The following is a 57217-nucleotide window of genomic DNA, read 5'->3' as shown; positions in this document are numbered from 1 at the left end:
CAACCCAATTGAGGGATCGAATAGAAAAAGCCACAACACTCCCGCCACCGCCGGTGCCACTGCATAAGGCCAGATCAGAAACGTCTTGTAGGTACTCGCACCCTTGATAACGCGATCGGCAAGCACCGCCAAAAAAAGCGCAATGCTCATAGCGCCTAGCGCCACCGACAACGAGAACACTACCGTGGTCCATATGACGCTGTAGTAATCCGGATTACTGAGCACAGCAATAAAGTTGGTCAGGCCAGCAAATTGCTGCGACAGACCGAAAGCATCCTCGATATAGAACGCCTGCTGTACCGCCTGCCATGCCGGCCAGAAAAAAAACACACTCACGATGATCAGCTGTGGTGCCAACAGCAACCAGGGCGTGAGATGAGAGCGCTGAAAGTAGGCCATGCGACATCTCCACGACACCCGTCCGTCACCGGCGCTACCGGTGACGGACGGGAATGACCAGCGAATCAGCTATTGGCGTTCTGGAATTGATCCAGTAGAGCATTACCCTGTTCGACTGCTCGGTCGAGACCTGACTGCACACCGACCTCGCCAGCGAAGATCTTTTCCAATGCACCATTAATGACGTCCCGGATCTGCACCATGTTGCCCAATCGCAGTCCCTTGGAATTTTCGGTAGGTGTGGAGCCGGTCATCTGCTTGATCGCCACCTCAGTACCTGGATTCTTGGCATAGAAGCCTTGCTCGCGGGTCAGTTCGGCAGCCGCCTCGGTGATCGGCAGATAACCGGTGAACTGGTGCCAGTCAGCCTGCACTTCGGGCGAAGAAAGGTATTCGAAGAACTGCGCACTGCCCTTTTCCTGAGCCTCGCTAGCGCCGTCGAGCACCCACAATGAGGCCCCGCCAATGATGGTGTTGTTAGGGGTATCAATCACATCGGCGTCATAAGGCAGTGGTGCGACACCGAAATCAAAGCTGGCATTCTCCCTGACCCCGGCGTAGGAGGCGGAGGAAGCCATCATCATGGCGCACTCGCCAGAATAAAACTTGGGAGCGGCTTCGTCCTTGCGGCCACCGAACGCGAAGCGCCCGTCTTGCTGCCATTCCTCGAGACGCTGAATATGATCGACCACAGCGGTTTGGTTGAATTTCAGCCGCGCATCCAGCCCTTCAAAACCGTTCGCTTGGCTAGCGAAGGGAATATCGTTGCGTGCCGAGTAATTCTCGAGCATCACCCAGGACGGCCAAGTGGTGGTCAGGCCGCATTCTGCAGCACCGGAATCGACCACCTTTTCGAGCACGTTGCCTAGCCCCTGCCACGTATCGGGCAACTCATCGATCCCAGCCTTTTCCAGAATATCTCGATTGACATAAGTAACCGGCGTGGAGGAATTGAAAGGCATGGACAGCATGCGTCCTTCGGGATCGGTATAGTATCCCGCCACTGCTGGTAAATAGGCGCTCGGGTCGAAATCGACATTGGCATTCGCCATCAACTGATAAACCGGCACGATGGCGCCTTTAGCACTCATCATGGTCGCAGTACCCACCTCGTAGATCTGCACGATCTGGGGCGCCTTGCCCGCTCGGAAGGCGGCGATCGCCGATGTCATGGTTTCGGTATAGTTACCCTTGAAGACTGGATTGACGACATATTCATCCTGGCTAGCATTGAAGTCGGCCGCAATCTGGTCGACCTTATCGCCCAGCGCACCGCCCATGGCATGCCACCAAGTAATCTCGGTATTGGCCTGAGCGCTACTCGCGCAGGCTCCCAGGGCGAGCGTGATGCCAAGAGAAGAAAGCAGGAAAGTACGTTGCATGAAAGTCTCCTTGTCCAGTACGAGGGCTCGATGCCACTTGCGCCAGACTAGGCAAGGAATCTTTCAATTAGATGACGGCAGACCATCTACGCCATCCTGACAACATGCGATGAATCAAAAAAAGACCCGCCAAACGGCGGGTCGGAAGAACAGCATCAGCTGTCGAGAGAGAAGCGGTTGCCTGCTGAATAGCAAGTCGTCCTAATAATGAAAGCGTTAGTGATGAAAGCGTTCGGCGGCCTGGCGCGCCAGTTCGCGAATGCTATCCCAGTCTTCGTTCTCGACCAGGTCATTGGGCGTCAGCCATGAGCCGCCCACGCACATCACGTTGGGTAGACTGAGATAATCGTCGGCGTTGTCTACGGTGATGCCGCCAGTGGGGCAGAAGTGAGCGTCGGGAATCGGGCCACCAATGGATTTGATCGCCTTGGCGCCACCGCTGGCTTCCGCCGGGAAGAACTTGAAGCGCCGATAGCCATACTGCCAGCCGGTCATCAACTCGGATACCGTGGCTACCCCCGGCAGCATCGGCACGGGGCTTTCCACGCCATAGCGATACAGCGCCTCGGTCGTGCCGGGCGTGACCACGAAATCCACGCCGGCCTCTTCGGCCAGCCGGTATTGAGCGGGTGTCAGTACGGTGCCAGCACCGATGCTCACGCCCGGCAATGCGGCACGCATACGCCGGATGGCATCCAGTGCGCAGTCGGTGCGCAGGGTAATCTCGAGCACGTTGAGCCCGCCTTCGACCAGAGCGCGCGCCATGGGCACGGCATCCTCGAGGCGATCGATCACCAGCACCGGAATCACCTCCACCTTCTGGCAGATACTGTCGAGTTCCGTCGTGCGGGTGGAAGGAAGCTGTTTGTCGATAGTCATGGGGATGCTCCGGGTATTCGTAAACGCAGGGCTCAGGGCGCCCAATACGTCGCGATCGGCTGGGAAAGGAAGGTGCGAATCGGCAATTGCCGGGCATCATCGCCACCCAACGCGTTGGCCAGGACCCGACGCTTGTCCTCGCCGGTCATGTGCAGGACGTGCAGATGGGCATCGGCCAGGCGCGCGGCACTCAACGTAATGCGCGCCTGCGGTACGCTGGGCGCATGCACTGCCACCGCCGCCTCGGATGTTTCAAGTGCCGTGGCCAGCTGTTCGCTGTCGGGGAACAGCGAGGCCGTGTGCCCGTCGCCGCCCATACCGAGGACGACCACGCTGGCCGGCCATGGCAGCGACGCGACACGTGCCGACACCGTCTCGACGCCGGCCTCGGGGGTGTCGTCGTCGGTGGTCAAGGAATGAAAACGCGCTTCGGCGGCCGGCCCGACGAGCAACGTCTCGCGGACCAGACGTGCATTGCTGTCGGCATCGTCGTCGGCCACCCAACGTTCATCGGCCAGTGTCACGTCAATACGCGACCAAGGCAGTGCCTTGGTCGCCAGGGCGCTGAAGAACGGCTTCGGCGTGGAGCCGCCGGACACGACCAGCAGCACCCGTTCGCGACTGGCCAGGTCGGCTTCGAGCGCCTTGGCCACGGTATCCGCAAGACGCTCGGCGAGGTAACGACGGCCTTCATCGATGCTTGTCATAATCGGCTGCCTATCAAATCAATAGTCTTCATACCAGGAGCGCCCGTCCTGAGTAATCATGGCGATCGACGCCACGGGCCCCCAGGAGCCTGCCGGATACCGGCGTGGCGGCATATCCCGCGCTTCCCAGCCGGCGATCAGCTGATCTACCCACTTCCAGGCGTACTCCACCTCGTCACGACGCACGAACAGGTATTGCTGGCCTTTCATCACCTCGAGCAGCAAGCGCTCGTAGGCATCGGGAATCCGTGTCTTGGGGAAGGCGTGATTGAAATCCAGGTGCAGCGGTCCGGGCCGCAGGCGCATACCCTTGTCGAGCCCACTGTCCTTGGTCAGCACCTGCAGCGCAATGCCTTCCTCCGGCTGCAGACGGATGACCAGCTTGTTGGCCGCGAGCCCACGCTGGTCGGGATCGAAGATATAGTGCGGCTGCTGGCGAAAGTGGATGACGATCTGCGACATCTTTTCCGGCATGCGCTTACCGGTACGCAAATAGAACGGCACGCCCGCCCAGCGCCAGTTGGCAACCTCAAGCTTCATGGCCACGAAGGTCTCGGTATGGCTCGCGGTGTTGGCGCCCTCTTCGTCGAGATAGCCCGGTACACTCTCGCCGTCTACGGAGCCGCCGATGTATTGACCACGGACCACGTTGCGCGATAGCTCTTCACCTACCAAGGGCTTGAGCGCCTTGAGTACTTTGACCTTCTCGTCACGAATGGCGTCGGCGTCGAGATTCGATGGCGGATCCATGGCGATCAGGCACAGCAGCTGCAACAAATGGTTCTGGACCATGTCACGCAACTGCCCCGCCTCGTCGAAATACCCCCAACGGCCTTCGATGCCCACCTTCTCGGCGACGGTGATTTCCACATGCGAAATCTGGTTCTGGTTCCACTGATTGCCGAACAGTGGATTGGCAAAGCGCAGCGCGATCAGATTCTGGACCGTCTCCTTGCCCAGGTAATGATCCATGCGATAAATGCGCGATTCGGGGAAAACATCACCGATGGCATCGTTGATCTGAATGGAGGATTCGAGATCGTAGCCGATGGGCTTCTCGACCACCACGCGAGTCTCGTCATCAAGGCTGCCACTGGCATGCAGATTGGCGCAGATATCGCCGTAAATGCTGGCCGGTACCGCTAGATACACCACCATGGGGCGCGCGGTGGCGTCATGCCAATCGCGAATGGCGTCATACCCCGCGACGGTAGCAAAGTCGAGTTGCTGGTAGTCGAGACGCGCCAGGAACCGCTCGAGACAAGCCTTTTCCAGCTCGTTGGGCTTGAGCCGCTTGTTAAGGGCTTCCTTGACGTTGGTGCGGAAACTGTCGACATCGTGTTCCTGGCGCGCGAGCCCCAGGATACGCGTGGTATCGCCGAGCAACCCTTCGCGATCCAGGTGGTACAATGCCGGATACAATTTGCGCAGCGCCAAATCGCCAAGCGCCCCGAAAAGGGCCAGATCGACATCGGGCGTGATATCTCGACTCATGACGCGGCCCCCAAAAATCTGGTTAACTTACCTATAAAATAAGCCATATCAGGGCTCCTCGGCAAATATATTATGTAAATTTACTACCATTGCAGCACGCGTTTGTCCCCAACCGCGAACGACTTGGCTTGGCGACCCTGCGCCACCACGCTAGGATGCCTTATCTAACACAACGTAGTTACTTGAAAACGTCGTCACTTGAAAACGTAGTTCCTTGAGAATGTAGTTACGTGACAACGTAGTTAATTCGACACCCTTGGCAGACAGAGACTCCCATTACGCATGCCAGCCTTCGATCTGATCGACCGTATCCGTTCCCGTTTGGAAGAACTCAATCGCTCCGAACGCAAAGTGGCCGACGTGATTCTTCACGATCCGGCCGCCGCCACTGGCATGAGCATCGCAACGCTGGCGCAGGCGGCGGCGGTCAGCGAACCAACGGTCAATCGCTTCTGTCGCAATTTCGACGCCAAGGGCTATCCCGACTTCAAGATCAAACTGGCCCAAAGCCTAGCCGGCGGCACGCCCTATGTCAGCCGCAGCGTGGAGCGTGACGATGGTGCCGCAAGTTATGGCGACAAGATCTTCGGCGCCACCATTGCCGCCCTCGATGACGCCCGCCGCGCGCTCGACTCCCAGCGCGTCGAACGCGCCGTCGATTATCTGATCCAGGCCAAGCAGATCAGCTTCTTCGGCCTCGGCGCCTCGGGCCCCGTGGCGCAGGATGCGCAGCACAAGTTCTTTCGCTTCAACCTGCCCGTCACCGCCTATGAAGACGTGCTGATGCAGCGCATGGTCGCCGCCGCCACTCATACCGGCGACGTCATTGTCATCGTTTCCTACACCGGCCGCACCCGCGAGCTGGTCGAGATCGCCCGTGTGGCGCGTGACAATGGCGCCATCGTGCTCGGCATCACCGCGCCCGACTCGCCACTCGCCCATGAGTGTACCGAAACGCTCGAGGTCATCACCCCGGAAGACACCGATGTCTACATGCCGATGACCTCGCGCATGATCCATCTAGCCTTGATCGATGTACTGGCGACGGGCGTCACGCTGCGTCGCGGCGAAGACTTCCTGCCGCACCTCAAGAAGATAAAGGACAGTCTGCAAGCCACGCGGTTTCCGCTCCACGACGAGTGAACGTCGTGGGGCGTGCTTGCCGCCACACCGCGCAGTCACGACAATGAGCGTCTCACCACGCTCATTGCGTCGTTTAAACCGCTTTTCTCCCAAGGAGTATGCCCATGCGCTGGCTCGTCGCCTGCCTGCTGATTCTCGTCAGCACCGCCGCCACGGCGGAAACGTTTCGCTTTACGGCCATCCCCGACGAAGACCAGTCGCGGCTCGAGGAGCGCTTCGACAAGGTCGCGCGTTACCTCGAGGATCAACTGGGCGTGGCGGTCGAGTACGTGCCGGTCAAATCCTATAGCGCCGCCGTCTCGGCCTTCCGCAACGACCAGGTGCAACTGGCCTGGTTCGGCGGCCTGACCGGTGTTCAGGCGCGCCGCTTGGTGCCCGACTCTCGCGCCATCGCGCAAGGCAAGGAAGACGCCGAATTCCGCACCTACTTCATCGCCAACCATGACAGCGGTGTCGATACGCAGGGCGATGACCTGCCCAAGAACGTGCAGGGCAAGTCGTTCACCTTCGGCGCCAAGACCTCCACCTCCGGACGCCTGATGCCGGAATATTACATCCGCGAACAGTTCGGGGCGCCCCCCAAGTCGCTGTTCTCGCGCGTCGGTTTTTCCGGGGACCATACGCGCACCATCGCCCTGGTCGAATCCGGCACCTACGACATCGGCGCCGTCAACTTCAAGGTCTGGGACGCCGCCGTGGCCGATGGACGCGTGGATACCGATAAAGTCGACGTGATCTGGAAGACGCCGACCTACCCCGACTATCAATGGACCGTGCGTGGCGACGTCGACGGCCGTTATGGGGACGGCTTTACCGACGAGGTGCGTCAGGCACTGCTCGACATGCACGACCCCGAGCTGCTCGAGAGCTTCCCCCGTCAAGGTTTCATTCCCGCCGACAACGACGACTATCAACCCATCGAAGACGTCGGCGAGAAACTAGGCCTGCTGCGGTGAGTGTGGAGGAACTCGTTCGCTTCGACGGCGAGGCGCTGGGTCATGCACGCCACACCGTTCTCGCCGATCTCTCGCTAGGGCTGCGGGCCGGCGAGCGCGTGGCATTGCTCGGTCCTAGCGGGGTGGGTAAATCAACCCTGCTGGCCGCCTTGCGCCAGCGCCTCGGCCACCGCGTAGCCTGGTGTCCGCAAGAGCATGGCCTGGTGCCGCCGTTGTCGGTCTATCACAACGTCTACATGGGCCGCCTGGAGCGCCACTCTGCGCTTGCCAATCTCATCAATCTGCTGCGCCCGCGCCGCGACGCCTGGCGAGACATTCAGGCACTCTGCGGCGAGCTGGGCCTCGAAGGACTGCTCAAGCGTCCCGTGGCACAACTTTCCGGTGGCCAACGCCAGCGCGTGGCCATCGCCCGGGCGCTTTATCAGGCCCGCGAGGTCTTTCTCGGCGATGAACCGGTCGCCAGCATCGACCCGCACCAAGCACGCCGCCTGCTGTATATGGTTCAGAGCCAGCACGCCACCTGTGTGATCGCCTTGCATCAGCGCGAACTCGCGTTGACGCATTTCGACCGCGTATGGGGTCTGCGCGACGGCCAACTGATACTCGACGCGCCGGCGCGCGAGTTGACGCTTGACGATCTCGACACGCTCTATCCTGACGCCCACTCGTCTGATGCCCAACCGGAGCCGGCATGAGTGCCGAACGTGCGCCAGGCCTGCTCGCCGGTGACTCTCTCAATTTGCGCCTCGCTCGGCGCTCGCTAGGGCTGATCGCGTTGTGTCTGGTATTGCTGCCATTCGCCGACCTGGCGATCACCACCCACGATCCTTGGGCCGAGCTGGAACGCATGCTCGCCGGCCTGCTGCATCCCGATATGCTGGCGACCGAATCACTGCCCCACGCCATCGCCCTGACCATCGGGTTTGCGCTGTGGGGAACGCTGCTCGGCGTGGTACTGGGCTTCCCGCTGGCCTTGCTCTCCCCGCGCTCGCGCCTACTACGCGGTAGTTGCGCGTTCGTGCGCGCCATCCATGAGTTGTTCTGGGCGCTGCTCCTGCTGCAGGTCTTCGGCCTTTCCGCCGTCACTGCCATCGCCGCCCTGACGATTCCCTACGCTGGCATCTTCGCCAAGGTCTACGCCGAGATCCTCGAACTCACGCCACGCGCACCGGTCGATGCCCTGCCCGAGGGCGTGGGGCGTCTCTCGCGTTTCGTGTATGCCGAACTGCCCATGGTTTGGGCGAGGCTTTCGAGCTACACCCGCTATCGCTTCGAATGCGCCATGCGCTCGAGCGTACTGCTGGGGTTCGTGGGCCTGCCGACGCTAGGTTTCCATCTGGAGAGCGCCTTCCGCGAGGGGCGTTATCCCGAGGCCGGCGCCTTGCTGTGGGTGTTCTATCTCATGATCGCCTCGCTGCATCTATGGGGACACCGCCGCCTGCTGCCCTGGATCGCGCTGGGAAGCCTATTTCTGCTCGGGCCCTGGCCGGACATCGACGGCGCCCTGTTGTGGCGGTTCATCAGTGTCGACCTATGGCCGAAACCTCTGCTCGAAGGGAACTGGAGCGGGCTCTGGCAGTGGTTCGGCGAAATACCCGACCTGCTGCCCGCCATCGGCAACACCCTGCTGCTGGGACTGATGGGCACCGCCGGTAGCCTGGTGGTGGCCTTGCTGCTGTGGCCATTGGCCAGCCGCCATTTCGGCAACCGCCCCACCCGTATGGCAGGCAAAGGCGTCTTGATCTTGATGCGCTCGACGCCGGAATTGATGCTGGCTTTCATCTTCCTGTTGATGCTCGGCCCATCGATGCTGCCCGCCTGGCTGGCGTTGTCGTTACACAACGGCGCACTGATCGCCTTTTTGGTGGCGCGACATGCCGATGCCATCGTACCGGGCAGCCACGCACTGCCGGCATCTTCCCGTTATACCTACGAATTGCTGCCACGCCTCTATGGCGGCTTGCTGGCGCTGCTGTTCTACCGCGCCGAGACGATCATTCGTGAAACCGCGCTACTGGGCATGCTCGGCATCGCCACGCTGGGCTTTCACATCGACTCCAGCTTCGCCTATCTGATGTTCGATCAGGCATTCTTCCTGCTGCTGATCACCGCCGGCCTGAACATCGCCGTTGACGCCCTGGCACGCCGCTACCGACCGCGCGAGATCGCCGACACCCCAGGCGAGCGCGACCGCCCCGCAGGAGAAGCCACATGCTGATCACGACGCTGCTATTCATCGCCACCGCCCTGGCGGAAATCGTCGGCTGCTATCTGCCCTGGCTGTGGCTCCGCCAGCAAGGCTCGCCCTGGCTGCTGATCCCTGCAGCCGCCAGCCTGGCGCTATTTGCATGGCTTTTGACGCTGCACCCCGCCGCCAGCGGACGTATCTATGCCGCCTACGGGGGCGTCTATGTAGTCTGCGCCCTGGGCTGGCTGTGGGCGGTCGATGGCGAATCGCTGCAACCCACCGACTGGATCGGCGCCGGTCTCGCGCTTACCGGGATGGGCGTGATCGCCAGCGGGTGGCGATAAGAAAACACCGTAGAAGATTACGTTTTGCTGCGCTGTGTTGCGCGTCAACCTGCTAGTGTCTGGAAACGATGCAGCCACCCCATGGAGGGGGAAGCATCACCAGTGACAGGCTGACTGCCTGGTCTCGTGTCGCTAACGTGTTCCATCGACGAGGTTCACATGACCACACCGCCACGCCCGCTGATCAAGGACGAAGAGACGCCGCCCCCAACATCGCCTTCTTCAACGCCAAAACGCAGCACCGGCAATTTTGCCAATGATCCCGGACGCGCCGCCGAGGCTGGACGCAAGGGCGGCCAGGCCAGCCCCACCAACTTCAAGCACGACCCGGGGCGCGCCGCCGAAGCGGGACGCAAGGGTGGCCGTCAAAGCCCCGGCAACTTCAAGCAAGATACCAATCGCGCTCGCGAGGCGGGCCGCAAAGGTGGGCGCCAACGCTCCCCCCATGCCTCGTAACGATCACCCAGTGCATAGCCAGTCGCTTGCGCCACCCCGCAAGCTTTGCCTACGCCTTTCGCCGCCATGGCTGACAGCCAGTCACACGGCATTGACATAGGCTGACACCTACAGCACTTACGTTCACGCGCGTTGCACATCAGCGCCAAGCGCCGTTTCCCTGCGCCCGCACATGCGGGTTTGGCCTCAGGCCAGACCGCCCGCCAGGGCGGTCTTTTTTTGCGCCTCATCATCGCCCCGCAGCCCTCATGTCGGCGCCCCGAGACAGTAGCCATCATGCCACGACTCGGGTAGGGTAAACGTCCGTACACGTTGTCACTCACACCACGAATCGAGCCAGCGGCATTTGCCGACGAAAGGGAAAACGTCTGCATGACGACACCGGCCATGATGTATGTGCATGACTGGCGCGCCTGGCAGCCCGGCCGCCGCGATATGTCGCAGCCCCGCCTCAGCGTCGCGGAAAAACCCGCCGGCAGCCATGTGCCCGCCATGTTGCGACGCCGCTTGACCGGCATCGGTCGCGCACTCTGCGACATGCTGGCCGAGCTCGACGCCAATGCCGACTGCCCTTTGCTGTATGCCTCACGCCACGGCGATGGCGAGCGCACCCTGGAGATGCTCAATACCCTGGCCGAGGAAGCGCCATTGTCGCCAGCACGCTTCGGGCTCTCGGTGCATAATGCCATCCCCGGTGTGTACTCGATCGGGCGCGGCAATCGCCGCACCCAGCAGGCGATCGCCGCCTCTGGCGACGAGTTTGCCGCGCTGCTCGTCGAAGCCCAGGGATATCTGGCCCAGGGCGAGCCGACAGTGATCATCGCCTTCGCCGAGCAAGCGATCCCCGCGCGCTTCGCCGCGCACTTCACGACCCCGATCGACACCGCCGCCGTGGCACTCCGCGTGTCGTTGACGCCCGCGCATAACGCCTGGGCGCTCACTTCACGCCCACTGGCGAGCGACGATACCGCCGAGGACAGCCCACAGCCCAGCGATCTCATCGACTGGCTATGCGGCACACGCGACGAACTCCATTGCCACCGGCCACGCCAGGCATGGTCGTTGGTACGCGCCGAATAATGCATGGACGAGATCGCCTCATGCCCATCGACGCCCTGCCCTATACCCGCTTACACCCTGTATCATAGCCCAGCCGGTATAGTGCGCCCCGCCGTCGGCAACGTTTACGCACACAACATACGCCTTATGCTGCATCGACGAGAATGGAGTCGCCCATGACGAGCGAATTGGAACAAGAGCTCAAGCACCTGATCATCGATACCCTCGAGCTCGAGGACGTCACGCCGGAAGATATCGATCCCGACGAGCCGCTGTTCGTCGAAGGCCTAGGCTTGGACTCCATCGACGCCCTGGAACTGGGGCTCGCCCTGCAGAAGCGCTACGGTATCAAGCTGGAATCCGATAGTGACGAAACACGCCACCACTTCCGCAACCTGCGCACGCTCGCCGCGCTGGTTGAGGAGCGTCGCACCGCGTAGAGCCCAGCATGAGTTCCCGTACCCCGTCGTCGACCGCACCGCGCTCGGCCCTGTTCAATCTGCTACTTGGCATCCTGGCATTGGGATGGCCGCTGGCCGTGCATGCCTTGCTGCCGCGTCTCGGCGCCTGGCCATTGCTGATCGCTCTCGTCGCGCTGGCTTGGTGGCGACTGCCGGCCGCGCACCGACACTGGGGCTGGGGATTGCTCATCGTCGGCGGGGCCATACTCACTGCCGGCCACGCCGAACTCGGCGTGCGCGCCTGGCCAGTGCTCCTCAATACCGCCATGCTGGCCGCCTTCGCGTACAGCCTGGCACGCCCGCCTAGCGTCATAGAGCGCTTGGCACGGCGCCGCGAACCCCAACTCGGACCACGCGGCGTTCGCTATACGCGTCGCGTCACGCAGGCCTGGTGCGTATTCTTCGCCATCAATGGCAGCATCGCGTTATGGACCGCACTCTACGCCGACCTGGCCACGTGGACGCTCTACAACGGGGGCATCGTCTATGCCCTACTAGCAACGATGTTCGGCGGTGAATGGTTGATCCGCCGCCAGGTGAGGAAAACGCCTGATGACGAATGACGCGGCGCACGGTCCGCTGCTGGCCGCCCCATGGCGCGAATGCGACCCTGCACGCACCGTGGCCTGGCAAACCGACGCTCACGCCGAGACGCCCTGGCGAACGCTGGAAACGTTCCAGTCCGACGTCGGCGCCTGGCAGGCGACGCTGGACGCGCATGCCAAATCCCCCTGCAGCTGGATGCTGAGCACACACGATCCGTACCGCTTCGGCTGTGCATTGATCGCCGCCTGGGAACGCGGCGACCATGTCATCCTGCCGGCCGACACGCGCCCCGCGACACTCGAGGCCCTCGATGCCCTGGATGCCGCACGTCTGGGAGATATTCCTGGCGGCCTGACGGCGAGCGACACCCCTCACGCACCACGTTGGGGCACACTCGAGGCGGCACGCATCGCCGTGACGCTTTATACCTCCGGCTCTACCGGCGAACCGCAACGCCTCGACAAGAGCTTCGCCCAGCTCGATGCGGAGCTTGGCATGCATGCCGCGCTATGGCCGCTCGAGGCACGCCTGACCTTGAGTCAGGTGAGCCACCAACATATCTACGGCCTACTGTTCAGCGTGCTGCGCCCGCTGTGCGAGCGTGCACCGTTCGCCGCCGAGATGTGCCGCTACCCGGAAACCTTACATCTGTGGTTAGCACGCTGGCATGCGCAAACCCGGCGCGAGGCGGTGCTGATCAGCGCCCCACCGACTCTCGAGCGGCTCCCGGAGACACTCGACTGGCCGGCAGTCGATGGCATCCTGGCACGCATTCACTCCTCCGGCGCGCCCCTGCCGCGCGACGCTGCCGAGCATGCCCAGCGCCTGCTGGGTACCGAGGTACGCGAAGTCTATGGCAGCTCAGAAACCGGCGGCATCGCTTGGCGCATTCAATCCCGAGATGCCGGCTGGACCGCCTTTCCCGGCGTCGAGGTACGCGACGATGCCGAGCATCGACTATGGCTGCGCGCCCCCTGGTTGAGCACACCCGCGACCTGGACGCCGCAAGCCGACCGCGTGGTCGTCGAAGGTACCCGCTTTCGGCTACTCGGCCGTAGCGACCGTATCGCCAAGGTCGGCGGCAAGCGTGTCTCGCTCACCGCCTTCGACCGCGCCCTCGGTGAGTTGCCAGACGTGCGACGTGCCCATTGCGTTCCCCTGCCGAGACGCGATGGGCGTCTGGGCGCCATCGTCGAACTCGCCCCCGAAGCCGTACCGCACACTCATGACGCACGACGCCGACTGATCCAGGCGCTACGCACCGCCCTGGCGCCACGCTTCGAAAACGCCGTGCTGCCACGCTACTGGCGATTCGTCGAGGCCTGGCCACGCGATGCCCAGGGCAAACTCGGCGCGACGTGCCTGTCACGCCTGTTCGCGGATCTCGATGATCCCCGCGCGCCTCGCTGGCTGGGTGAAACACTGGACGGCCCGCAAAGCGCGCGCGTGACCCTGGAAGTGCCCGAACGCCTCGCCTATGTCGAAGGTCATTTCGCGACGCAGCCGGTGGTGCCCGGCGTGGTCATGGTGCGCTGGGCGCTTCACGCCGCGCGCGAGAGCCTCGGCTTGCACGGCGTGTGCCGCGATATGGCTCGCATCAAGTTTCCCCTGCTGCTGCTACCGGGGGAACGCGTCACACTGACGCTCGACGCCACGCATGACAGCCTGCATGAAACGACTCATGACAACGTTCATCACCACGCCCCTGACAATGTCCACAACAACGCTCATAACAACGCCCACAAGAACGCCCACAAGAACGATATGACGACCCGACTACGCTTCACGTTCACCAGCCAGCGCGGGACTCACGGGACCGGCACGCTGACGCTGACGCGGCCTGAGGGCGCGTGCCATGCGTGACGACGCCCGCGCCTGTGTCATCATTCCGGTCTATAACCACGCCGACGCGGTGGGACGTACCTGCCAGGCGCTACGCCGTCTGGAGGTTCCCCTGTTATTGATCGACGACGGTTGCGAGCTCGCCTGTGCCGCCGTTCTCGAACGCCTCGCCGACGCACCCCGCACCCACCTGCTCAAGCTGCCGCACAATCACGGCAAGGGCGCGGCGGTCAAGGCCGGCCTGCGCGAGGCACAGCGGCTGGGGTTCACGCACGCCCTGCAAGTCGATGCCGACGGCCAGCACGACGCCGACGACCTGCCGCCGTTTCTCGCTGGCCTCAATGCCGACGACACCACGCTGCGCATCGGCTACCCGCGTTTCGACGCCAGCGTACCGCGCCACCGCTTCTACGCCCGTTACCTCACCCATTCGCTGGTGTGGTTGAGCACACTTTCCTTCGCGCTGCGCGACACCATGTGCGGCGTCAAGCTGTATCCGGTAGCGGCGACCAACCACCTGGTCGCGCAGCACCCCTGCGGGGACCGCATGCAGTTCGATACCGAGCTGCCCGTGCGCTGGATATGGGACGCACGTCCGGTCGAAAACCTGCCCGTGCGGGTGAGTTATCCCCTCGATGGCGTCTCGCATTTCGCCATGTGGCGCGATAATCGCCAACTCACCGCCATGCATTTACGCTTGCTCGCCGGTATGCTGCGGCGGCTGCCACGCCTGCTAGGCCGCCATGCGCGAATGACAAGGAGTACCGGATGACCCCCAGCGACGACGACACGCAACGCGATGCACGGCACTGGTCGCGCGTTCAGGAGTCCGGCACGTTGGCCGGCATGCGCCTGATGATCTGGATTCGTCGCCACCTGGGACGCTGGCCGTTTCGGCTCATGCTGGTACCGGTCATCCTTTACTACTACGCGATACGCCACATTCCCCGCCGGGCGTCGCAGGATTATCTCAAGCGCATCTGGCCGTTGTATGCCGGGCGGGCGCCGCGCTGCGTGCACTGGCTGAGCCTGCGTCATTTCCTGGTCTTCGGCGGCATGCTGATGGACAAGATCGATGCCTGGAGCGGGCGTACCCTGGAGGCGCGGGTCGACGGCGAGGACCGTGCTCGTCTCGACGCCGCCATCCGCAGCGGACGCGGCGGTCTGGTGCTGGTCTCGCACGTCGGCAATCTGGAAGTTTGCAGCGCCATGCAGGAACGTCGCGACGACTTCCACGTGGTGCAGATCATGCATACCCGCAACGCCAGCAAGTTCAACGAGCTGCTGGCCCGCAGCGACCTGCGTCGCGCGCCGGAGATCATCGAGGTCAGCGAGATCACCCCGGCCACCGCCATGCTACTCGCCGAGCGCATTCAACAGGGGCGCTTCGTGATGATCGCCGCCGACCGCGTGCCGATCCACGACGGCGGGCGCACCCAGACGCTCGACTTCCTGGGCACGCCCGCCCACTTTCCCGAGGGCCCGTTCCATCTGGCCACCCTGTTGCGCTGCCCGCTCTACACGGTGGCCTGTCTGCGTGACGCCGAAGGCTATCGGGTGGAATTCAATGACTTCGACGACACCACCCACGTCAAACGCGTCGAGCGCGATGCCTGGCGCGAGCAAGCCATGCGTCGTTACGTACAATGGCTGACCGATCAATGCCAGCGCCAGCCCCTGCAATGGTTCAACTTCTTCCCTTTCTGGGCTTCTTCGACAACGCACACACGCGACGACGACTGAGTTTCATCGCCGCGAGTCATCTCGACACGGGAGAAAGCACATGATGCGCCGCTTGATCGCCTACGCCTGCCTGGGGCTCGTCGGACTGCCGTTCGCCGCACACGCCTTCGACCGTCAGGCACTGCAGGAACGTCTCGAGCAGACCCCGGCGCTGGAAGGCCACTTCACGCAGATCCGTTGGCTCGCCGATGTCGAAACAGAGCTCGAAAGCCAGGGGCGCTTCGCCTATGTGCGCGACGAGAAGGTCGTCTGGCAGTTGGAAACGCCCGTGGAGGATACCCTGGTGCTCACGCCGGCCGATGCGGATGACGCCACGCAAGCTGAAAGTGCCCGTCAGGCCGGTCGCGAGCAGATCGCCGCGCTATTGTTGCGTCTACTCGGCGGCGACTGGTCGGCACTGGATTCCCGCTTTACCCAGACGCTCGAGGGCAACGCCGACGACTGGCGCGTCAAGCTCACCCCGCGCGACTCGGCTCTCGCCGAGCGCATCGGCGAGATTCGCCTGGCCGGCGGCCGCTACGTCGAGCATCTGGAGATGCACACCGCCGATGGCGACCGCTTGAGCGTCGACTTCAGCGACCAGACGCCGCTGACGCCCGAGGCGATCGACGCCCTCCCCGACGCCGATACCCGCTGACCGGATCGCCAGGACTGCCCATGTCGCCTTTGCCCACCGCCTCGCGCGCGCCCCGTTACCTCGCCTGGGCCTGGCTGATCGCCCATCTGCTGTGTCTGGTGGCACTCGGTTGGCTGCTGCGCGACGGCCTGCCCGCGGACACCCGGCTCACCGCCATGCTGCCGGAGGACCGTCAGGCCCCGCTGGTGGAGCAAGCCAGTGCCAAGCTGGGCACGAGCTTCGAGGACCGTTTCGTGCTGCTGGTACACACCGACGATCTGGCGAGCACCACGCCTGCGCTGGCCGAGGCGCTCACCGGGGACGACGGCGCTGCGTCGGTGATCGACACCCTGACCTGGCGCGACACCGATCTCCTCGACGACGACCCTCAAGCGGCACTCGACGCCTATCGCTATCGCCTGCTGACCCCCGAGATACGCCAGGCCATCGATGCCGACGGCGGTGAGTCGCTGGTCGCGCCCGCACTGAAGACACTGTTCTCGCCCGCCGCGCGCCCGGATTTGCGACGCGACCCGTTCGGCTTGCTCGATGCCTGGCTCGAGGAGCGCACCACGAGTCGCATCACCCCGCACGACGGCCGTTTGAGCGTCGATGTCGACGGCCGGCGTTTTAACCTGTTGATCGGCAAGCTCGCCACCTCCCCCTATGCGCCGGACGCCCAGCAGCGCCTGACCACGGCATTGGCGGATTTTCAGGCCGCGCACCCCGAGGCGACGCTATTGCGCTCGGGGCTGATTTTTCATGCCGCGGCCGGGGCCGAACAGGCCAAGCACGAGATATCGACCATCGGCCTGGGCGCGTTGCTCGGCCTGATCGCGGTGCTGCTGGTCGTCTTTCGCTCACCGCGCGTCCTGCTCGCACTGTTGCTACCGCTAGGCAGCGGCTTGCTGATGGCGCTGACCCTGACATTGGCGTTGTTCGGCAGTCTGCACTTGCTGACGCTAGCCTTCGGCGCCAGCCTGATCGGCATCGCCATCGATTACGCCCTGCATCTGCAGAGTCATCGCGCCATCGCCGGGCGTGACTTTCGTCTCCGCGCCCTGCTGCCCGGGCTCACGCTGGGTCTGGCATCGAGCCTGGTCGCGTACCTCGCCCAGACCCTCACACCGCTGCCGGGCCTGCGCCAGATGGCAGTCTTCGCCGCGCTGGGGCTGTTGGGTGCCTGGCTGTCGGTGGTGCTGTGGCTGCCCCGCCTGCGCCTGCCCATCTCGCCGGCCACCGCGCGCCTGGCGACGCGCTGGGAACGCCTCACCCGCTCGCCGTGGCGCCTCAAGCCCGGCATTGTGGGCGTGGCCGCAATGGTTCTGCTCGCGCTCTGCGTCTGGCGCCTGCACAGCGACGACAGCCTACGGCTGCTCAGTTCATCGCCCGATGCCTTGCTCGAACAAGAGCGCATCGTGCAACAGCATTTAGGCAACGATACCGGCACGCACTACCTGCTGGTGCGCGGCGACGACGAGGCCGCGCTACTCGGCCGACTGGACGCCCTGCACATGCCGCTAGACACGCTGCAACGCCAGGGCGTGATCAGCGGGCACGTCGACCTTGCCGACAGCGTACCGCCGCCCGAGCGGCAAAACGCCGACCTGGCCCGTGTCGAACGCCTTTACCAGGCCCCGCTCACGCACCTGCTCGAGCGCGCGAACTTGCCGGATACACTGGCCGAACGGGCACGCGCCCGCCTCGACGAGAGCCCGCTGCTGGATGTCGCCACCTGGCTCGACTCGCCGCTCGGGGAGCCGCAACGCCGCCTGTGGCTGGGTAAGACCGACGACGGCGACGTCGCCGCCAGCGTGGCGCTTCAGGGCGTCGCGGACGGCGACGGCGAGGCGCCCTTGCGGCAACTCGCCGCCGACACGCCCGGTGTCACCTATGTCGATCGTATCGAACGCCTGTCCGGGCTGCTCGGCGAGCTGCGCACGCATATCGCCGAATGGCTGGCATTGGGCCTCATCTTGCTGGGCGCGGGGCTGGCCCTGCGCTATCGTCGGCGTACCTGGCGAGTGCTATTGCCCCCGCTGGGCGCTACGCTGATCGTATTGACGAGCTTCGCGGTGGCCGGCATTCCGCTCAACGTCTTCAGTCAGTTGGGGCTGTTGCTGGTCTTGGGCATCGGCCTCGACGCGGGTATCTTCAATGCCGAGCACCCCCGCCAGGCCGCCGCCTGGCTGGCCATCAGCCTGTCCACGTTGACCAGTCTGCTGGCCTTCGGGCTGCTCGCTTTCAGTGCCACTCCGGCGCTTCACTATCTCGGCCTGACGTGCCTGATCGGCCTAGCCGCGGTGTGGGGGCTGGTCTACTTGCTCAGGCCCGGGCCACGAGGAGACGCAGGATGAACATGCACACCGACGCATCCCCGCAAGCCGCCGACTGCGACGTCGCCATCATCGGTGCCGGACCCTCCGGGGCAGCGGCCGCCGCGCGCCTGAGCCGCCTCGGATGGTGCGTGCATGTCATCGAGCGCAGCCATTTCCCGCGCTTTGCCATCGGTGAAAGCCTGCTGCCGCAGAGCATGGCCTATCTCGAGGCGGCCGGTTTGCTGGAGACGGTCCAGGCCGGCGGCTATCAACCCAAGAACGGCGCCGCCTTCACGCGCCACGCGCGGACCACGACCATCGATTTCCGCGAGAAATCCACGCCCGGCTGGGGCACCACCTACCAGGTCCCGCGCGCCGACTTCGATCAGCGCCTGGTCCACGCCGCCGAGGCCCAGGGCGCGACGCTCGAGTTCGGCACCACGGTCACCGCGTTTGACGCCGATGCCGCGCGCCCCGTCCTGCAACTCGAGGACGAACAGGGGGCGACGCGCCACTTGAGCGCGCGTTTCGTGCTTGATGCCAGCGGCTACGGACGTGTGTTGGCGCGCCTGGAAGCACTCGAGCGCGATCCGCGCGCCGAGCCACGCATGGCGATTTTCAGCCATGTCGAGGACGGTATCGAGGACGCCGATTACGACCGCGAGAAAATCCTCATCGGTGTGCACCCCGAGGACGCCGGCATCTGGTACTGGCTGATCCCTTTCGCCGATGGACGCGCCTCGGTGGGTGTCGTCGGTGATATCGACACCCTCGCCGCGCATGGCGACACCCCCGAGGCGCGCTGGCAAACCTTGATCGACCGTGAACCCCGTTTTCGCCAGCTCCTGCACCAGGCGCGGCGCGTGCGCGAGGTCAACGAAATACGCGGCTACGCGGCCAGCGTCACGCGCCTGCACGGCCCCGGTTACGCACTGCTCGGCAACGCCGGGGAATTTCTCGATCCGGTGTTTTCCTCCGGCGTCACCATTGCCCTGCACTCGGCGCACCTCGCCGCGCCCCTGGTCGACCGCCAGCTACGCGGCGAGGCAATCGACTGGCACGCCGCCTTCGAGACACCGTTGCGCGCCGGGGTGGATACCTTCCGCGCCTTCGTCGAGGCGTGGTACGCCGGCACGCTGCAAACCATCGTCTTTCACGAGGCACCGCCGCCGCGCTTCAAGCGCTGGATCAGCGGCGTGCTCGCCGGTTACGCCTGGGACCGCGACAATCCTTTCGTCACCGCCTCACGACGCCGCTTGGCGACGCTTGCCGAGATCTGCGCCCAACGCGACGAGGTACGCTCATGAAGCTGGCACGCTTCCCCTTAGCGATCACGCTGTGTGCCCTGATGCTGCTCGGCGGCTGCTCGCTGGCGCCTCCCATTGCACCCCATCCGGCACTGGATCAGGCCCAACGCTCGGAAACGCTCACCCGGCGCCTGACCTTCGTCCCTGACGACAAGAACGCAGACACACAGACACTGATCGCCGTGCTGCGTCTCGCCTCGGATGAAATGCGCGTGGTGCTGACCACGCCCTACGGTCAGCGCCTGACGACGCTGGTGCGCGACGCCTCGGGCAGCCGCTTCGAGCAAGGCGACGCTCCGCGCGAGGATGCCTTGCCGTTTCCGCCGGACTGGCTGGCGACGCGGCTGGAATGGTCGCTGTGGCCCCGCGCGGCGCTCGAGGAGGCCTTCGCCGATAGCGACTGGACGCTCGACGAAAATCGCCAACAGCGCCTGATCGCCTATCGCGGCGAGCGTGTCGCGCGCATTACGCCACCCCCCGCGCAACGCGATATAAACAATGACAGCGACGTATTGCTGGAAGATTTTCAAGGCGACTATCGACTGCGCATCGCGCCGCTCGATTCGCCCACCGACCGTGAGGCCTCGCGATGAGACCATCCGCCAACCGCCAACCCTGTCGTCTGTCGCGCCCCGGCGTGGTGTGTAGCCTCGGAGACGATCTGGAGACCATCGCCGACGCCTTGTTCAACGGGCGACGCGGGCTGACATCCAGCGCTGTCTTCACACCCGAACGCGAGCTACCGCTGGGCATGGTTACATGCGCGCTCCCCGACTGGGACGACTGGCCGCCCGAGCAGCGCAGCCGCAACAACCGCTTGTTGGCACTCGCCATGCAGCGGCTCAGTGACACGCTCGACACGTTGCGCGAGTCGGTGGCGCCCGAACGCATCGGCGTGGTCATCGGCACCAGTACCTCAGGCATCGGCGAGACCGAACACGCCATCGCCGAAGCGGGCCGCGAGGGTCCGCTACCCGAGGCGTTCCGCTATGCCAATCAGGAACTCGGCGCACCGGCACACTTCGTGGCCCAGCGTCTTGGCGCCCAGGGACCGGTATATGCGCTTTCTACGGCGTGCAGCTCCAGCGCACGGGCCCTGGCCAGCGCTCGACGCCTGCTCGCCAGCGGGACGTGTGACGCGGTCGTCGCGGGGGGCGCGGATAGCCTCTGCCGTTTGACCGTCAACGGCTTCGCCAGCCTGGAAGCGATCAGCGAGCGCCCTTGCCTACCGTTCTCCGCGCAGCGCGACGGCATCAATATCGGCGAGGCGGCAGCGTTGTTCGTGGTCACGCCGGAAGACGGCGGCATTCAGCTCAGCGGTACGGGTGAGTCCAGCGACGCCTATCACGTCTCCGCGCCACGTCCGGATGGTAGCGGCGCGCACGAGGCGATGCGCCAAGCCCTGGCAATGGGCGGCTGCGCGCCCGAGGCGGTGGACTATCTCAACCTGCACGGCACCGGTACTCGCCACAACGACAGCATGGAGGCCAAGGCGGTCGCGGCGCTATTCGCCACCTCGCCGCCGTGCAGCTCGACCAAGGCGTTGACCGGCCACACCCTGGGCGCAGCCGGCGCGCTGGAAGCCGCGTTCTGCTGGTTGGCACTCGACCGCGGGCGGCTGCCGGTGCATGTCTTCGACGCCGTACCCGATCCCGAGCTGCCACCCCTCGACTATGTCATGTCTACGGTTACGCCCGAGCACACGCCGCGTCCGCTCAAGCATGCGCTGAGCAATTCCTTCGCCTTCGGCGGCAATAACGCCGCGCTGCTGATGACCCGCGAGGAGGCATGACATGCGCCTTGAGCTCCCCTGCGCGGTCAGGCCATTCGTTCCCCATGACGGCGCCATGTGTCTACTCGACACGCTGCTGGATTACGACGCCGAAGGCGCCACCGTCGAGATCACGCCCAGAGACAGCGACCTTTTCGTCGAGGACGGGGCGATTCCCGCCTGGGTCGGTCTCGAATGGATGGCCCAGGGCGTCGCCGCCTGGGCCGGGGTTTGGGCGCATATCGACGGCGCACCGCCGCCGCCCGGCTTCTTGATCGCCAGCCGGCGTTATCATGCCCATGTGGATAACTTTGCCCTCGACGAGCCAGTGCATGTCCAGGTGACGCGAGAATTCGTCGCCGACAACGGCGTGCGGGCCTTCTCCGGCACACTATCGACGGCGGCGGGCCAACGCCTCGCCGAAGGCCGCCTGAGCATCTTCCAGCCAACACCGGCAACTTCTTCTTCTCCTGTAGAAAGGCAAAACGCTCGATGACCGACACCATCCTGGTGACCGGTGCCAGCCGTGGCATCGGTCGCGCCACCGCCCTGCGCCTCGCGCACGACGGCTTCGACATCGTCCTTCATTACCGCTCGCGCGAACAGGACGCCGAATGCGTCGCCGAAGAAATTCGCGCACTGGGCCGCGAGGCGCGCCTTGTGTGTTTCGACGTGGCCGATCGCGATCAGGCACGCGCCCTTCTCGAAGCGGACATCGAGGCCCACGGCACTTATTTCGGCGTGGTCTGCAACGCTGGCATCACCGCCGACAACCCATTCCCCGCGCTTACCGGCGACGATTGGGACAGCGTGGTACATACCAATCTCGACGGTTTCTACAACGTGCTGCATCCGCTGGTCATGCCGATGATCCAGCGCCGCAAGCCGGGGCGCATCGTCACCATCGCCTCGATGTCAGGGCTCATCGGCAATCGCGGCCAGGTCAATTACAGCGCCGCCAAGGCGGGGATCATCGGCGCCACCAAGGCGCTGGCCATCGAACTGGCCAAGCGCCATATCACCGTCAACTGCGTCGCGCCGGGGTGGATCGACACCGATATGACGCATCACCTATCCCAGGAAGAAGTGCTCAAGCTGATCCCCATGCGACGCACCGGCCAGGCCGAAGACATCGCCGGCGTGGTGAGCTTTCTATGCTCAAAGGACGCGGCCTATATGACGCGTCAGGTGTTGCCGGTTAACGGCGGCATGTGCTGAGTGAGAAGCTATTTTGTAAACACCCTATGGGGAGGATGTCGCTTGCCACCATCAAGCTTGGCGCAATGGGGCCGATAATGAGGCAGATGCCTGAGGCAATGGATACGACTCGATGAAACGCTTGGCTCTGATGCTTGCCATACTCTTCGCCATCGCCCTGCTGGGGGGTGTGCTGCTGTCGGCCACCGACCTCGCCTGGCCGCTTCCGCCATCGGCGCTGATCCCCTTGGGGGCGTTCGTGCTTGCGCTAGGTGCGCTGGCGATCCTCGCTCTGCTGGGCCTGGCGCTGTGGCAGCAGCTTTCCCAGCAGCAGCGTGCCCTGCACGATAGCCTCGATGCCTTGTCTCATCATGGGCGTACGCAGACCACGGCGCTGCTGGCAGAGCATTTCATGCAACATGCCGAACGCTTGTTGGAAAAAGAAGGGCTGGATCCCAACAAGCGCAATGTGCTGCGCTGTCTGTCCATCGATGCGCTGCGCGGCAATAGCGGGCGCGGTGATCCCAACTACGCGCGGCTGGCACGGCTCTTCGAGTGGTTCGACGGCGAGGCACGCGCCACCGGCGACAATGCCGAGCGGCAACGCTTGTTGGTGCCGGTGCTGATGCAATATGCGGAGATCGCCGTCCAGCTATGCCGTGTCGGCGAAAGCGAGCCGGAACGCGTGGGCGAGTTTCTGAGTCACCAGCCGCCGGCGGCGACCCAGAACGAGGAAGAGGAGGCGCCGTCGGCGTGACCGGCGCCTTACGCCGTGTGGCTCGCTACTGCCCTTTGACCGCGGCGGTCACGGTCACTTCCACCTTGAGATCGTCGGCAGGCATCGGCGCCACCACGCAGGTACGCGCCGGGGCATGACCGGCAGGTACCCAGGCATCCCACACCGCATTCATGGCTGCCATGTTCCCGCCATCAGCCAAATAGACCGTCGCCGTGAGCAGGTGCTCGCGGTCCGAACCGATTTCCTCGAGCAAGTCATCGACACGCGCCAGCATGCTCTCGGTCTGCGCGACAATATCACCGTGGCGTGCATCCGGGCCGGCGACCTGACCGCATAGATAGGCGACACCATTGTGAATCACGGCCCGGCTCATGCGGGCCTTGGTGTCGTGGCGTTGAATGATCATGGCATGATCCTCATAGATTGTGGCGCTAATGGTTCGCGGCGCTTAGCGCAGCAGTAGCAAGGGAGACTGGGCGCGGCGAATCATCGCCGTGGTGGTGCTGCCCACCAGAAACTGGCGAATGCGCGAGTGGCCGTAGGCGCCCATGACCAGCAAATCGATATCATGCTCCTGCCGATAGTTGCATAGCACCTTCTCGACCTCGCCGGCGATAATTTGCGTATGTACGGCGCTACTGGTCGGCGCTAGCTGCTTCTCCGCCCAGGCCAGTTGCTCGCGATGCTCGTCGGTATCCGCACCCACCAGCACCAGATGGCATTCCAGGTCGCGCAGCAACGGGCGTTCCGAAAGCAGTTCGACCATCTTGCGCGTGGTGGGACCGCCATCGAAGGCAATCAGATAGCGTGTCGGCGCCTGGAAAGCCTCCGGAATCACCAGAATCGGGCGATGCAGCCCGCGAATCACGCGCTCGAGGTTGCTGCCCATATGTTCCGGCGAGGCGTCCGCCGACTCACCGCGCTTGCCCAGCACGATCAGTCGCGCTTCTTCTTCGATCTCGGTCAAGGCTTCGACCAGCTCGCCGTTACGCTGACGCGTTTCGACTTCAGTGATGCCCGCCGCCTCGGCGCGTTCGCGCGCCGCGCTCAACATCAAGCGGCCGTGCTCTTGCGCGACCTTTCCGCGCTGCTCATCCAGGCTGGCCAGCTCTTCGAGAAGATGCTCGCGTGAACCGAGCCCGATGTTACCGCGCGGATCGAACTGACTCGGCGCCTGGTTACGATCCAGCACGTGCACGAAGGAAAGCGGCACCTCCATGCGCTGGCTGGCCCAGACCGCCGCCTTGCTCACGCTCTCCGAATAGTGCGAGCCATCGATACACGCCATGACGTGGGGGGCTTTCATGTGGCGAGCTCCTTCTGATGATCTTATCGAGATCCCATGGCAATGGGAGTGATTGCATGATACTCAGACCCGGAGAGACTTGTCGTCTCCCCTTAAGCCGTAGGCCTACAGACTTGGCGCGATTCAGTGGCCCATGAGTTTTTCCACGGCATCGGGCTTGTCGTGCACCGCGAAGCGGTCCACCAGAGTGGCGCTGGCCTCGTTGAGCCCCACGACCTCCACCTCGGTGCCCTCACGGCGGAACTTGATGACCACCTTATCGAGCGCCCCCACGGCGGTGATATCCCAGAAGTGCGCGCGGGTCAGGTCGATATGCACGCGTCCAACGGTTTCCTTGAAGTCGAAGGAGTTCACGAAACGGTCCGCCGAGGTAAAGAACACCTGCCCGACGACGCGATAGACACGTGTCTGCTCGTCCTCATCCATTTCGCTGCCCACGTAGAGGATCTGGCCAACCTTGTTGGCGAAGAACAGCGACGCCAGCAGCACCCCTACCAGGACGCCAATCGCCAGGTTATGGGTTGCCACCACCACGATCACCGTGGCCAGCATGACGATATTGGTCGACATGGGGTGCTTGCGCAGGTCGCGCAGCGACTCCCAACTGAAGGTCCCGATGGAGACCATGATCATCACCGCCACCAATGCAGCCATGGGAATCTGGGCGACGAGATCGCCGAGGAAGACCACCAGAATCAGCAGGATGATCCCGGCACACAGCGTGGAAAGCCGCGTACGACCGCCGGATTTAATGTTGATGACCGACTGCCCGATCATCGCGCAACTCGCCATGCCGCCCAGAAAGCCGGTGGCGATGTTGGCAACGCCCTGGCCCTTGCACTCGCGGTTCTTGTCGCTGGGCGTATCGGTAAGTTCGTCGACGATGGTTGCCGTCATCAGCGACTCGAGCAGGCCCACCACGGCCAGCGCAGCGGAATACGGGAAGATGATCGTCAGGGTTTCGAAATTGAGCGGCACATCCGGCCACAGGAAGACCGGCAGCGTATCCGGCAGCTCGCCCATATCACCCACGGTACGCACCATGGAGAAATCGCCCAGCATATAGACCGCTGTAAGCACGATGATGCAGACCAGCGGCGACGGCAGCATGCGGCCGATGACCGGGACGTAGGGAAACAAGTAGATGATCCCCAGACCCGCGGCGGTCATGGCATAGACGTGCCAGGTCACGTCGGTCAACTCCGGCAATTGCGCCATGAAGATCAGGATCGCCAGGGCGTTGACGAAGCCCGTGACCACCGAGCGCGAAACGAAACGCATCAATGCCCCCAGGCGCAGATAACCGGCCACGATCTGCAACACCCCCGTCAGCAAGGTCGCGGCAAGCAGGTACTCCAGCCCATGCTCTTTGACCAGGGTCACCATGAGCAGCGCCATGGCGCCGGTAGCGGCGGAAATCATCCCCGGCCGGCCGCCGGTAAAGGAAATCACCACCGCCATGGAAAAGGACGCGAAGAGCCCCACCTTGGGGTCGACCCCGGCAATGATCGAGAAGGCGATCGCCTCGGGGATCAGGGCCAACGCCACCACGGCGCCGGCCAAGACGTCCGATCGGACGTTCGAGAACCAACGTTGTTTGATTGATGCGTACATGCTTGTGTCCAGTCGATGAGAAAGGTCAGAAGTTTTAAACGGCGCGTCTGGCGACGGCTCATCCGAGTCACGGGCATCGTGTCATGTGCCGATGTCGAGAATGCGACGGGAACCGAAAAGACGGCCGAAAACGGCCCCGCTCGACGCATGATGCGTCCATCGGGACCGTACAGGAGCGTAGGAAACGCTCCAGAGGAAAGGGGAAACGCTAGGGCGGCGTTGCGCTCATGAAATCAAATCGGCCTTGAACGGTCGGTTGTGGGCACAAGGCGTCATGTACCCAAGAAAGCGCGGGATTCTACCAACTCGACGCCGCATTTGCACCTTTGGTCATAGCGGCGGACGGGGCACGCCAATCGAATCGCGGCCAGCCACGCAATTCAGCGATACGTGCCAGTCGGGCATCGGGCTGCGTGACATGCGCATGATCGACGTGCTCGAGCAGCGGCAGATCGTTGTGCGAATCGCTATAGCCCCAGAGAATGCCAGGGCGCGCGTGCGCAGCCTCACATTCGGCAAGCCAAGCCTCCAGCGCCGTCAACTTGCCCGACTGATAAGTCACGATCCCGGTGGGTTCGCCTGTAAAGCAATCCTCGGCGTCGAACGCCGGGGGCGTTGCCAGGGCGTCATCGGCGCCGACCTCACGCGCGATGGGCTCGACCAAATGGTACATCGAGGCAGAAATGATCAAGGTGGCGTGGCCCTGGTCGCGGTGCCAGGCCAAGCGTTCGAGTGCGCCCGGCATCAGGCGCGGACGAATCCAGGTCTCGACGAAGGCGACGACCTCGTCGCGCACCGTCTCGCGCCGACGCCCAATCAACGGCGCCAGCACGAAGCGCAAGTGCGCCTGCATATCCAGCGTACCGGCGTGATATTGCTGCTCGTGACACGCCACTTGATTCATGAACGCCTCGCCATCTTCCACCCAGCGGCGCCGCACCAACCAAGCGATCCACAAGCCGGTGCAATCGCCGTCGAGCAGGGTATCGTCGAGATCGAAAATCGCCAGTTGGTGGCTATCAGCGGGCATGGCGCCTGGCTCCTAGTGAAAACGAGGCGTCATTCTAACCGCTCGATATGACAGACGTCTGTCACGCTTCGTTGCCAGGCGTCTAGTCATTGGGTGACGAGCGGTTCGACGAAGCGGCCCCCGACTTGTTCAACTGGCTCTTGAAGGCGTCCATGATATCCATCGGCAACGGGAAGACGATGGTCGACGCGTTCTTGTTGCTCATGTCGCTGAGCGTCTGCAGGTAACGCAACTGCAGCGCCGCCGAATTGCTGGCCATGACATCGGCGGCCTCGACCAGCTTGTGCGAGGCCTGCAGCTCGCCCTCGGCATGGATCACCTTGGCACGCCGTTCGCGCTCGGCCTCGGCTTGACGGGCGATGGCGCGGATCATGCTCTCGTCGAGGTCGACATGCTTGATCTCGACATTGGCGACCTTGATGCCCCACGACTCGGTCTGTGCGTCGAGAATCTCCTGGATATCGTTATTGAGACGGTCGCGCTCGGAGAGCATCTCGTCGAGATCGTGCTTGCCGAGTACCGAGCGCAAGGTCGTCTGCGCCAGCTGGCTGGTAGCGACACCGAAATTCTCGACCTGGATGATGGCCTTCTCGGGATCGACCACGCGAAAGTACAGCACCGCGTTGACGCGCACGGTGACGTTGTCCTGCGAGATCACGTCCTGCTCCGGGACGTCCAGGGTCACGGTGCGCAGGTCAACGACCTGCATCTTCTGAATCCCCGGAATCAGCAACAACAGCCCCGGCCCCTTCACCGCCTGAAAACGGCCCAGGAAGAACACCACACCGCGCTTGTACTCCGGCAAGATGCGTATCGCCGCGAACAGCAATAGCACCACGAGAACAATCGGCACTAGATAGGCATAACTCGCGTACATGGCGTTACTCCTTCTCGCTTAGCGTTGGCATGCCCCGCATGACGACTAGGGGATTGCCGTGATGGGCTCGACCACCAGCGTCAAGCCTTCGTTGGATACGATTCGCACCCGCTGACCGCGTGCCACGGGCGATACACAGCGCGCCTGCCAGCGCTCTCCGTGTACCATGACCTTGCCTTGCCCCTGGAAGTCCGCCAGCACCGTGGCCTCTTGGCCGATCATTTCCTCCTGGCCGCCCTGAGGACGGCGTCGGCGCATCCCCACGAAGCGCATTACCACCCACAGCAGAAAGCCGGCAGCAACCAGCGCCACACCGCCTACCAGAGGCCACGCCAGCGCCTGATGCGTGTCGTCCATCAGCATTACCGAGCCGGCGACGAAGGCTGCGAGTCCGCCGAAGCCCAGCACGCCGACGCTGGGTACGAACGCTTCGGCCACGACCAGCGCCATGCCCAGGAAAATCAGCATCAGACCCGCATACCCCACCGAGAGCATCTGGAAGGCGTACATGGCCAATACCAGGCTGATGGCGCCGATCACGCCAGGAAATAGCGTGCCCGGACTCAGCAATTCGAAGATCAGCCCGTAGAAGCCGATGATCATCAGGAAATAGGCGACGTTGGGATCGGTGATGAACGCCAGCACTTGGGCGCGCCAATCCGGGGGCTGGCGCTCGAGCGTCATGTCCTGCGTGGCAAGCGTGCGTTCGCCATCGGCCATGACCACAGACCGCCCGTCGAGTTGGGTAAGCAAGTCGTCGAGATCGCCCGCCACGACATCGACGACATTGGCCTCCAGGGCCTCGCTGGCCGTGAGATTGGCCGCCTCACGCACGGCGCGTTCGGCCCACTCGGCGTTGCGTCCGTGACGCTCGGCCAACGAGCGGATCGTGGCCACCGCATCCTCGAGGACCTTGCGCTCCATCGCCGATGACGATGCTTCTTGAGTATCGCCTTCCTCCGACGCGCCTTCCGCCGGCTCACTGCTGCCACCGCCGAGTTGCACCGGTGTCGCCGAGCCAAGATGCGTCGCTGGCGCCATGGCGGCGACATGACTGGCATATAGCAGATAGGTACCGGCGCTGGCGGCACGCGCCCCGGCGGGCGTCACATAGCTCACCACCGGCACCGGCGAGGCCAGCATCGCGCGGATCATGTCACGCATGGAGGCATCCAAGCCGCCCGGTGTATTGAGCTCGAGAATCACCAGCGAGGCGCCGGCCTCGTCGGCACGCTCGAGGCCGCGCTGAAAGTAATCGCTGGTGGCGGGGCCGATGCTGCCGTCGATGCTCAGGACCACGCCATGGGGCGCGTCACGCGCGTCGGATTGCGCACTCGCCCACCACGACAGCCCCAGACCCGCGAGTACCAGGCAGGCCCACATCACGCAGCGGCGCATCACGGCACCATCATTGCGGCGTAGCATCATCGCGGCTCTCCGAAGCCGAGGCACAGGGCGTAGGGCGCGTCGACCAAGTAGTGGCACCGTCGTCCCCGCGACATACACGGCTACCTTCAGGCGTGGCGGAGCGCGTCTCGACGCCTGGCGACGAAGACGCGCTGGGCTGCACTATGATCGACGGGTGCACACTGACGCGACCGCGTCCTTCTCGCCACCCGCGTTCACCCCATCCATGCCAGACGTGGCGCTCACGATCGTAGCGTCTATCCTCATGTCCGGCATGGTGCGATTCGAGTGGCAGCAAACGCCCGCTTTCGGGATCGTAGACCTTCACGCCGTCCGCGCTGGCCGTGGTGATCCCCGCAACCGCCAGCAGCCAGACAATGCCCACCGCGACAGATATTGCATCACCCGCGTGCCGATACCTCGTCATGCTCATCTCCTCGGGCTCGCCGGCCCCTTTCATGGGCCACTTCCGTCAGTCTAGTTCACGTGCATCGCGCAACCATTCCCAGAGTGCCTCGCATGCCGGACGCAATACCCGCGCCTGAGGGCGTACCAGCCAGAAGGCCTCGTCGGTGGGCATGCACAGCTCAAAGGGCGCCACCAAATCGTCGCGTCCATCGAAGAGGCGCCGGTGGGTCAAGGCGATGCCCGCCCCGCGTGCAGCCAACGCCAGCGTGGCGACCTGGGTATCGCAAATGAATGAAGCACAACGCGCTTCCAGCCCTTCGGCCCCGGCCAGTGCCAGCCAGCTCGGCCAACCCAGCGCGAAGCCGGCGGCGTGCAACAAGGTATGTCCGGCCAAGTCGTCGGGCGTTTGCAACTCACGGGCCAGGTCTGGCGAGCACACCGGCAGCATGACTTCCTCGTTGAGCAGCACCGACTCCATGTCGGTCCAGTCACCCTGACCGTAGCGGATCTCCATGTCCACGCCCTCGGCGCCAAAGTCACCGGGCCATACGGCACTCACCAAGCGGACCGTGACATCGCGATGCCGATGATGGAACCGCGTCAGCTCCGTGGCCAGCCAACCAGCCTGCACCGCAGGCGTAGCACGCAGCGTGACCGGCGCGTCGGGATGCGGTCCGAAGACCTCGGCGGTCCCTTCGGCGATGCGTGTGAAGGCCTCCTGAATGCTCGGCAGCCAGGCCTGTCCGGCCGGCGTCAACGACAGGCTCCGCGGGTGCCGCACGAACAACGCCTGACCGAGACGGTCTTCGAGCAGTCGAATCCGCTGGCTGATGGCCGATTGCGTCACGCCCAGCTCGCGACCGGCCTGGGTGAAACTCAGCGTGCGCGCGGCAGCCTCGAAGGCTTGCATCCACAGGATCGGTGGCAGGGACATGGTGAACTCGGGGGTAATGGATGTCCGCCCATGATCTTCAATAAGCCACCCATTAGCAAAGCTTGGCCTTAGGTCCGAGATTCATCGTTTGTCTAATGTCGCCATGAGGCGACATCCTAGAGGCCGATTCGCACGACCCAACATCAGGAGGCCGATATGCAGTCCCAGAGCCAATCCCCCGCCGTCGAAATGAGTGAGCTCTCTCCTTATGCGCAAGGCCCCGCGCTACGCGCCTGCCACCCTGGCGACAAGGCGCTGGAGGTAACCTGGGATAACGCCGACACCGCGCGTTACAGCTATCGTTGGCTACGCGATCACTGCGCCTGCCCCGAGTGCCGCCACCCGATTACGCGTGAACGCCTCTACATGCCGCTCGAGGATGACACCTTCCTCAACGCGAGCCCCGACGCCACCATCGAAGACGGCGTACTGGCACTGCGCTGGGCCGACGGCCACCAGTCGCGCTTCGACGCCGGCTGGCTGCATCAGCGTCGCCCCGAGGCGCGTGCCGACGACGGCGTTCCGCTCGCCGAAGCCTGGCGCGAAGACTTTGCCCCCGTGCATGTGTCGCATACCGACATGATGGCCGGTAGCGACGGTCGCCGCGAGTGGCTGACCGCTCTGCTGCGTGACGGCTTGGTGCTGCTCGACGACGGCCCGCGCGAACTCGAAGAAGTGGTGCGTATCACCGAACTGTTCGGGCCGATGCGCGCCACCAACTTCGGCGCCCGTTTCGATGTTCAGTCCAAGCCCAATCCCAACAACGCCGCGTATACCGCCATCGGTCTCGAGCTGCATACCGACCTGCCCAACTGGCGCCATCCCCCGGACATTCAGCTTCTGTATTGCCTGGAAAACGAAGCCGAGGGTGGCGCATCCCTATTCGCCGACGGCTTCGCCGTGGCCGAAGCCATGCGCCATGAAGTCCCGGAAGCCTTCCTGCGTCTGCGCGATACCCCCATCGATTTCCGCTTTCAGGACGAGGACAGCGATATCGCGGTACGCGCCCCGGTCATCGACGTCGATGCCACGGGCCGCATCCGCGAAGTTCGCTTCAACAACTGGATTCGCGACACCCTACGCCTGCCGCCGGAAGAAGCCGACGCCTGGTACGAGGCCTATCTGATCTTCTGGCAACGTCTGCGCGAGCCGCGCTTCCGCGTCGACTTCGCGCTCGGATCCGGACAGATGGTGGCCTTCGACAACCGTCGCGTACTGCACGGCCGTGGCGCCTTCGATCCCAATACCGGACGCCGTCACCTGCAAGGCACCTACCTGGATATCGACCACCTCGAATCGCATCTACGCGTGTTGGCGCGCCACGCCTCTACCGCCGCGCCCGCTACTCCGACAACATCCACCAATGAAACGGGAGTTTCTTAATGTCTCATTCGCTTCGTCCCTTATTCGTCGGGCTACCGCTAGCCGCCAGCCTCGGCCTGGCACTGCCGGCCCAGGCAGCCGACACGATCCACTTCGGCGTCCCCTCGTGGCCCGGGATCACCGTCAAGACCGAGATCGCCAGCCAGCTTCTGGCGCCCCTCGGTTATCAGTCGCAAACCGATGACATCGGCCTGCAGGTCATCTACCAAGGCATGGAAAGCGGCGATGTGGACGTCTTCCTGGGCGGTTGGCTACCGGCGCAAGAGCCGATGCTCACCCCCATGGAAGACAAAGGAAGCGTGACGCGTATCGCCAACAACGTCGATGGTGCGCAAATGACGCTGGCGGTGCCCGAGTATGTCTACGAACAAGGCGTGACCTCGTTCGAAGACCTAGACGAGCACCGCGACATGTTCGACGGCAAGATCCATGGCTTCGGCGCCGGTTCCGCCGCCAGCGAGATCCTCAACAAGGCGATCGACAACGACACCTGGGGACTCGGTGACTGGCAGCTAGTGGATACCAGTACCGTTGGCATGCTCAGCGCGGCACGCGATTCCATCTCGCGCGAGGAACCCATCGTCTGGGTCGGCTGGACGCCGCACTGGATGAACCTCGAGCTGCCGATGCGCTATCTGGACGACAGCAAGAACCTGTTCGGTGAAGGCAACGGCGCCAGCCAGGTGCTCACCCTGATGAACTCTGACTTCGCTGACGCCAACGCCAATCTGACGGCGTTCTTCGAGAACTTCACCTTCACCGCCGAGCAGCAAAGCTGGATGATCAAGGCCTTCGGTCTTGACGAGAAAGAGCTCGGCAGCGTGGCCACGACCTGGATCGAGGATCATCCGGATCGCGTCGAGGAAATGCTCGACGGCGTGACCACCACCGATGGCGACGCGGCTTGGCCGGTCGTGAAAGAAGCGCTGTCACTGAAAGACTGATCGGCGTTCGACACGGCACGCAAGGTGCCGTGTTTTCCCCGTGCGGGCTCTCACGTATGCTTAGCGCAGTTCACGCTTTGAGGGCCCGCATGTCTCGTTCTCTCGGAATTCTCTTCGCCTTGCTCGGTGTCATGCTCGGCTGTGGCCTGCTCTGGCAATGGCTCGCCATGCACGACATCCTGACCCCGCAAGCGCTGCTTCATCTGCTGCAAAATGCTGCGTCATGGCGCGACGCCCCCTGGGCGCCACTGGCCGTCATGGGTGTGTATGCCCTCACTTCCCTGGTCGTCTTTCCATTGAGCGTATTGGTCGCCGCCACGGGTCTGATCTTCGGCCCCGCCTGGGGCTTCGTCTACGCCATGCTGGGAACGCTGTCGGCGTCGATCGCTACTTACTGGGTGGGAAGAGCGCTGGGACGCGACGCACTACTACGCCACGGCGGCCAGAAGCTCAACGGCCTGGCTCGACTCCTCGCGGGACGCGGCGTGCGCACCATGGTGCTGTTCAACCTGCTGCCACTGGCGCCTTTCACCCTGACCAACATGCTGGCCGGAGCCTGCCATTTGCGTTTTCGCGACTACATGCTCGGCTCCACCTTGGGGATCGCCCCGGGACTGCTCGGCGTCACCTTGCTGGGAAGTCAGTTGGGATCGCTGGTCACCGCGGAAAGCCGCGAGGGATTGTTGATCGCCGCCGCCGGCATCGTCGTCGCAATCGGTATCTTGTGGGGACTCAAGCGTTATGCCGAACGGCGTAGCAAGCGCGTGTAACGCCCACCCCGTGAGCGCTCACTTACTGGGAACTTCTTCCTTGGTCTGAACTGCGTCGCGTTCCGGTACGGTTTGAAACACCGAGCGCAATACCCGGCCGCGATGCCGCAGCAAACGCCACTCGGCCTCGAGACGCCCACGCACCTTCTCCCAGGCGCCATCATCACGCTCCGCTGCGCTCGCTTCGGCCTCGAGCACCTGACGATAGATGCCCAAGCAGCGCTCGGCACAGCGTCGATCATCGAGCTTATGCGCGCTGTCGAATGCCCCCTGGCGTAACCTGGCATGCAATGTCGGTTCTTGAAGCGTTTCCAGCGCTTTCGCGAACGTCTCGACATCATCGCTGGGTAGCATGATGCCGTTTAAGCCGTCGCTCAGAACTTCGCGCACGCCACTGGCATCGACCGCCACCACCGGCAGGCCCGCCGCCATGGCTTCGGCGATGACCATGCCCTGGGTTTCACTGTGCGAGGCGAAGGCAAAGGTATCCATCGCATGGTAGGCATCGATCAAGGCCTGATCGTGCAACTTGCCGGTGTAATGAAAACGATCCGCTACGCCCTCGCGGGCGGCATGGTCGTGCATCACCGTGCGTGCTTCGCCCTCGCCGACGACCAAGACCCGAGCCTTGGGATAACGCGCCAGGAAACGCGACAATGCCGCGGCCAGAAAACCGAGATTCTTCTCCATCGCCAGGCGCCCCACGTGCCCTATCACCATCGCATCCTCAGGGATGCCAAAGCGCTGACGCCAGCGCGCGCCTTCGCCCCGGGCAAAGGCGCGCGTATCCACGCCGCTGGGAATCACGCGCACCTTGTCGGGCAACACGCCCCGCTGGGCCAATAGCGCGGCGATACTCTCGCTGGGCGCGATCACGGCATCGCATAACCGCGTGTATTCACTGGATAGCGCGATAGCGAAACGCTGCATGCGTGGCGAGTCGCCGGGCACGTAATGCGTGTAGTGCTCGTAAAGCGTGTGATGGGTAAAGACCAACGGCAGGCCATACGTTTGCGCCACGCGTGCTGCGGTATCGCCGAGCAGGAAGGGATGGTGGGAATGCACCAGGTCGGGCTCGAATTCCTCGATGGCCTCGTAGAGTTGACCGGGCACCGGCACGGGAAGAGAAAAATCGCTGCCGTTGAAGCGCTGCATGGCCACCACACGCACCACATCGCGCTCGAAACGTGGCTGACCGTCCAGTTTGGGCGCGACGACCAACACGCTGTGCCCCGCATGCTGCAGGCACCGCTTGAGACGCTGAACGGATTCACTCACTCCACCCACGGTCGGACAGTAGGTGTTGGTGAACATCAGGATATTCAATCCCTCGACTCCCTATGACCTCGAAAGCGCGACGCCGACCTGGCCCGCCGCAAGGCGGCACATCATAGCAGATAGCATGGCACCAAAGGCCAGCGATGGGGACATTAACGTGATGCGTCGGGCAATTCGGGAACGCGTCCCCGCATGCCTTGCGCCAGATGTTCGACGAATGTCCTCAAGCGAGCGCCGGCATGGCGACGCGGCTCATGCACGGCATAGAAATCCGCGCGTAAACCCTGCCATTCAGGCAACAGGGGCACGAGTTCACCTTGCGACAAGGCAGCGTGCACATCCCACCACGAACGCAGCAGAATTCCCGCCCCCTCCCGCGCCAAGCACGTAACCACCTCGCCATCATTGCTTGCCAGGTGACCGCCGACACGCACCGAGCGCACTTCCCCCTGGCGTTCGAAGCGCCACAGCGCGAAGTCGCTGTCGTTTTCGCGTACGACCAGGCAAGTATGCCGCGCCAAGTCTTCCGGCCTTTGTAACGAAGGCGCGCGCCGCAAGTAGTCGGGCGAGGCGCAGAGGATGCGGCGGTTGGCGAGAATCGGATGCGCGACCAGATGCGCATCCGGCGGCTCGCCGACGCGAATGCCCAGATCGAAGCCATGATCGGCGAGGCTCAAGGGGAAATTGGTCAACTCCAGCCAGATATCCACCCCTGGATGGCGCTCGGTGAAGGTCGCGATCAACGGCGCCACATGACGACGCCCGAAGCCAAAGGTGGCATTGATGCGCAGGCGCCCCGACAAATCGCCGCGCCGGTCACGCAGCTCGCTTTCGAGCTCGCCAAGATCGGAGAGAATCGTCGCCCCACGCGCCAGATAACGCTCCCCTTCGGCGGTCAGGGTGAGCCGCCGCGTAGTGCGTGTAGCAAGCGACACATCGAGCCGCGCCTCCAACTGCATGACGCGCTTGCTCACCGCCGACAGCGACAGGCCGAGCTCACGCGAGGCACCGGTCAAGCTTCCCGAACGCGCCACCTGCTGAAAGAAGGCCAGATCGTCGAGCGGCGTCACGTCATTCTCCACTTTTATTCAAGAGTAACTTGCATTATAGCCTGATTATCATCGCGATAACGCACGCTAGACTCAAGGGACGCACCAAAGACGTCGCGTCTGACCTATTAGTCGCGTCTGACCTTATTATTGAAGGAGCCGTTCATGAACGCACACAACATCGCCGTCATTGCCGGCGACGGCATCGGAACCGAAGTCACCCCGGAAGGGGTCCGCGCGCTCCAGGCCGCAGCCCAGCGTTTCGACATCGATCTCACCTTCGAAGAATTCGACTTCGCCAGCTGCGATTATTATCTCGCCAACGGCCAGATGCTGCCGGACGACTGGAAAGCCACGCTTTCTCGCTTCGACGCCATCTTCTTCGGCGCCGTGGGCATGCCCGACAAGGTGCCCGATCACGTCTCGCTGTGGGGATCGCTGCTGCAGTTCCGGCGTGAGTTCGACCAATACATCAACCTGCGCCCTTGCAAGCTGATGCCCGGCATCAAGAGTCCATTGGCCGACCGCCAGCCCGGCGACATCGACTTCTACGTGGTACGCGAGAATACCGAAGGCGAGTACTCGAGCATCGGCGGCAAGATCTTCGAGGGCACCGAGCGCGAAACGGTGATGCAAGAAACCGTGATGACCCGCACCGGCGTCGACCGCGTGCTCAAATACGCCTTCGAGCTGGCCAAAAAGCGCCCGCGCGGCAAGCTCACCTCGGCCACCAAATCCAACGGCATCTCGATCACCATGCCCTACTGGGACGAACGCGTGAAAGCCATGCACGCGTCCTATCCGGAGATCGACGTGGATCAGTTCCACATCGACATCCTCACCGCCAATTTCGTGCTTCACCCCGACTGGTTCGACGTGGTCGTCGCCAGCAACCTGTTCGGCGACATCCTCTCCGACCTGGGCCCGGCATGCACCGGCACCATCGGCGTCGCGCCCTCGGCCAACATCAACCCCGAAGGCGCCTTCCCCAGCCTCTTCGAACCCGTCCACGGCAGCGCGCCGGATATCGCCGGCCAAGGCATCGCCAATCCCATCGGCCAGATCTGGTGCGGCGCCATGATGCTCGATCATCTGGGTCACGAAGAGGCCGGCAAAGCCATGCTCGACGCCATTGAGGCGGTGCTCGCCAAGGCCGACCCCAAGGTGCTGACACCCGACCTCAAGGGTCAGGGCACGACTCGCGATCTGGCTCAGGCGATCATCGAGGCGATCTAAGAGGCCGCTTGGGTCGCACAAGCCCCGCGAGTCGCCTAAGGTAGTTGGGCACGTGGCACGACAAGCCACGGCCCAGACCGTAATCGCTCCAGGGAGAGGACCATGACGATATTCGAAGCACTGCGTGAAAGTCACGACAGGCAGCGCACCTTGCTCGATCTGCTGGTCAAGACGCATGGCGATAGCGATGGTCGCGACGAGTTGTTCAACCGCGTACGCGCCGAGCTGGAACATCATGCGGGGGCGGAAGAGCGCGCGCTCTACATCCCCATGATGGAACACGACATGACGCAGGAAAAAGCCCGCCACAGCGTGGCCGAGCATCACGAGATCGACGAACTGATCGAGACCCTGCAACAGACCGATTACAGCTCACCCGCCTGGCTAGCCACGGCGCGCCAACTGCAGGAAATGGTCACGCATCATCTCGACGAGGAAGAGCAGGAAGTCTTCCAACTGGCCGGTCGCGTCTTCGACGATGCGACCAAGCAGTCGCTGGCCGACACCTACCAGGAAGAGATGCAGCGCCTGGCATCTTGAGAGGAAGACTGAACGCCACGCCATAACGCGAATGCCCGGCGAGATATCCTCGCCGGGCATTCGTGTCTTTCGCCTCGCAGGTCGCAAGGCGAACGTTACAGGCTCGGTATCAGCGGTCCGATGCCACGCGGAAGCGCACCACGGCCTGATAAAGATCACCTGCTTGCGTTTCGAGCGAACCGGCAGCGCCCGCGGCCTGCTGTACCAGCGCCGCATTTTGCTGCGTGACCTGATCCATCTGCGTCACGGCCTGATTGACCTGCTCGATCCCCGAGGACTGCTCTTGTGAAGCAGCGGAGATTTCGGCCATCAAGTCGCTGACACGCTGGGCGCCGTCGCGGATCTCGCCCATCGCGCTATCGGCCTGGTCGACGAGCTCGGCACCAGCATTGACGTGGCTCACCGAACCTTCGATCAATGACTTGATATCGCGCGCGGCATCCGCGCTGCGGCTGGCCAGATTGCGCACTTCGCTGGCGACCACCGCGAAACCACGCCCCTGCTCGCCGGCACGCGCCGCTTCCACTGAGGCATTGAGCGCCAGCAGATTGGTCTGGAAGGCGATGTCATCGATCATCGAGATGATATCGGCCACCTTGCTGGAACTGCTGCGGATCTCGCCCATGGTGCTCACCACCTGGGAAATCACCTCCTGGCCATGCGCCACCGACGCCGTCGTGGCATCCGACACCTTATTGGCCTGATCGGCGTTTTCCGCGTTCTGCCGCACGGTAGCCGTCAACTCTTCCATGCTCGACGCGGTTTGTGCCAGCGACGCCGCCTGCTCCTCGGTCCGCGCGGAAAGATCGTTGTTGCCCGTGGCGATCTCGCGCGCGCCCTGGTCGATGGCTTCCCCGGATTCACGGATACGCGCGATCGTCTTGCTCAACTCGAGGCGCATGCGCTCGATGGCATACATCAGGCTGTGCGTATCGCCCTCACGCAACGCGGTGGGCGTGGTCAGATCGCCTTCGGCGATACGCCCCACGACACGAGCGGCTTCATCCGGCTCGCCTCCCAGGCTGCGATATACGTTGCGAATCACCAACAGGAAGGCTGCGGTCAGGAGACCACCCGCCACCAGCAAGACCAGCGCGTACTGCCACAACTTGTCGATGAAGGCCGACTGAATGTCGTTGGTATAGACACCCGCCGCCATGTTCCAGCCCCAAGGCTTGAAGCGTTCGACGTAGCTAAGCTTGGGAAATAGCGCGTCGCTGCTGGCATCACGCGAGGAATACGGCAGATAGCCGCCGCCCTCTCCGCCAAGCGAGGCCAGATCGCGATATACCGCGACGCCGTTGGGGTCCTCGTAGTCCGACATGTCCGAGCCCGCGTCACGACGCGGGTGATAGACGAGTTTCGCGTCAGCATCGAAGACGAAGACATAGTTGTCGCGATCGCTGCCGAAACGCATCGCGTCGAGATCCTCGGTGGCCCGCGCCTTGGCCTCTTCTTCACTCAACTCGCCCGCCGCAACCCGTTCTGCGTAGCCATCCAGCAAGGTATGCACCATGCCGATGGTGTTGGAAAGCGCCGCCTTACGCTCGTCGAACATCGTATTTCTGCTCTGCCACGCCATGCTGACCACGATGGCGATCATCACCAGCCACATCAGTGCCAGCGTCAGCCACAACTTGCGCTTGAGTGTCCACTGCGTACGTGTCGTCTCCGCATGAGAACCGTGCGATACCACCGGCGCCGTCGGTTCACCCGCGCGAGCGACCACGTTCGAATTAGCCATTAACCCCCCTTGACCCTTATTGCGTTTTCACAATCGATGACGAGGGGGTTATCGGCCGGATGCAGGGATTCTTGATAGGCACCGTACACGGTGAGTGCCCACTTCCTTTCCGAGTGACTAACCGAGCGCACCTCGCCCATTGGTCGAATAGGTTCAACATACGCGCAGATGAGTTCTACATTTAAAAAGACAAGGAGCCCGTCACACATCACATCCAACAAACGCAAAGGATCTTCCGCCATGCAGATGGGACGTCGCCAATTTCTCGCCACTTCCAGCGCCCTGGCTGCCACGGCCAGCTTCGCGCCGACGCTATTGGCGCAAACCAAAGGGGCCAGCACGCCGCAGCGTTATCCGGACGAGACCTGGGAAGTGCTCGACGATCGTTTCAAGCCCTATTACGTCTTCAACACGCCACTCGAACGGCAATGGACCGGGGGCCTTTGGCTCGAGGGCCCGGCCTGGAACGCCGTGGGCCGCTACGCCGTGTTCAGCGACATTCCCCGCGCCCGGCAGATGCGCTGGGATGAAGCCACGGGTGAAGTCAGCGTGCTGCGCGAAGGCGTCGGCCACTCCAACGGCAATAACTTCGACCGCTGGGGGCGACTGATAGCATGTGAGCACTCACCCGCACGCGTGGTGCGCTATGAATGGGATGGCAGCCTCTCGGTGCTGGCCACGCACTATCAGGGCAAGCGCCTCAATGCGCCCAACGATTTGGTGGCCCTCGACAACGGCGGCATTCTGTTCACCGACCCCGGCTACGGTGCGCACGTGGATTATGAAGGCCACAAACGCGAACTCGAGCTCGACCCGGCGATCTACTACATCGACGATGACCTCGACGAGCCACGCTTATTCTCCGACGAGCTCTACAAACCCAACGGCATTGCGCTCTCCGCCGACAAACGCACGCTCTACGCCAGCGACACCGCACCGTCCCATTATCCCGACCAGCCGGCCACCATCTCGCGATGGCGCCTGGCAGAGGACGGCACCGCACAAGGCAAGCGTGAGACGGTGATTTCGAGCAAGGACGAAGGCTACGACGGCATCGCGCTGGATCAAGACGGCAATGTCTGGGCCGGCGTGTCGGGCGGGAAAGGCAAGGACGGTGTCTCGGTCTTCACCGCTGACGGCGAGCGCCTGGCGCGCATTCTACTCCCGGAAGTCTGCGCCAATCTCTGCTTCGTGGGCGAGGACCGCAACCGCTTGCTGATGACGGCCAGCCAGTCGATTTACACGCTCTACACCGGTGCGCGCGGAGCCTAGGCACTGGCTGAAAAGTGCCTGCGCTCAATCATACGGCGTTAAAAATGGGCTCAAAGTACTCATTTACGATCTGTAAACTCCGTCTTTTCGCCAATTTTTGCCTTGTCTGATCATCGCTCGTCGACTTTTCAGACGAGTCCTAAGCACCGTTTTCCGCGCATCCGACATCCGCCCGGTTTCCATGAAACCGGGCATTTCGTGTTGTCCGGCAATGCGCGTTGAACTCAATGCGTGGCTCAGAAACTCGCCTGGAGCGTGGTGCCGGCGACCCAGGCGTTGTCGACCGAGTCCACCGCCGATGGATTGACCACGTACTGCAGGTTGGGCCGCAACGCCAAGTAGTTGGTCAGGTTGAAGCTGTAATAAATCTCGGCATCGTACTCATGGCCCTGGCGCGGCAGCGGCGAGGACAAACCGGCCGGTGTGGCGTTGTAGTAGTCGATGTAATCGTTGACGTCATCATTGACGTGGAGATAAGCCAACCCGATGCCGGCATCATCCTGCGGGCGGGCGTCGAATGGGCCCTCGTAGGTCGCACCAATCGATACGTAGCGATCGATACCCGCCGTATCGCCGTGATTGGCATTGCCCATGCTGAACAACGTCAGCCCGCGATCGGGATTGCCGCCGCGCGTCGTCACCTGCTGCTGAACCACGTAGTAGAGCCCGGTATTGGTGTCGCTGGTATCCGTCGCCGGGCCATCGCCATAGGCGCGATTCTCGACATTCTGTGTGTAGAAGCCCAGCTTGTAGGCGCCTTCCATGCCATTCAACGTCGGGGTGTACCCGAGCTCCACCGGGAAAAGCGTGCCTTCAGTACCGCTGGTGCGCAGGTCGAAGCCATTGTCGTTTTCCAGATTGCTGTCATTGATGTTGAAAGCACCCAATTGGGCATACCAATCGGACGCGAAATTCGTACGGATCACCGCCGCCCACTGCGAGATTGGCCAGTTATAGATATTGTTGCCCCAGTTGCCCGGCTGCGCCCCGCCGAACGCCAGGTTCTGGAAGTTACTGTCGATGGTGGCAAAGTCATCGCCGAAGGGAATCCGCCCCAGCTTGATAGCCAAGGCGTCGTCGAAGAACCGCTGGCGATACCAGAACTGCGTCAGTCGCGTGACCGGCCCTCGCCCCTGCACTTCCTGCACGTTGGAGCCACCGACCGTCGCGTCCGGGTCGCTGAGCCGGTCGTTGGCCGTATGGCCATTGCGGTTGACCATCGTCACCTGGAACTCGGCATCTGGAATACCGGCCAGCTTGTCGAGGTCGAAATTAGCTCCAACGGCGAACTGATCGGCGTACTTGGTCACGTGGCTGTCGCGGTAGCCGCCGTCGAGAATGGTGGCGGCCTCACCGACGTAGTCAAAACTGAAGGTAACGCCGGCATCTTCCAGCGCCGTGCGTTCTCCTCCCCAATCACCGAACATATAGGGAGAATTCGGCGCGAAGGCCGAGTAGGCATTGGCTGTACCGGCAATCAGGAAGCTGCCGATGATGACGAGTGGCGCGCCACCTGCGCGAAGCCTGCCGAACGTGCGCGAGGTCATGATGTTCCGTCCTCTTTTATTTAGCGTGTTATCAATAGCACGTTAATAATATTCTCGAATACGGAATCATGAAAGCCTCTCTTGCCCCGACAGCCCCTCTTGCTCTCAGACGTCGTCGATTATCCTCAGCGATACGGTTTTCATCTTGAGACCGGGCATTTTCATTACGCCGACCTCCCCTCTTGTGATGGTGCGCCCGGTTCGTACTGTAGAGGCATCGACATTGCTAATGCCGTATTAGCGATGCTTGCAGCCGCGCTACCCCCGCATACGGCTCTCGCAACGGCACAAAGCTAAAATGGGACGGGCCTCGCAATAACGCGTACCGCACGACGACCGTACCGCACAACAACAGAAGAGTAGGCGCACGACATGACCAATCAGGAATTCTTCGCCCAGTTGTGGGATGACTACGTCGCCATGACGCCCCAGGCGCAGCACATTCACGATGCCTTTCTGGCCGACGGCGAAACGATCATCAACGACCATGTCGCGTTTCGTACCTTCGACCGGGGGCCCATTCGCCTGGAAGCACTCGAACCGCATCTACTGGCGATGGGCTACACCCGCTTCGCCCCCTACGAGTTCGAGGCCAAGAAACTACGCGCCTTCGGCTACCTACCGCCCAGCGACGACCAGCCACGCGTATTCCTCTCCGAGCTCAAGTGCGACGAGCTTTCTGACCAGGCACAGGCCAGCATCGATGCGCTGATCGAGCAGATCGATCCACAGCAAGTCGCCTCGCCCGAGGTGCTCTGGGCCGGCCGGTTGTGGGAAGCGCCGAGTTTCGAGACCTACCAACAGTTGATGGCGGAAAGCGAATACGCCGCCTGGCTATCGATCATTGGCCTGCGTGCCAACCACTTCACCATCAGCGTCAATCGCTTCACGCAGTACGACACGCTGGAAAAAGTGCTCGCGAAGGTCGAAGCGCTGGGCATCGGCATCAATGACTCCGGCGGGCGTATCAAGGGCTCGCCCGAGGTCCTGCTCGAACAAGGCTCGACGCTGGCCGACCACCAGCCGTTCACCTTCGCCGGCGGTCAGACGGAAGAGATCCCGACCTGCTACTACGAGTTCGCCAAACGCTATCACGATGACGACGGCGAGCTTTATCAAGGCTTCGTCGCTGCCAGCGCGGACAAGATCTTCGAATCCACCGATGTGCGCGGCGAGCGCCCCGCGGAGCGTTGAACATGCTCGACGAGTGGCTCGCTTCGAGTCTCGACGCTGATCCCGTCGAGCCGCGCGAAGGACGCAGTGGAAAGGTGCCCGGCGGGCGCTATCGCCTGCACGCACCCGGCGTACTCGAACTGCTCCCCGATGAACTCGCCCCCGAGGCGCAGGCATGCGTCGTCTCGGCGGGTATCCACGGCAACGAGACCGCCCCCATCGAGCTCGTCGGCGCATGGCTGGCGCGTCTCGAGGCCGGCCAGCTCAGACTCGGCGCGCCGGTACTGGTGATTCTTGGCAACCTCGAGGCGATTCGTCAGGGAACGCGCTTTTGCACCACCAACCTCAACCGCCTTTTTCAGCAAGGCCTGGACCTGGAAGGTGACGAGCCCGACCGCGCTCGCGAGCTGATGACCGTCGTCGATGCCTTCTTCGCGCGCCATGCACTGCCGCGCGTGCATTACGACATGCACACCGCGATTCGCGACAGCCGCTATCCGCGCTTCGCCGTCGAGCCCTTCGCCGACGCCGAGACCGACCCCGCGCAATGGCATGGACTGGCCGCCGCTGGCATTCAAGCGGCCCTGCATCAGCACCGCCATAGCTGGACCTTCTCGCATTATTCCAAGCATTATCACGCCGCGCAGGCGTTCACGCTGGAACTCGGTAAGGTGCGCCCTTTCGGCGAGAACGACCTCGACGCGCTGGCGGGAATGCTCACACTGCTCGAGGCATTGCTCGAGGGCCGTCAGATGCCATCGGGAAATCTCGAGGATGTGCGTTTCTTCAGGGTCGTCAGCGAGCTGATGCGCCAGTCGCAGGACTTCGCGCTGTGCTTCTCCGAGCAGACGCCCAACTTCACCGAATTCGCCGTGGGCACCCAGCTCGCGCATGATGGTCAAGCTGGCGACACCGTCGTCGAAGAAGCGCCGGTGGCAGTGGTGTTCCCCAATGCCCAGGTGGAGCTCGGCGCACGCGCGGCGCTGCTGGTGCGCGCGTGCCCGCCGCCGACATGACATGACGCTTCCCAACCCAGTCCCCGCCGTCGTGAGCCACGTGGGCGGGAGGATGTAGCACAATGACAACAACGACAGGATGATTTTCATGCACAAGACGACGCATCCATACGACAAACGTCGTATCATCGGCCGCCAAATCGAGCCTGCTCGGTCGCCTGCGGCCTGCTAGAATCGCTCCCTTTTTGCGCTAGCCGCCCCAAGGTTGTCGCACCGCGCTCAATGGCTTCTTCATCGCCACCCGGTGTGCCGACCGTGACTTACCGCCACGTTTGGAGCTTTTCATGGCTGATACGCCCATTCCCCTCGAAGTACGAGACATCACCAAGCGCTTCGGTGACACCGAAGTCCTCAAGGGACTCTCTCTCACCGCCCACAAGGGTGACGTGATCACGCTCATCGGCGCCTCCGGTTCCGGCAAGAGCACCTTTCTGCGTTGCATGAATCTTCTCGAACAACCCAATGAAGGCGAGTTGATCGTGCATGGCGAAAACATCGCCTTCAAAACCACGCGTCGTGGCCGCGAGCCGGTCGACTGGAAACAGGTCGAGCGCATTCGCGCCAAGCTTTCGATGGTCTTCCAGAGCTTCAATCTCTGGGCCCACATGACACTGCTGGAGAACGTCACCGAAGCACCGATTCATGTGCTCGGCAAGTCGAAGCGCGAAGCGACCGAACACGCACGCCAACTCCTCGACCGTGTGGGGCTGCTCGACCACGCCGACTACTACCCGGCGCAAATGTCCGGCGGCCAGCAACAGCGTGGTGCCATCGCCCGGGCGCTGGCCATGGACCCGGAAGTGATGCTGTTCGATGAGCCGACCTCGGCGCTCGACCCCGAACTCGTCGGCGATGTGCTCAAGGTCATGCGCGACCTCGCCGAAGAGGGCCGCACCATGATCGTGGTAACCCACGAGATGAGCTTCGCCCGCGATGTCTCCTCGCAAGTGATCTACCTGCATCAGGGCATGGTCGAGGAAATCGGTCCGCCGAAAGAGGTCCTCGACAACCCGCAGTCGGACCGCCTCAAGCAGTTCCTGGCTCCGAAGCACTGACGCCCGACGGGAGAAAATCGCATGATCGACCTGCAGGGCTACGGCCCCCGGCTTCTCGAAGGCGCCCTGGTCACCTTGGAAGTGGCTGTGCTGTCGTTGTTGCTGGCTTTGATCCTCGGCCTGCTCACCGCCAGCGCCAAGCTGTCGCGCCACTGGCTGTTCCATCGCATCGCCACGCTCTACACCACGCTCATTCGCGGCGTGCCCGATCTCGTCTTGATGATGCTGCTATTCTTCGGCGGCCAGATAGGCGTCAACATGTTCACCGACTGGCTCTATTACCAGTTCGATGTGGATATCTTCATCAACATCAACGAGTTCATCGCCGGCGTGGTGACCATCGGCTTCATCTTCGGCGCCTACATGGGCGAAACGTTTCGCGGCGCTTTCTTGGCCGTCGACAGCGGCCAGATCGAGGCCGGACGTGCCTACGGGATGTCCAACCGGCTCATTTTTCGGCGCATTCAATTTCCGCAGATGATGCGCCACGCTCTTCCCGGGCTGGGCAATAACTGGATGGTACTGCTCAAGACCACTGCGCTGGTCTCGGTGATCGGGCTTTCCGACATGGTGCGTATCGCCGCCGAAGCGACCAAAGCCACGCACGAGCCGTTCTTGTTCATGATCCCGGTGGCCGTGGTGTATCTATTGATCGCCAGCGTTTCGGAGTGGATCGTCGCGCGGCTGCAAAAACACTATAACGTCGGTTTCGGGGAGGCGGACGAATGGAACAACTAAACGCCTGGTTCACCGAACTACTCTCGGACAATGCCATCTTCACGGCCAATACGCTCGGCTACTACCTCGACGGGCTGGGCAGCACCGTGCGTCTGGTATTTCTGTCTCTGATCATCGGCTTGGTACTGGCAGTACCGCTCGCCATCGCACGGGGCTCGCGTCGCAAGTGGATCAAGTGGCCCGTGTTCCTCTACACCTATGTGTTTCGTGGCACCCCCCTGTTGATCCAGCTGTACCTGATCTACTACGGCGTGGTGTTCATCGAAGGCATTCAGGACACCTTCTTGTGGGCGATCCTCAAGGATGCCTTCTACCCGGCGCTGATCGCCTTCACGCTCAACACCGCCGCCTATACCACCGAGATCTTCCACGGCGCGATCAAGGCCACGCCGCGCGGTGAGATCGAAGCGGCGCGCGCCTACGGCATGTCACGCGCGCTGATGATGCGGCGCATCATCATGCCCAGTGCCTTCCGACGCGCCCTGCCGGCTTACGGCAACGAGGTAATCTTCATGCTCCACGCCAGCGCCATCGCCAGCGTGGTAACGATCATGGACCTCACCGGGGCCGCACGGTTCGTCTATGCACGCTTCTACGCGCCCTTCGACGCCTTCCTTTTCGTGGCGGCGATTTACCTGTGCCTGACCTTCGCCATCCTGTATCTCTTCCGCTATCTGGAAAAGAAACTCCTGGCGCATCTCAAACCGCTGAACGGGTGACACCCAGCCTGCCGCGGCCCATATCATGGGCACGCGGCAGGCCACACCCGCCGAACGACATCCCAATGAGGCTTACCATGAAAAAGCTCCTGGCGCTGACTCTTCTAGGCGTGGTCATGACGACCGCAACCGCTCAGGCCCGCGATACCGACGAAGTACGCCTGGCCATCGACGTGCCTTACGAGCCCTTTGTGTATCGCACACCGGCAGGCGAGCTGGAAGGTTTCGAGATCGACCTCGGCAATGAACTGTGCAAACGCGCCAACCTCGACTGCACCTGGGTCGAGCAATCCTGGGACGGCATCATCCCCGGCCTGCTCTCGCGCAAATACGACGCCATTCTCTCCTCGATGGCCATCACGCCCGAGCGTGAAAACCAAGTACTGTTTTCGATCCCCTACTACAACACCCCCAGCGTCTGGATCACGCGTCGCGATCGCGACATCGACATCAACGACAAGGACGCGCTCGAAGGGCTCAGCGTCGGCGTGCAGCGCGGCACCATCCGCGATAGCTATGTCACGCAGATGTACGGCGACACCCTCGATATCCACCGCTATTCATCCTCCCAGGACGTCGCCAACGACCTGATGTCGGGGCGCCTGGACTTGTCCTTCGAGGACTATCCCCTCGCCGTGGATACCTTCCACTTCAAGGATGACGACAGCGAATTCAAGAAGATCGGCGAGAGCATCAAGAAGCCCGTCTCGATCTTCGGCAAAGGCGCGGCCATGGCGTTTCGCAAGCGCGATAAGGAACTCGCGGAGAAATTCAATCAGGCCATTCGCGACGTCTATGCCGACGGCACCTACGAAAAGCTGATGAAGCAATACTTCGACTACGACCTGTCGCTGCCCGTCGGCGAAAAATGACCGTTTGCCGGCGGCAAAACGCCGCCGGCATTCACGAGGACACCCCATGCAACACCATGCCCATCCTCTGCTGAGCCCCGTCCCCGGGACTCAGCGCAGCCTGGAGAGTTTTCACTTCGGGCCCGCCGAGGCGGAAAAGCGTGTCTACATCCAAGGCTCGCTGCATGCCGATGAACTCCCCGGCATGCTGGTCGCCTGGACCCTCAAGCAGCGCCTGAAAGCGCTGGAAGAGGCCGGACAGCTCAAGGCGCACGTCATCGTGGTGCCGATCGCCAACCCCATCGGGCTCGATCAGCAACTGATGGACATCCCACTGGGGCGCTACGATTTCGAGAGCGTCAGCAACTTCAACCGGGGCTATCGCGACGTCACCGAGCGCATCGCTGAAGGGCTGGAAAGCGCGCTGACGCAGGATGCCGAACACAACCGGGCCGAGATTCGTCGGCGCTTCATTGCTGCCCTCGATGAACAGCCGGCGACCTCGGCCTACGCGTCTCTGCACCTGACGCAGCAACGCCTGGCCTGCGACGCGGATTTCATTCTCGATCTGCACTGCGATTTCAACGCCGTCGAACACCTCTACACCACCCCGGCGGCATGGCCCGACTTCGAGCCCCTGGCGCGTTATTTCGGCGCCAAGGCCAGCATGCTCGCCACCGACTCCGGCGGCGGCTCGTTCGACGAGTGCTTCACCCTGGTCTGGGAGCAACTGCGCGAGCGCTTCGGCGACCGCTACCCCATCCCCTACGGCAGCCAATCGATCACGCTCGAACTACGCGGCCAACAGGATGTCGCCCGCGACATCGCCGAACGCGATGCCGAGGCGATTCTCGACTGGATGCGTTACCACGCCCTGATCGACGGCGAGGCACCGCCCCTGCCGGCATTGCCATACCCCGCCACCGAGCTCGCCGCCATGGACTTTCTCCGCGCCCCCGCGGGCGGCGTCGTGGTCTTCCATCGTACGCCGGGGGAAGAAGTCAAAAGCGGCGACCTGATCGCCGAGATCATCGACCCCATCAGCGACGCCGTACACCCCGTGCGTGCCGAGCAAGACGGCATGTTCTACGCCCGCACCCAGCGCAGAATGGCCACCGCCGGAATGATCATCGCCGACGTCGCCGGCCACCACGCACACCGCAGCGGCTACCTGCTCGCGCCGTGAAATGGGCTAATCCTCGAATGCATTAGCAAGACAGCAAAATTAAGCGACGGCAGAAATGTGCGGTTACAGATAGAGCATCATCTAACACTCGATTGTAGCCAGGCCCCGCTTTCACATTTCAGGCGCTTTGCGTCAATGCTGCCGCTTACGCGTGCACTGGAGAGCACGATGGCTTGATCCGTGGCCACGAGCTGGCCGGTGACACTGCCGGCAACGCAAATCGTACGCGCCTCGATACGCGGAGATACGCTGCCCGCTTCGTTGACCATGACAGAGTGCTCCCAGGCCGTGACATGGCCTACGATGGCGCCACTGATGACCAGCGCTTCATGAGCACTCACATCACCGTCGATACGCAGCGTCGAACCAATCAGGCTTCCGCCGGACGCGGGCAAACCTTGGGTGGTCTCTGTCGGTGAGGGTGTCGGTAAATCAACCTTGGCTGGATTTTGCGGCTGATTCGGCAGGTTGGAGGCTTCTGTGGAGGGAGGGCAGTGTCGCTGTTGCAGACGCCAGGAAGACGGCTGGGCTGCGGAAGCACGATTTTTGATACGCCTCTTGCCGTCCAACACAATGATGATGAGCGCTATCAAGCTCAAGACGAAAAATACATCCCCGCCCCCCATAATTGCCCCTTGGCCAGCATAGAATGCACAAGTATAGGCAGGTTTCTACACACTGAGAAAACACGACTAACAGGTCTTTTCGTCAGCTACTCATCCTTTTGATCTCAAGCTGGCAAGGCAAGATTTCCTGGTGCCGTTGTTTTTTCTCACGCGACTCGGACCTTCCCCTATGTTCAGCAAGCACAAACCTGACAGTGTTCCTGCCGACCATACGGTGCCGCCTCCCACCTCACCCAAAAGCACCACCCAAGCGGACGTCCCACGAGATAAGGCCGGACGATCCGCTATCATCGGCGCTCAAACCAGCATTAAAGGTAGCGTCATCGGTGAGGAAGAACTGGTTATCGATGGCCAGGTAGTAGGCACCGTAGAATTCAAGAACAACTCGGTCAGCATTGGCAAGGCCGGCCGCGTGGAGGGGGATATCTATGCCCAAACGCTACACGTAGCAGGGCATGTCGAAGGCCGACTGATCGCCTCTCACAAAATTTCCATCCATCATACGGCATATATCGTTGGCACCATCATCACCCCCTGCCTGGTGCTGGAAGACGGAGCCGTCTTTCAGGGCAGCATCGATATGGACGCCGAAAACGAAGCCCTGCTCTCCGCATTTGAAGGAGAGATTGGCAAGACGACGCCTCATCACGCTCAGGACCGGGAAGACGCGGTGGATGATTTTGATGAAGCCGACGCGACAACGCCGTCCACTGAGGAAGACATATATCACGAGGATAAACCTTGAACCCTTGCCTCCGCGCAGCAATCGCCACCGACAACGGGTAGCCCACGCTGCCCGTTGCGTTGCAAGTAAGCCAGCACTTACCACCCTCGCCCGCCGATAACCACCGCTCTCTCCAAGCCACGAACTGCATCGATAAACAGCGCCTTATCCGCTTTGCTGACAGACCTCATCCCACCTAGTATGAAACTCTAAGGTCGCTTAGACGGCTCGAAAAAATAACCGATACGCACGGGACTACCGCATCAATACGATATGCAGTGGCCTTAGCGGTAGCGTGCCTGCTGACCGCACCCGACGCCCCAAGCGTGACGGAAATCGTCAAAAGCAGCAGGCACGCGAACTCTGCATAACGCGCCGAACCATTCTTAGCATGGCTTAAAATCAATGAGTTAGGTGCGTAAAGCAAGCTAGATAAGATTTATTGAACGCGCGCGCTCGTTCAAGTAGCAAAACGAGCGCGCTATCTAATACCTGTTAGGCGGTATGCATGGCAGATGATCTAGAGCAATTCAACACACATCAGCAAGACCTCAGAAACAGAGCTCAGTCGCTCGTCCGAGCAATATTTGTTTTATCCGGCGGCGCATTGACGGTTTCTATAGGTGTTTTCGCCGGCCCCAATGGCCAGACGCTCGGTTGCAAAGAGACTTTACTGCTGCAAATCTCTTGGTTGAATTTATTCATCTGTATTTTGCTTTTCGCCTTCTCGCTCACAGTGATCATTCAAAGGGACTACGACTTTGGTGAGCGATGGAGACGAAAGAGGAAGGAAGCAAAACAAAAAACAGTAGAGAAAGAAGAGATTGACGAAATGCGCCCAGAAATGGAACGCCTAATATGGCGACTGTCGTATGGCGGGCTAGTAGCATTCTGTATTGGGATGCTAGGGCTTGCAGTCGTTGCAATCTCGGTTGTCGGTAATGCCTAACGAGGCGCTGCAGTTGACCGCCCAAATCGCTGGCGCGCTTTGGGTTCCCTCCGCGGCCTTCGGCTGCTCCGGCGGCAACTGAGCTTCGGCGTTATGAGTCAGGCAGACCAGAGTAACTTTTATGGATGAGCATCTTCAGAAAGTATTTGATCGAATAAAGCAGGAATTGAATCATATCCACTACAGGTGGACTCTATATCGCCAAATGTTTGGAACAAACCCTAGTAGGATTGAGCTAATAAACAAAACATCCTCAAATATTTTTGTGGAGTTTCAATGGTTAGTGATTGACCACATGGTTATGTCGTTAAGCAAATTAACTGACAGAGCTAGAATGGGAGGTAATGATAATCTCTCATATCACTACCTAATTGAAAAAGTTAGAGCAAGCGGAAATGAAGAGCTTGCTGACGAACTACAAGTTGAACTCGATGAATTAACAGTTGCTTGTGAAAAATTTAGGGAATTACGAAACAAGCGAGTTGCTCATAATGATTTAGTGGTCGCATTAGATGAAGATGGCTCACCTCTCCCAGGTGTATCGAGAGCAGATATTGAAGCAGCTCTAATCCACGCCCGAAATATAATGAACAAAGTTGAATTACACTTTAATGACAGTCAGACGCTATACGAGGAAATAATTCTACCTCTTACAAATGACGGGCGATCAGTTCTTATTTGGCTGCAAAAGGGTTTAATGTACGAACAGCTTGAAGACGAAGGGGTTATTGAAAGAGGCAAATGGAGAGAGCTGGGTGACCTCGACTCATAACAATCACGGGTTAGGGATTCGTTACCTCACCCCAACCGAAAAGCGTTATACGTCATACGTCCCCCTAAGGAATTAAGTAGCAATGTCTACCTACAGCAATAAGTACGAAGAATTCTTGTTTCACCGGATTGATGATTCAGATTTTCTGACAGGTTTTCTTATTGGGCACTTGGTGATAGAACATCTTCTTGAAGAAATAGTCCTAAGTTATGACAGCAAGCTCAAAGAACATTTTCTGTCATTAACCCATAGTAGAAAAATCACCCTTATAAAATCTTTGGGCTTGATACCGGATGATGTGGCGAACTGCCTCCAAAGTATTAATAATATGAGAAATAATTTTGCTCATAAACTAGGCTATGCACCAAATAAAGGTGAATTACTAAACCTAATATCTAAATGCAGGGCTAGCTTTAACGACATGACTGACGGCCTTGAGCAGCTTTACGGAGCTCTAACAGACTCGGATAATCTACTTGAAGCCCAAGAGAATCACGGAGTCGGTCTGGCCGACCTATTTATTCAGGTGGTTTACGATCTAGAGGCATACGCAAATAAAGATGTCTAGGCAGAAAGCGTATAACAAACCGCTCAAATTCGTTCCGGCCACAAAAAGCGTGGCCTCCACCGGACTCGCTAACGCTCGCCGTTTAGCGGGGCGTTATACGACACTCAAGGTCCGGCATTGGCCCCTTACGGACTTTGTAAATATAGTCTCGTAGAGAAATTTGAAATCTATACCTAAGTGGGGAAATATGCAGGCACCATTTGAGCTTTCTGAGGGTAAGCGCCGACTGGAAGGAATTATCAATCAGTTTCCTTCAGAGAGTCCGTATTGGAATGAAGCGCAGAATAGATTTCAGTTTATTGATAGGCTCTTGACGGAATGTCTCGGATGGGAGAAGCCAGATATAAGTGTTGAAGAACATGATGATTTTGGAGGAAGGTCAGATTATCTTTTAGGAACTCCGCCAAAAGCGATACTAGAAGCAAAAAAAGAAGCCAAGGAGTTTGAGAATCTTCCCTCGGGTTACCCAGGCCGGGTGCGTAAAATTCAGCCACTATTACAAGCCTCTAAGAATTTTGCTGATGCAGTGCGTCAAGTTGTTTCATATTGCGCTTTTCACGGTGCATCGATTGCAATAGTTTGTAATGGTCCTCAATTAGCTGTTTTCCAAGCTATCATTCCTGGCCAATCACCGCTGGAAGGAGAGTGTTATTTTTTTAATGGCTTTGATTCGTATATTAATGATTTTTCGCTACTTTGGAGATTGCTTTCACCGGAAGGAATTACTGAGAACTATGCATTCCGAGAGTTATCACTACATCGTAATCCTAGAATACCACCAAAAGCCAGTACATCTATACCGGAGCCCCATAAATACCGATATAGAACTAATTTTCAAGAGAACTTAAGGTCACTATCCTCACTTCTTTTAGAAGAAATAGAAGATAATCCTGATATTAAATCCTCATTCTATAAAGAGTGTTACGTACCTATAGAAGCCAACAATAGAAACTTGTTGCTAAGTAAAAATATAATTGCATCAAGATACAACCGTGCTGTTGACGGAAATGTAGCTCCTTCTGCCCTCGAAACAGTCGCAAAAACAGAGAAAGATGGAGATCTATCGATTGATGACCCAGCCCTGACGGGGTCAGGAAGTTCAAGGCCAATCGTCGTTATTGGTGATGTCGGGGTAGGGAAGACATCGTTCTTCGAAAATCTCTTTGAAAGCTTGGAAGCGACAGAGAAATCGAAAACTCTTTTCATTCATTTGAACCTAGGCATAAAAGCCAATCTTTCCGACGATATAAAATCGTTTGTCTTGTCTGAGATTCCAGCAGTCCTAAAAAATCATTATGATATTGATATTTTTTCTTCAGATTTCGTTAATTCTGTATATTATCGGGATCTCGACGATTTTGACAAGAGCGTAAAAGGACAACTTAAGAAAATAGATGAAAATGAATATTATCGTGAACGGATTAAATTTTTATCCAAAAAAATTGAAGACACTGACAGGCACCTCCAAGCATCTCTTGGTCATATCGCCAGAGGACAAAATAAGCAAATTATTTTGGTAATGGATAACGCGGATCAGCGCTCCTTGAGCGTACAGCAGGAGGCGTTTTTAATTGCGCAAGAACTAGCTGCCTCTCGGAACATCTTAGTATTTATAGCATTACGCCCAAGTACGTTTTATTTATCAAAGGAAGCTGGCGCACTCGCCGCTTACCAGAATAAGGTGTTGACTGTGGCACCACCTCCTGCTGATGAGGTAGTGCAAAGAAGGCTTATATTTGCTACTCGAGTAGCAGAAGGAAAGGTTGACCCGGCCAGCTTAGAAGGAATTCGCCTGAATCTAGGAAACGTTGTGCTATTCCTTAAAACTACATTGCGTTCTATACGCAACCGTGAGGATATAAGACAGTTTCTAAGCAACATAACTGGCGGAAATACACGTAGTGTTATAGAGCTTATATCGAGCTTTTTTGGTAGCCCGAATGTCGATTCTGAAAAAATTGTTTCTCTTGAAGAGAGATTCGGTAACTACAAAATTCCATTGCATGAATTCACAAAGCACGCATTACTTGGAGAGTATGCGTATTTTAATACCCATTCTTCATTGCTAGCATGCAATATATTTGATGTAAGCGTGGCCGATCCCCGCGAGCATTTTTTGTCCAGCCTCATAGTTGCGTTTCTCAGCTCAAACACGAAAATTACAGATAGTGACGGATTTTGCAGAGGTCAAGATATCCTTACAGAGATGTCTTATAACGGGTTTGTTGAGGATCAGGTTCGTAATTCTCTTAGAGTTCTCTCACATAAACGGCTAATTGAAACTCCTCATGCCCATTATCGGGAAATAGAGGTTCCAGACCATGAATCTCCGGAGCAATTTCATTTTAGGGTTACGTCTATTGGAGTATATCATATACGGTATTGGTCTGGTTCTTTTGCATTCTTAGATGCAGTATCGATAGACACTCCCATATTTGATGAGGAAGCTCGAGATAAAGTTTCAAAACTTTCGGCTTCTTTTAATATTCGATCCCGTTTTGAGAAAACGGTCTGTTTTAGGAAGTATTTGGAAGAGCAATGGCACATCTCCAATTTCTCCGCTAGCTACTATGATTTCCCATCCTTAATTAGTAGCCAAAACTACACTTTTTTATCTGTGGAAAGATTTATTTATCAAAAGAAACCTGGATAAATTAAATATAGGTTCTGTTTTGAGCGGGCGCAAACAATTGAGGGCATGATTAAATGCCGTATAACCAATGCAGGCACGGCGACGCCCATTACATTGCGCCTTTGGCTCTATTCCATGGGCGCGCATGCTGCTGGCGTTGGCTCGATATAGTTAGGTGATTAGTTTTGGCGAAATATCAGATTTTTATTTCATCTACCTATGAGGATTTGGTCCCAGAGAGAGATCAAGTTATTCAGGCCGTGCTAGAAATGGGCCATATTCCCGTAGGTATGGAAATGTTCAGCGCGGCTGATGAGCAGCAGTGACAGATCATCAAAAAGCAAATAGATGAATCTGACTATTACGTTGTCCTGGTGGCTCACCGTTATGGGTCAATGGACGGCGACGTTAGCTACACCGAGAAAGAATACGATTATGCGGTAGCGAAGAAACTTCCAATTCTAGGGTTCGTTCTGGATTCTGAGGCGGATTGGCCGGATAAATGGATCGAGAATAATAGAGACATACGTGGCAGGCTCGATAGCTTTCGATCTAAAGTTTCTTCTAAAATGGTGAGCTATTGGAAGTCTCCGGAAGATCTTTATGGGCGTTGCGGAATTGCTCTGATGAAGGCGTTTTCGGCCTATCCAAGGGAGGGCTGGGTAAGATGACACGAGTCATATGACGGCGGAAATTACGCGCCTGAGTAGTGAGAACGGAAGGCTGCGATCGCTTTTAGATGATGCAACTACGGCTGCGGTTGACACTAACGAAAAGCGCGTGAACGACGTGATTGATGCGTTGCGTCGAAATGACAGGAGAGTGCACGTCTGGCTCAACAAAAAGAATGATTGGGGCGATGGGATTCCAACGAGCTTGCTCGCCATTTTTGAGACCATAGCCCCTGATCTGCTTGATGAGGCGTCATATCCCACTATTGCTAGCACTTTAGCTTTGCACTACGCAGGTGATGGCTATAGAAAACGATGGCCCGTACCCACCAACTTTCTACGCTATTACATCGCAGATTTGGCGAGTCTCGATCTAGTGACTAATTCGTCAAAACGACATAGCGTACAAGACACTGAAGCTTACTGGATGCTCACAGATTTTGGACGTGAAGTGCATGGAAAGATTCGTCAAAACGAACTATTACATGGCGCCACGGACTTCAACGAAGAGCCTGAAATTGACGGGCAAGACCCGGAATGTGAACTGCACCCCGAAAGTTGGACACCCAATCCAACCTTCGGGGTGTTTCTATGAAGAACCAGTACAGCGACCAGTTTAAGTGGCAAGTGGTGCAGCAATACCTGAGTGGA

General features: G+C 60.8%; 56 protein-coding genes and 1 pseudogene (1 of these 57 cut by a window edge). 39 read left to right on the top strand and 18 right to left on the bottom strand.

Annotation, left to right across the window (positions count from 1 at the left end; all coding sequences use genetic code 11):
* The 5 genes from OP494_RS16595 to zwf form a co-directional block, all read right to left on the bottom strand.
* Window positions 1–399 carry the 5' portion of an ABC transporter permease subunit gene (locus tag OP494_RS16595; RefSeq protein WP_348521707.1) on the bottom strand. It extends 219 nt beyond the left edge of the window, so only the first 399 of its 618 coding nucleotides appear in the window; its start codon is at window positions 397–399; the stop codon falls past the left edge of the window.
* Between the two features lie 65 nt (window positions 400–464).
* On the bottom strand, window positions 465–1781 hold the full coding sequence (gene ugpB / locus OP494_RS16590) for a sn-glycerol-3-phosphate ABC transporter substrate-binding protein UgpB (RefSeq protein ID WP_280542577.1): 1317 nt from the start codon (window positions 1779–1781) through the stop codon (window positions 465–467).
* Window positions 1782–1997: 216 nt separating this feature from the next.
* Window positions 1998–2660: a bifunctional 4-hydroxy-2-oxoglutarate aldolase/2-dehydro-3-deoxy-phosphogluconate aldolase gene (locus OP494_RS16585; RefSeq protein WP_280542576.1), complete on the bottom strand. Its 663-nt coding sequence runs from the start codon at window positions 2658–2660 to the stop codon at window positions 1998–2000.
* A gap of 32 nt (window positions 2661–2692) precedes the next feature.
* Window positions 2693–3367, bottom strand: a complete 675-nt coding sequence (gene pgl / locus OP494_RS16580) for a 6-phosphogluconolactonase (RefSeq protein WP_280542574.1) — start codon at window positions 3365–3367, stop codon at window positions 2693–2695.
* 18 nt (window positions 3368–3385) lie between these two features.
* Window positions 3386–4861: a glucose-6-phosphate dehydrogenase gene (gene zwf, locus OP494_RS16575; RefSeq protein ID WP_280542573.1), complete on the bottom strand. Its 1476-nt coding sequence runs from the start codon at window positions 4859–4861 to the stop codon at window positions 3386–3388.
* Between the two features lie 282 nt (window positions 4862–5143).
* Between zwf and OP494_RS16570 the strand changes: the two genes are divergently transcribed.
* From OP494_RS16570 to OP494_RS16475, 20 genes and pseudogenes are all read left to right on the top strand, one after another.
* On the top strand, window positions 5144–6004 hold the full coding sequence (locus OP494_RS16570; protein WP_280542571.1) for a MurR/RpiR family transcriptional regulator: 861 nt from the start codon (window positions 5144–5146) through the stop codon (window positions 6002–6004).
* A 104-nt stretch (window positions 6005–6108) separates the two neighbouring features.
* Complete coding sequence (locus OP494_RS16565) at window positions 6109–6960, top strand: putative selenate ABC transporter substrate-binding protein (RefSeq protein WP_280542568.1); 852 nt, start codon at window positions 6109–6111, stop codon at window positions 6958–6960.
* On the top strand, window positions 6957–7655 hold the full coding sequence (locus tag OP494_RS16560) for an ATP-binding cassette domain-containing protein (protein ID WP_280542566.1): 699 nt from the start codon (window positions 6957–6959) through the stop codon (window positions 7653–7655). Before OP494_RS16565 ends, OP494_RS16560 begins: the two co-directional genes overlap by 4 nt.
* A complete protein-coding gene (locus tag OP494_RS16555) occupies window positions 7652–9178 on the top strand; it encodes an ABC transporter permease (protein ID WP_280542564.1) in 1527 nt (508 codons plus the stop codon). Before OP494_RS16560 ends, OP494_RS16555 begins: the two co-directional genes overlap by 4 nt.
* Window positions 9172–9492: a YnfA family protein gene (locus tag OP494_RS16550; RefSeq protein ID WP_280542561.1), complete on the top strand. Its 321-nt coding sequence runs from the start codon at window positions 9172–9174 to the stop codon at window positions 9490–9492. The genes OP494_RS16555 and OP494_RS16550 overlap by 7 nt, the downstream gene beginning before the upstream one ends.
* 317 nt (window positions 9493–9809) lie before the next feature.
* A pseudogene (locus tag OP494_RS17185) lies at window positions 9810–9948 on the top strand (KGG domain-containing protein); the annotation flags it as partial.
* 372 nt (window positions 9949–10320) lie between these two features.
* Window positions 10321–11028, top strand: a complete 708-nt coding sequence (locus tag OP494_RS16540) for a beta-ketoacyl synthase chain length factor (protein WP_280542555.1) — start codon at window positions 10321–10323, stop codon at window positions 11026–11028.
* A gap of 155 nt (window positions 11029–11183) precedes the next feature.
* Complete coding sequence (locus OP494_RS16535) at window positions 11184–11447, top strand: phosphopantetheine-binding protein (RefSeq protein ID WP_040242746.1); 264 nt, start codon at window positions 11184–11186, stop codon at window positions 11445–11447.
* Between the two features lie 8 nt (window positions 11448–11455).
* Entirely contained in the window at window positions 11456–12031 is a 576-nt protein-coding gene (locus OP494_RS16530; RefSeq protein WP_280542551.1) for a hypothetical protein, read from the top strand.
* Window positions 12021–13877 (top strand): AMP-binding protein, encoded by a 1857-nt coding sequence (locus OP494_RS16525; protein WP_280542548.1) that lies wholly within the window; start codon window positions 12021–12023, stop codon window positions 13875–13877. Before OP494_RS16530 ends, OP494_RS16525 begins: the two co-directional genes overlap by 11 nt.
* The gene (locus tag OP494_RS16520; protein ID WP_280542546.1) at window positions 13870–14628 is read left to right on the top strand and encodes a glycosyltransferase family 2 protein; all 759 of its coding nucleotides are present in this window, start codon (window positions 13870–13872) and stop codon (window positions 14626–14628) included. The genes OP494_RS16525 and OP494_RS16520 overlap by 8 nt, the downstream gene beginning before the upstream one ends.
* Window positions 14625–15599, top strand: a complete 975-nt coding sequence (locus tag OP494_RS16515) for a glycosyl transferase (RefSeq protein ID WP_280542543.1) — start codon at window positions 14625–14627, stop codon at window positions 15597–15599. Before OP494_RS16520 ends, OP494_RS16515 begins: the two co-directional genes overlap by 4 nt.
* A gap of 40 nt (window positions 15600–15639) precedes the next feature.
* Window positions 15640–16236 carry an outer membrane lipoprotein carrier protein LolA gene (locus tag OP494_RS16510; protein WP_280542540.1) on the top strand — a complete coding sequence of 199 codons (597 nt, stop codon included), beginning with the start codon at window positions 15640–15642 and terminating at the stop codon, window positions 16234–16236.
* Window positions 16237–16256: 20 nt separating this feature from the next.
* A complete protein-coding gene (locus tag OP494_RS16505) occupies window positions 16257–18572 on the top strand; it encodes a hypothetical protein (RefSeq protein ID WP_280542537.1) in 2316 nt (771 codons plus the stop codon).
* Window positions 18569–19840, top strand: coding sequence for an NAD(P)/FAD-dependent oxidoreductase (locus tag OP494_RS16500; protein WP_280542534.1), 1272 nt, complete (start codon window positions 18569–18571; stop codon window positions 19838–19840). Before OP494_RS16505 ends, OP494_RS16500 begins: the two co-directional genes overlap by 4 nt.
* Window positions 19837–20433 (top strand): DUF3261 domain-containing protein, encoded by a 597-nt coding sequence (locus tag OP494_RS16495; protein WP_280542532.1) that lies wholly within the window; start codon window positions 19837–19839, stop codon window positions 20431–20433. The genes OP494_RS16500 and OP494_RS16495 overlap by 4 nt, the downstream gene beginning before the upstream one ends.
* Window positions 20430–21632, top strand: a complete 1203-nt coding sequence (locus OP494_RS16490) for a beta-ketoacyl-ACP synthase (protein WP_280542530.1) — start codon at window positions 20430–20432, stop codon at window positions 21630–21632. Before OP494_RS16495 ends, OP494_RS16490 begins: the two co-directional genes overlap by 4 nt.
* 1 nt (window position 21633) lies before the next feature.
* Entirely contained in the window at window positions 21634–22107 is a 474-nt protein-coding gene (locus OP494_RS16485; RefSeq protein ID WP_280542529.1) for a hypothetical protein, read from the top strand.
* Window positions 22104–22829, top strand: coding sequence for a 3-oxoacyl-ACP reductase FabG (gene fabG / locus OP494_RS16480; RefSeq protein WP_280542527.1), 726 nt, complete (start codon window positions 22104–22106; stop codon window positions 22827–22829). The genes OP494_RS16485 and fabG overlap by 4 nt, the downstream gene beginning before the upstream one ends.
* Window positions 22830–22941: 112 nt before the next feature.
* The gene (locus OP494_RS16475; protein ID WP_280542525.1) at window positions 22942–23565 is read left to right on the top strand and encodes a hypothetical protein; all 624 of its coding nucleotides are present in this window, start codon (window positions 22942–22944) and stop codon (window positions 23563–23565) included.
* A gap of 25 nt (window positions 23566–23590) precedes the next feature.
* On the opposite strand, the gene OP494_RS16470 is transcribed toward OP494_RS16475, so the two are convergent.
* The 8 genes from OP494_RS16470 to OP494_RS16435 form a co-directional block, all read right to left on the bottom strand.
* Window positions 23591–23953: a RidA family protein gene (locus OP494_RS16470; RefSeq protein WP_280542524.1), complete on the bottom strand. Its 363-nt coding sequence runs from the start codon at window positions 23951–23953 to the stop codon at window positions 23591–23593.
* 42 nt (window positions 23954–23995) lie between these two features.
* Window positions 23996–24853: a universal stress protein gene (locus OP494_RS16465; RefSeq protein WP_280542522.1), complete on the bottom strand. Its 858-nt coding sequence runs from the start codon at window positions 24851–24853 to the stop codon at window positions 23996–23998.
* Window positions 24854–24976: 123 nt separating this feature from the next.
* On the bottom strand, window positions 24977–26467 hold the full coding sequence (locus OP494_RS16460; RefSeq protein WP_280542520.1) for a SulP family inorganic anion transporter: 1491 nt from the start codon (window positions 26465–26467) through the stop codon (window positions 24977–24979).
* A 298-nt stretch (window positions 26468–26765) separates the two neighbouring features.
* Complete coding sequence (locus OP494_RS16455) at window positions 26766–27497, bottom strand: HAD family phosphatase (protein WP_280542517.1); 732 nt, start codon at window positions 27495–27497, stop codon at window positions 26766–26768.
* Between the two features lie 82 nt (window positions 27498–27579).
* Complete coding sequence (locus OP494_RS16450) at window positions 27580–28374, bottom strand: slipin family protein (protein ID WP_280542514.1); 795 nt, start codon at window positions 28372–28374, stop codon at window positions 27580–27582.
* A 45-nt stretch (window positions 28375–28419) separates the two neighbouring features.
* Complete coding sequence (locus OP494_RS16445) at window positions 28420–29802, bottom strand: nodulation protein NfeD (protein WP_280542512.1); 1383 nt, start codon at window positions 29800–29802, stop codon at window positions 28420–28422.
* Window positions 29783–30208 (bottom strand): hypothetical protein, encoded by a 426-nt coding sequence (locus OP494_RS16440; RefSeq protein ID WP_280542509.1) that lies wholly within the window; start codon window positions 30206–30208, stop codon window positions 29783–29785. Before OP494_RS16440 ends, OP494_RS16445 begins: the two co-directional genes overlap by 20 nt.
* A 45-nt stretch (window positions 30209–30253) precedes the next feature.
* Window positions 30254–31123 (bottom strand): LysR substrate-binding domain-containing protein, encoded by an 870-nt coding sequence (locus OP494_RS16435; protein ID WP_280542507.1) that lies wholly within the window; start codon window positions 31121–31123, stop codon window positions 30254–30256.
* A gap of 156 nt (window positions 31124–31279) precedes the next feature.
* Between OP494_RS16435 and OP494_RS16430 the strand changes: the two genes are divergently transcribed.
* The 3 genes from OP494_RS16430 to OP494_RS16420 all read left to right on the top strand — a co-directional run bounded on the left by OP494_RS16430 (window position 31280) and on the right by OP494_RS16420 (window position 34220).
* Window positions 31280–32506, top strand: a complete 1227-nt coding sequence (locus OP494_RS16430) for a TauD/TfdA family dioxygenase (protein WP_280542505.1) — start codon at window positions 31280–31282, stop codon at window positions 32504–32506.
* A complete protein-coding gene (locus tag OP494_RS16425; protein WP_280542502.1) occupies window positions 32506–33450 on the top strand; it encodes an ABC transporter substrate-binding protein in 945 nt (314 codons plus the stop codon). The genes OP494_RS16430 and OP494_RS16425 overlap by 1 nt, the downstream gene beginning before the upstream one ends.
* A gap of 89 nt (window positions 33451–33539) precedes the next feature.
* The gene (locus OP494_RS16420) at window positions 33540–34220 is read left to right on the top strand and encodes a TVP38/TMEM64 family protein (RefSeq protein WP_280542499.1); all 681 of its coding nucleotides are present in this window, start codon (window positions 33540–33542) and stop codon (window positions 34218–34220) included.
* 18 nt (window positions 34221–34238) lie between these two features.
* Here OP494_RS16420 and OP494_RS16415 read toward each other — a convergent pair whose 3' ends face one another.
* Window positions 34239–35546: a glycosyltransferase gene (locus OP494_RS16415; protein WP_280542496.1), complete on the bottom strand. Its 1308-nt coding sequence runs from the start codon at window positions 35544–35546 to the stop codon at window positions 34239–34241.
* A 104-nt stretch (window positions 35547–35650) separates the two neighbouring features.
* Window positions 35651–36568, bottom strand: coding sequence for a LysR substrate-binding domain-containing protein (locus OP494_RS16410; RefSeq protein ID WP_280542494.1), 918 nt, complete (start codon window positions 36566–36568; stop codon window positions 35651–35653).
* 144 nt (window positions 36569–36712) lie between these two features.
* On the opposite strand from OP494_RS16410, the gene OP494_RS16405 reads away from it, so the two are divergent.
* Window positions 36713–37783 carry a tartrate dehydrogenase gene (locus tag OP494_RS16405; RefSeq protein ID WP_280542492.1) on the top strand — a complete coding sequence of 357 codons (1071 nt, stop codon included), beginning with the start codon at window positions 36713–36715 and terminating at the stop codon, window positions 37781–37783.
* 102 nt (window positions 37784–37885) lie between these two features.
* Window positions 37886–38323: a hemerythrin domain-containing protein gene (locus OP494_RS16400; protein WP_280542489.1), complete on the top strand. Its 438-nt coding sequence runs from the start codon at window positions 37886–37888 to the stop codon at window positions 38321–38323.
* A 109-nt stretch (window positions 38324–38432) separates the two neighbouring features.
* Here the strand turns inward: OP494_RS16400 and OP494_RS16395 are convergent, their stop codons facing one another.
* Window positions 38433–40067: a methyl-accepting chemotaxis protein gene (locus tag OP494_RS16395; protein WP_280542487.1), complete on the bottom strand. Its 1635-nt coding sequence runs from the start codon at window positions 40065–40067 to the stop codon at window positions 38433–38435.
* A 240-nt stretch (window positions 40068–40307) separates the two neighbouring features.
* On the opposite strand from OP494_RS16395, the gene OP494_RS16390 reads away from it, so the two are divergent.
* Window positions 40308–41339 (top strand): SMP-30/gluconolactonase/LRE family protein, encoded by a 1032-nt coding sequence (locus tag OP494_RS16390; RefSeq protein ID WP_280542485.1) that lies wholly within the window; start codon window positions 40308–40310, stop codon window positions 41337–41339.
* A 236-nt stretch (window positions 41340–41575) separates the two neighbouring features.
* Here OP494_RS16390 and OP494_RS16385 read toward each other — a convergent pair whose 3' ends face one another.
* On the bottom strand, window positions 41576–42886 hold the full coding sequence (locus tag OP494_RS16385) for a carbohydrate porin (protein ID WP_280542483.1): 1311 nt from the start codon (window positions 42884–42886) through the stop codon (window positions 41576–41578).
* Window positions 42887–43258: 372 nt separating this feature from the next.
* Here OP494_RS16385 and OP494_RS16380 point away from each other — a divergent pair, with 372 nt between their 5' ends.
* The 7 genes from OP494_RS16380 to OP494_RS16350 all read left to right on the top strand — a co-directional run bounded on the left by OP494_RS16380 (window position 43259) and on the right by OP494_RS16350 (window position 49624).
* The gene (locus tag OP494_RS16380) at window positions 43259–44080 is read left to right on the top strand and encodes a DUF1338 domain-containing protein (RefSeq protein ID WP_280542482.1); all 822 of its coding nucleotides are present in this window, start codon (window positions 43259–43261) and stop codon (window positions 44078–44080) included.
* A 2-nt stretch (window positions 44081–44082) separates the two neighbouring features.
* The gene (locus OP494_RS16375; protein ID WP_280542481.1) at window positions 44083–45075 is read left to right on the top strand and encodes a succinylglutamate desuccinylase; all 993 of its coding nucleotides are present in this window, start codon (window positions 44083–44085) and stop codon (window positions 45073–45075) included.
* Between the two features lie 284 nt (window positions 45076–45359).
* Window positions 45360–46130 carry an ATP-binding cassette domain-containing protein gene (locus OP494_RS16370; RefSeq protein WP_246895451.1) on the top strand — a complete coding sequence of 257 codons (771 nt, stop codon included), beginning with the start codon at window positions 45360–45362 and terminating at the stop codon, window positions 46128–46130.
* Window positions 46131–46151: 21 nt separating this feature from the next.
* Window positions 46152–46868 (top strand): ABC transporter permease, encoded by a 717-nt coding sequence (locus tag OP494_RS16365; protein ID WP_040242856.1) that lies wholly within the window; start codon window positions 46152–46154, stop codon window positions 46866–46868.
* A complete protein-coding gene (locus OP494_RS16360) occupies window positions 46856–47587 on the top strand; it encodes an ABC transporter permease (RefSeq protein ID WP_040242858.1) in 732 nt (243 codons plus the stop codon). Before OP494_RS16365 ends, OP494_RS16360 begins: the two co-directional genes overlap by 13 nt.
* Window positions 47588–47664: 77 nt before the next feature.
* Window positions 47665–48459 carry a transporter substrate-binding domain-containing protein gene (locus OP494_RS16355; RefSeq protein ID WP_280542480.1) on the top strand — a complete coding sequence of 265 codons (795 nt, stop codon included), beginning with the start codon at window positions 47665–47667 and terminating at the stop codon, window positions 48457–48459.
* Window positions 48460–48505: 46 nt separating this feature from the next.
* On the top strand, window positions 48506–49624 hold the full coding sequence (locus tag OP494_RS16350; RefSeq protein WP_280542478.1) for a M14 family metallopeptidase: 1119 nt from the start codon (window positions 48506–48508) through the stop codon (window positions 49622–49624).
* A 77-nt stretch (window positions 49625–49701) separates the two neighbouring features.
* Here OP494_RS16350 and OP494_RS16345 read toward each other — a convergent pair whose 3' ends face one another.
* A complete protein-coding gene (locus OP494_RS16345) occupies window positions 49702–50250 on the bottom strand; it encodes a polymer-forming cytoskeletal protein (RefSeq protein WP_280542475.1) in 549 nt (182 codons plus the stop codon).
* A gap of 169 nt (window positions 50251–50419) precedes the next feature.
* Between OP494_RS16345 and OP494_RS16340 the strand changes: the two genes are divergently transcribed.
* The 6 genes from OP494_RS16340 to OP494_RS16315 all read left to right on the top strand — a co-directional run bounded on the left by OP494_RS16340 (window position 50420) and on the right by OP494_RS16315 (window position 57161).
* The gene (locus tag OP494_RS16340; RefSeq protein ID WP_280542472.1) at window positions 50420–50995 is read left to right on the top strand and encodes a polymer-forming cytoskeletal protein; all 576 of its coding nucleotides are present in this window, start codon (window positions 50420–50422) and stop codon (window positions 50993–50995) included.
* 487 nt (window positions 50996–51482) lie between these two features.
* A complete protein-coding gene (locus OP494_RS16335) occupies window positions 51483–51923 on the top strand; it encodes a hypothetical protein (RefSeq protein WP_280542469.1) in 441 nt (146 codons plus the stop codon).
* A 121-nt stretch (window positions 51924–52044) separates the two neighbouring features.
* Window positions 52045–52695, top strand: a complete 651-nt coding sequence (locus tag OP494_RS16330) for a hypothetical protein (protein ID WP_280542468.1) — start codon at window positions 52045–52047, stop codon at window positions 52693–52695.
* Window positions 52696–52777: 82 nt separating this feature from the next.
* Entirely contained in the window at window positions 52778–53263 is a 486-nt protein-coding gene (locus OP494_RS16325; protein WP_280542466.1) for a hypothetical protein, read from the top strand.
* A 187-nt stretch (window positions 53264–53450) separates the two neighbouring features.
* A complete protein-coding gene (locus OP494_RS16320) occupies window positions 53451–55916 on the top strand; it encodes a hypothetical protein (RefSeq protein WP_280542464.1) in 2466 nt (821 codons plus the stop codon).
* 759 nt (window positions 55917–56675) lie between these two features.
* On the top strand, window positions 56676–57161 hold the full coding sequence (locus OP494_RS16315) for a hypothetical protein (protein ID WP_280542462.1): 486 nt from the start codon (window positions 56676–56678) through the stop codon (window positions 57159–57161).
* The last annotated feature ends 56 nt before the right edge of the window (window positions 57162–57217 follow it).

Origin of the sequence: Chromohalobacter sp. 11-W (assembly GCF_029889905.1) — a bacterium.
Classification (GTDB): Bacteria; Pseudomonadota; Gammaproteobacteria; order Pseudomonadales; family Halomonadaceae; genus Chromohalobacter.
Note: the sequence above shows the minus strand (reverse complement) of the source record. Positions and strands in the feature narration are given on the sequence as shown.

Bases quoted from the DNA above. Each gene is read 5' to 3' on its own strand.
- ugpB (WP_280542577.1), bottom strand. From the start codon at position 1,781: ATGCAACGTACTTTCCTGCTTTCTTCTCTTGGCATCACGCTCGCCCTG.
- OP494_RS16585 (WP_280542576.1), bottom strand. From the start codon at position 2,660: ATGACTATCGACAAACAGCTTCCTTCCACCCGCACGACGGAACTCGAC.
- pgl (WP_280542574.1), bottom strand. From the start codon at position 3,367: ATGACAAGCATCGATGAAGGCCGTCGTTACCTCGCCGAGCGTCTTGCG.
- zwf (WP_280542573.1), bottom strand. From the start codon at position 4,861: ATGAGTCGAGATATCACGCCCGATGTCGATCTGGCCCTTTTCGGGGCG.
- OP494_RS16570 (WP_280542571.1), top strand. From the start codon at position 5,144: ATGCCAGCCTTCGATCTGATCGACCGTATCCGTTCCCGTTTGGAAGAA.
- OP494_RS16565 (WP_280542568.1), top strand. From the start codon at position 6,109: ATGCGCTGGCTCGTCGCCTGCCTGCTGATTCTCGTCAGCACCGCCGCC.
- OP494_RS16555 (WP_280542564.1), top strand. From the start codon at position 7,652: ATGAGTGCCGAACGTGCGCCAGGCCTGCTCGCCGGTGACTCTCTCAAT.
- OP494_RS16550 (WP_280542561.1), top strand. From the start codon at position 9,172: ATGCTGATCACGACGCTGCTATTCATCGCCACCGCCCTGGCGGAAATC.
- OP494_RS16540 (WP_280542555.1), top strand. From the start codon at position 10,321: ATGACGACACCGGCCATGATGTATGTGCATGACTGGCGCGCCTGGCAG.
- OP494_RS16535 (WP_040242746.1), top strand. From the start codon at position 11,184: ATGACGAGCGAATTGGAACAAGAGCTCAAGCACCTGATCATCGATACC.
- OP494_RS16530 (WP_280542551.1), top strand. From the start codon at position 11,456: ATGAGTTCCCGTACCCCGTCGTCGACCGCACCGCGCTCGGCCCTGTTC.
- OP494_RS16525 (WP_280542548.1), top strand. From the start codon at position 12,021: ATGACGAATGACGCGGCGCACGGTCCGCTGCTGGCCGCCCCATGGCGC.
- OP494_RS16520 (WP_280542546.1), top strand. From the start codon at position 13,870: ATGCGTGACGACGCCCGCGCCTGTGTCATCATTCCGGTCTATAACCAC.
- OP494_RS16515 (WP_280542543.1), top strand. From the start codon at position 14,625: ATGACCCCCAGCGACGACGACACGCAACGCGATGCACGGCACTGGTCG.
- OP494_RS16510 (WP_280542540.1), top strand. From the start codon at position 15,640: ATGATGCGCCGCTTGATCGCCTACGCCTGCCTGGGGCTCGTCGGACTG.
- OP494_RS16505 (WP_280542537.1), top strand. From the start codon at position 16,257: ATGTCGCCTTTGCCCACCGCCTCGCGCGCGCCCCGTTACCTCGCCTGG.
- OP494_RS16500 (WP_280542534.1), top strand. From the start codon at position 18,569: ATGAACATGCACACCGACGCATCCCCGCAAGCCGCCGACTGCGACGTC.
- OP494_RS16495 (WP_280542532.1), top strand. From the start codon at position 19,837: ATGAAGCTGGCACGCTTCCCCTTAGCGATCACGCTGTGTGCCCTGATG.
- OP494_RS16490 (WP_280542530.1), top strand. From the start codon at position 20,430: ATGAGACCATCCGCCAACCGCCAACCCTGTCGTCTGTCGCGCCCCGGC.
- OP494_RS16485 (WP_280542529.1), top strand. From the start codon at position 21,634: ATGCGCCTTGAGCTCCCCTGCGCGGTCAGGCCATTCGTTCCCCATGAC.
- fabG (WP_280542527.1), top strand. From the start codon at position 22,104: ATGACCGACACCATCCTGGTGACCGGTGCCAGCCGTGGCATCGGTCGC.
- OP494_RS16475 (WP_280542525.1), top strand. From the start codon at position 22,942: ATGAAACGCTTGGCTCTGATGCTTGCCATACTCTTCGCCATCGCCCTG.
- OP494_RS16470 (WP_280542524.1), bottom strand. From the start codon at position 23,953: ATGATCATTCAACGCCACGACACCAAGGCCCGCATGAGCCGGGCCGTG.
- OP494_RS16465 (WP_280542522.1), bottom strand. From the start codon at position 24,853: ATGAAAGCCCCCCACGTCATGGCGTGTATCGATGGCTCGCACTATTCG.
- OP494_RS16460 (WP_280542520.1), bottom strand. From the start codon at position 26,467: ATGTACGCATCAATCAAACAACGTTGGTTCTCGAACGTCCGATCGGAC.
- OP494_RS16455 (WP_280542517.1), bottom strand. From the start codon at position 27,497: ATGCCCGCTGATAGCCACCAACTGGCGATTTTCGATCTCGACGATACC.
- OP494_RS16450 (WP_280542514.1), bottom strand. From the start codon at position 28,374: ATGTACGCGAGTTATGCCTATCTAGTGCCGATTGTTCTCGTGGTGCTA.
- OP494_RS16445 (WP_280542512.1), bottom strand. From the start codon at position 29,802: ATGATGCTACGCCGCAATGATGGTGCCGTGATGCGCCGCTGCGTGATG.
- OP494_RS16440 (WP_280542509.1), bottom strand. From the start codon at position 30,208: ATGACGAGGTATCGGCACGCGGGTGATGCAATATCTGTCGCGGTGGGC.
- OP494_RS16435 (WP_280542507.1), bottom strand. From the start codon at position 31,123: ATGTCCCTGCCACCGATCCTGTGGATGCAAGCCTTCGAGGCTGCCGCG.
- OP494_RS16430 (WP_280542505.1), top strand. From the start codon at position 31,280: ATGCAGTCCCAGAGCCAATCCCCCGCCGTCGAAATGAGTGAGCTCTCT.
- OP494_RS16425 (WP_280542502.1), top strand. From the start codon at position 32,506: ATGTCTCATTCGCTTCGTCCCTTATTCGTCGGGCTACCGCTAGCCGCC.
- OP494_RS16420 (WP_280542499.1), top strand. From the start codon at position 33,540: ATGTCTCGTTCTCTCGGAATTCTCTTCGCCTTGCTCGGTGTCATGCTC.
- OP494_RS16405 (WP_280542492.1), top strand. From the start codon at position 36,713: ATGAACGCACACAACATCGCCGTCATTGCCGGCGACGGCATCGGAACC.
- OP494_RS16400 (WP_280542489.1), top strand. From the start codon at position 37,886: ATGACGATATTCGAAGCACTGCGTGAAAGTCACGACAGGCAGCGCACC.
- OP494_RS16395 (WP_280542487.1), bottom strand. From the start codon at position 40,067: ATGGCTAATTCGAACGTGGTCGCTCGCGCGGGTGAACCGACGGCGCCG.
- OP494_RS16390 (WP_280542485.1), top strand. From the start codon at position 40,308: ATGCAGATGGGACGTCGCCAATTTCTCGCCACTTCCAGCGCCCTGGCT.
- OP494_RS16385 (WP_280542483.1), bottom strand. From the start codon at position 42,886: ATGACCTCGCGCACGTTCGGCAGGCTTCGCGCAGGTGGCGCGCCACTC.
- OP494_RS16380 (WP_280542482.1), top strand. From the start codon at position 43,259: ATGACCAATCAGGAATTCTTCGCCCAGTTGTGGGATGACTACGTCGCC.
- OP494_RS16375 (WP_280542481.1), top strand. From the start codon at position 44,083: ATGCTCGACGAGTGGCTCGCTTCGAGTCTCGACGCTGATCCCGTCGAG.
- OP494_RS16370 (WP_246895451.1), top strand. From the start codon at position 45,360: ATGGCTGATACGCCCATTCCCCTCGAAGTACGAGACATCACCAAGCGC.
- OP494_RS16365 (WP_040242856.1), top strand. From the start codon at position 46,152: ATGATCGACCTGCAGGGCTACGGCCCCCGGCTTCTCGAAGGCGCCCTG.
- OP494_RS16360 (WP_040242858.1), top strand. From the start codon at position 46,856: ATGGAACAACTAAACGCCTGGTTCACCGAACTACTCTCGGACAATGCC.
- OP494_RS16355 (WP_280542480.1), top strand. From the start codon at position 47,665: ATGAAAAAGCTCCTGGCGCTGACTCTTCTAGGCGTGGTCATGACGACC.
- OP494_RS16350 (WP_280542478.1), top strand. From the start codon at position 48,506: ATGCAACACCATGCCCATCCTCTGCTGAGCCCCGTCCCCGGGACTCAG.
- OP494_RS16345 (WP_280542475.1), bottom strand. From the start codon at position 50,250: ATGGGGGGCGGGGATGTATTTTTCGTCTTGAGCTTGATAGCGCTCATC.
- OP494_RS16340 (WP_280542472.1), top strand. From the start codon at position 50,420: ATGTTCAGCAAGCACAAACCTGACAGTGTTCCTGCCGACCATACGGTG.
- OP494_RS16335 (WP_280542469.1), top strand. From the start codon at position 51,483: ATGGCAGATGATCTAGAGCAATTCAACACACATCAGCAAGACCTCAGA.
- OP494_RS16330 (WP_280542468.1), top strand. From the start codon at position 52,045: ATGGATGAGCATCTTCAGAAAGTATTTGATCGAATAAAGCAGGAATTG.
- OP494_RS16325 (WP_280542466.1), top strand. From the start codon at position 52,778: ATGTCTACCTACAGCAATAAGTACGAAGAATTCTTGTTTCACCGGATT.
- OP494_RS16320 (WP_280542464.1), top strand. From the start codon at position 53,451: ATGCAGGCACCATTTGAGCTTTCTGAGGGTAAGCGCCGACTGGAAGGA.